The 57671-nt window shown below is 59.1% G+C and carries 50 protein-coding genes and 1 riboswitch (1 of these 51 running past the window's edge); of the genes, 20 read left to right on the top strand and 30 right to left on the bottom strand.

Features of this window, described 5'->3' with window-relative positions; translation table 11 throughout:
- On the bottom strand, nt 1-359 hold the 5' end (the start) of the coding sequence (aptA, locus tag C0039_RS17815; protein WP_423810692.1) for an omega-aminotransferase AptA. The gene continues 976 nt to the left of window position 1, outside the view; the window shows 359 of its 1335 coding nt (coding positions 1-359); the start codon lies at nt 357-359; its stop codon lies off the left edge, out of view.
- 135 nt (nt 360-494) lie between these two features.
- On the opposite strand from aptA, the gene C0039_RS17810 reads away from it, so the two are divergent.
- A complete protein-coding gene (locus C0039_RS17810; RefSeq protein WP_101518836.1) occupies nt 495-1415 on the top strand; it encodes a LysR family transcriptional regulator in 921 nt (306 codons plus the stop codon).
- A gap of 166 nt (nt 1416-1581) precedes the next feature.
- Entirely contained in the window at nt 1582-2061 is a 480-nt protein-coding gene (locus C0039_RS17805) for a c-type cytochrome (RefSeq protein ID WP_076000770.1), read from the top strand.
- Nucleotides 2062-2178: 117 nt separating this feature from the next.
- Here C0039_RS17805 and C0039_RS17800 read toward each other — a convergent pair whose 3' ends face one another.
- Together C0039_RS17800 and C0039_RS17795 are read right to left on the bottom strand one after the other, a co-directional pair.
- Nucleotides 2179-2835, bottom strand: a complete 657-nt coding sequence (locus tag C0039_RS17800) for a cytochrome b/b6 domain-containing protein (RefSeq protein ID WP_243391657.1) — start codon at nt 2833-2835, stop codon at nt 2179-2181.
- Nucleotides 2832-3554, bottom strand: coding sequence for an NUDIX hydrolase (locus C0039_RS17795; protein WP_076000768.1), 723 nt, complete (start codon nt 3552-3554; stop codon nt 2832-2834). Before C0039_RS17795 ends, C0039_RS17800 begins: the two co-directional genes overlap by 4 nt.
- Nucleotides 3555-3683: 129 nt before the next feature.
- Here C0039_RS17795 and C0039_RS17790 point away from each other — a divergent pair, with 129 nt between their 5' ends.
- Together C0039_RS17790 and C0039_RS17785 are read left to right on the top strand one after the other, a co-directional pair.
- Nucleotides 3684-5984 (top strand): TonB-dependent receptor, encoded by a 2301-nt coding sequence (locus C0039_RS17790; protein WP_165787178.1) that lies wholly within the window; start codon nt 3684-3686, stop codon nt 5982-5984.
- Between the two features lie 103 nt (nt 5985-6087).
- Nucleotides 6088-8124 carry a DUF3604 domain-containing protein gene (locus C0039_RS17785; RefSeq protein ID WP_101518834.1) on the top strand — a complete coding sequence of 679 codons (2037 nt, stop codon included), beginning with the start codon at nt 6088-6090 and terminating at the stop codon, nt 8122-8124.
- 24 nt (nt 8125-8148) lie between these two features.
- Here the strand turns inward: C0039_RS17785 and C0039_RS17780 are convergent, their stop codons facing one another.
- The 4 genes from C0039_RS17780 to C0039_RS17765 all read right to left on the bottom strand — a co-directional run bounded on the left by C0039_RS17780 (nt 8149) and on the right by C0039_RS17765 (nt 11473).
- A complete protein-coding gene (locus C0039_RS17780; protein WP_101518833.1) occupies nt 8149-8556 on the bottom strand; it encodes a protein tyrosine phosphatase family protein in 408 nt (135 codons plus the stop codon).
- A 57-nt stretch (nt 8557-8613) separates the two neighbouring features.
- A complete protein-coding gene (locus C0039_RS17775; RefSeq protein WP_101518832.1) occupies nt 8614-9420 on the bottom strand; it encodes an enoyl-CoA hydratase-related protein in 807 nt (268 codons plus the stop codon).
- A 74-nt stretch (nt 9421-9494) separates the two neighbouring features.
- Complete coding sequence (locus tag C0039_RS17770; protein WP_076000764.1) at nt 9495-10283, bottom strand: SDR family oxidoreductase; 789 nt, start codon at nt 10281-10283, stop codon at nt 9495-9497.
- Between the two features lie 86 nt (nt 10284-10369).
- A complete protein-coding gene (locus C0039_RS17765) occupies nt 10370-11473 on the bottom strand; it encodes a phosphoribosylaminoimidazolesuccinocarboxamide synthase (RefSeq protein ID WP_101518831.1) in 1104 nt (367 codons plus the stop codon).
- 300 nt (nt 11474-11773) lie between these two features.
- Here C0039_RS17765 and C0039_RS17760 point away from each other — a divergent pair, with 300 nt between their 5' ends.
- Together C0039_RS17760 and C0039_RS17755 are read left to right on the top strand one after the other, a co-directional pair.
- On the top strand, nt 11774-12202 hold the full coding sequence (locus C0039_RS17760; RefSeq protein WP_101518830.1) for a group II truncated hemoglobin: 429 nt from the start codon (nt 11774-11776) through the stop codon (nt 12200-12202).
- A 13-nt stretch (nt 12203-12215) separates the two neighbouring features.
- Nucleotides 12216-14255, top strand: coding sequence for a TonB-dependent receptor (locus C0039_RS17755; protein ID WP_243391656.1), 2040 nt, complete (start codon nt 12216-12218; stop codon nt 14253-14255).
- A 162-nt stretch (nt 14256-14417) separates the two neighbouring features.
- Here C0039_RS17755 and C0039_RS17750 read toward each other — a convergent pair whose 3' ends face one another.
- Together C0039_RS17750 and C0039_RS17745 are read right to left on the bottom strand one after the other, a co-directional pair.
- Entirely contained in the window at nt 14418-15473 is a 1056-nt protein-coding gene (locus C0039_RS17750; protein ID WP_076000761.1) for a 3-deoxy-7-phosphoheptulonate synthase, read from the bottom strand.
- A gap of 173 nt (nt 15474-15646) precedes the next feature.
- Nucleotides 15647-16168, bottom strand: coding sequence for a DUF501 domain-containing protein (locus C0039_RS17745; protein ID WP_243391655.1), 522 nt, complete (start codon nt 16166-16168; stop codon nt 15647-15649).
- Between the two features lie 79 nt (nt 16169-16247).
- A riboswitch (cobalamin riboswitch) is annotated at nt 16248-16393 on the top strand.
- A 100-nt stretch (nt 16394-16493) separates the two neighbouring features.
- On the opposite strand from C0039_RS17745, the gene C0039_RS17740 reads away from it, so the two are divergent.
- The 7 genes from C0039_RS17740 to C0039_RS17710 are packed head-to-tail and all read left to right on the top strand — an operon-like array spanning nt 16494 to nt 24450.
- Nucleotides 16494-18323, top strand: coding sequence for a TonB-dependent receptor plug domain-containing protein (locus tag C0039_RS17740; RefSeq protein ID WP_101518829.1), 1830 nt, complete (start codon nt 16494-16496; stop codon nt 18321-18323).
- Nucleotides 18324-18338: 15 nt separating this feature from the next.
- Nucleotides 18339-18947: a cob(I)yrinic acid a,c-diamide adenosyltransferase gene (cobO, locus tag C0039_RS17735; RefSeq protein WP_101518828.1), complete on the top strand. Its 609-nt coding sequence runs from the start codon at nt 18339-18341 to the stop codon at nt 18945-18947.
- A gap of 17 nt (nt 18948-18964) precedes the next feature.
- Entirely contained in the window at nt 18965-20410 is a 1446-nt protein-coding gene (locus tag C0039_RS17730; protein WP_101518843.1) for a cobyric acid synthase, read from the top strand.
- Nucleotides 20407-21444 (top strand): FecCD family ABC transporter permease, encoded by a 1038-nt coding sequence (locus tag C0039_RS17725; RefSeq protein WP_101518827.1) that lies wholly within the window; start codon nt 20407-20409, stop codon nt 21442-21444. The genes C0039_RS17730 and C0039_RS17725 overlap by 4 nt, the downstream gene beginning before the upstream one ends.
- Complete coding sequence (locus C0039_RS17720) at nt 21444-22226, top strand: heme ABC transporter ATP-binding protein (protein ID WP_101518826.1); 783 nt, start codon at nt 21444-21446, stop codon at nt 22224-22226. Before C0039_RS17725 ends, C0039_RS17720 begins: the two co-directional genes overlap by 1 nt.
- Nucleotides 22217-23119, top strand: coding sequence for a cobalamin-binding protein (locus C0039_RS17715; protein ID WP_101518825.1), 903 nt, complete (start codon nt 22217-22219; stop codon nt 23117-23119). Before C0039_RS17720 ends, C0039_RS17715 begins: the two co-directional genes overlap by 10 nt.
- Nucleotides 23120-23178: 59 nt before the next feature.
- Entirely contained in the window at nt 23179-24450 is a 1272-nt protein-coding gene (locus C0039_RS17710; protein WP_101518824.1) for an O-acetylhomoserine aminocarboxypropyltransferase/cysteine synthase family protein, read from the top strand.
- A gap of 167 nt (nt 24451-24617) precedes the next feature.
- On the opposite strand, the gene C0039_RS17705 is transcribed toward C0039_RS17710, so the two are convergent.
- The 12 genes from C0039_RS17705 to C0039_RS17650 form a co-directional block, all read right to left on the bottom strand.
- Nucleotides 24618-27194, bottom strand: a complete 2577-nt coding sequence (locus C0039_RS17705) for a TonB-dependent receptor plug domain-containing protein (RefSeq protein WP_101518823.1) — start codon at nt 27192-27194, stop codon at nt 24618-24620.
- Nucleotides 27195-27368: 174 nt separating this feature from the next.
- Entirely contained in the window at nt 27369-27893 is a 525-nt protein-coding gene (locus C0039_RS17700; protein ID WP_076000752.1) for a winged helix-turn-helix transcriptional regulator, read from the bottom strand.
- 199 nt (nt 27894-28092) lie between these two features.
- Nucleotides 28093-29502, bottom strand: coding sequence for a DUF2130 domain-containing protein (locus C0039_RS17695; RefSeq protein WP_101518822.1), 1410 nt, complete (start codon nt 29500-29502; stop codon nt 28093-28095).
- A 65-nt stretch (nt 29503-29567) separates the two neighbouring features.
- Nucleotides 29568-30038 (bottom strand): toll/interleukin-1 receptor domain-containing protein, encoded by a 471-nt coding sequence (locus C0039_RS17690; protein ID WP_101518821.1) that lies wholly within the window; start codon nt 30036-30038, stop codon nt 29568-29570.
- 145 nt (nt 30039-30183) lie between these two features.
- Nucleotides 30184-31218: a M14 family metallopeptidase gene (locus C0039_RS17685; RefSeq protein WP_101518820.1), complete on the bottom strand. Its 1035-nt coding sequence runs from the start codon at nt 31216-31218 to the stop codon at nt 30184-30186.
- Complete coding sequence (locus C0039_RS17680; protein WP_101518819.1) at nt 31215-32696, bottom strand: glutamate-cysteine ligase family protein; 1482 nt, start codon at nt 32694-32696, stop codon at nt 31215-31217. Before C0039_RS17680 ends, C0039_RS17685 begins: the two co-directional genes overlap by 4 nt.
- Before the next feature lie 58 nt (nt 32697-32754).
- A complete protein-coding gene (locus tag C0039_RS17675) occupies nt 32755-33483 on the bottom strand; it encodes an SIMPL domain-containing protein (RefSeq protein ID WP_076002339.1) in 729 nt (242 codons plus the stop codon).
- 23 nt (nt 33484-33506) lie between these two features.
- The gene (locus C0039_RS17670; protein WP_076002338.1) at nt 33507-33731 is read right to left on the bottom strand and encodes a formate dehydrogenase subunit delta; all 225 of its coding nucleotides are present in this window, start codon (nt 33729-33731) and stop codon (nt 33507-33509) included.
- A 10-nt stretch (nt 33732-33741) separates the two neighbouring features.
- Nucleotides 33742-34530 carry a formate dehydrogenase accessory sulfurtransferase FdhD gene (gene fdhD / locus C0039_RS17665; protein WP_076000747.1) on the bottom strand — a complete coding sequence of 263 codons (789 nt, stop codon included), beginning with the start codon at nt 34528-34530 and terminating at the stop codon, nt 33742-33744.
- Nucleotides 34523-37372: a formate dehydrogenase subunit alpha gene (fdhF, locus tag C0039_RS17660; RefSeq protein WP_101518817.1), complete on the bottom strand. Its 2850-nt coding sequence runs from the start codon at nt 37370-37372 to the stop codon at nt 34523-34525. Before fdhF ends, fdhD begins: the two co-directional genes overlap by 8 nt.
- 12 nt (nt 37373-37384) lie before the next feature.
- The gene (locus tag C0039_RS17655; RefSeq protein ID WP_076000746.1) at nt 37385-38911 is read right to left on the bottom strand and encodes a formate dehydrogenase beta subunit; all 1527 of its coding nucleotides are present in this window, start codon (nt 38909-38911) and stop codon (nt 37385-37387) included.
- Nucleotides 38908-39381: a formate dehydrogenase subunit gamma gene (locus C0039_RS17650; RefSeq protein ID WP_076002337.1), complete on the bottom strand. Its 474-nt coding sequence runs from the start codon at nt 39379-39381 to the stop codon at nt 38908-38910. Before C0039_RS17650 ends, C0039_RS17655 begins: the two co-directional genes overlap by 4 nt.
- Before the next feature lie 229 nt (nt 39382-39610).
- On the opposite strand from C0039_RS17650, the gene C0039_RS17645 reads away from it, so the two are divergent.
- From C0039_RS17645 to C0039_RS17635, 3 genes are read left to right on the top strand one after another with little or no spacing between them, the layout of a single operon-like run.
- On the top strand, nt 39611-40435 hold the full coding sequence (locus tag C0039_RS17645; protein WP_076000745.1) for a crotonase/enoyl-CoA hydratase family protein: 825 nt from the start codon (nt 39611-39613) through the stop codon (nt 40433-40435).
- A 2-nt stretch (nt 40436-40437) separates the two neighbouring features.
- Nucleotides 40438-41280: a glutathione-dependent disulfide-bond oxidoreductase gene (gene yghU / locus C0039_RS17640; RefSeq protein ID WP_076000744.1), complete on the top strand. Its 843-nt coding sequence runs from the start codon at nt 40438-40440 to the stop codon at nt 41278-41280.
- Between the two features lie 34 nt (nt 41281-41314).
- Nucleotides 41315-41854, top strand: coding sequence for a retropepsin-like aspartic protease family protein (locus C0039_RS17635; protein ID WP_084179707.1), 540 nt, complete (start codon nt 41315-41317; stop codon nt 41852-41854).
- 44 nt (nt 41855-41898) lie between these two features.
- On the opposite strand, the gene C0039_RS17630 is transcribed toward C0039_RS17635, so the two are convergent.
- Entirely contained in the window at nt 41899-42939 is a 1041-nt protein-coding gene (locus C0039_RS17630; RefSeq protein WP_101518816.1) for a hypothetical protein, read from the bottom strand.
- A 2-nt stretch (nt 42940-42941) separates the two neighbouring features.
- Nucleotides 42942-43694, bottom strand: coding sequence for a class I SAM-dependent methyltransferase (locus C0039_RS17625; RefSeq protein ID WP_101518815.1), 753 nt, complete (start codon nt 43692-43694; stop codon nt 42942-42944).
- A gap of 165 nt (nt 43695-43859) precedes the next feature.
- Here C0039_RS17625 and C0039_RS17620 point away from each other — a divergent pair, with 165 nt between their 5' ends.
- Nucleotides 43860-44768, top strand: a complete 909-nt coding sequence (locus tag C0039_RS17620) for a haloalkane dehalogenase (RefSeq protein WP_101518814.1) — start codon at nt 43860-43862, stop codon at nt 44766-44768.
- A gap of 16 nt (nt 44769-44784) precedes the next feature.
- Here the strand turns inward: C0039_RS17620 and C0039_RS17615 are convergent, their stop codons facing one another.
- The 6 genes from C0039_RS17615 to C0039_RS17590 all read right to left on the bottom strand — a co-directional run bounded on the left by C0039_RS17615 (nt 44785) and on the right by C0039_RS17590 (nt 51324).
- On the bottom strand, nt 44785-46590 hold the full coding sequence (locus C0039_RS17615; RefSeq protein ID WP_101518813.1) for an acyl-CoA dehydrogenase: 1806 nt from the start codon (nt 46588-46590) through the stop codon (nt 44785-44787).
- 83 nt (nt 46591-46673) lie between these two features.
- Nucleotides 46674-47651, bottom strand: coding sequence for an NADPH:quinone oxidoreductase family protein (locus C0039_RS17610; RefSeq protein ID WP_101518812.1), 978 nt, complete (start codon nt 47649-47651; stop codon nt 46674-46676).
- A 39-nt stretch (nt 47652-47690) separates the two neighbouring features.
- Complete coding sequence (locus C0039_RS17605) at nt 47691-48611, bottom strand: SDR family NAD(P)-dependent oxidoreductase (RefSeq protein ID WP_101518811.1); 921 nt, start codon at nt 48609-48611, stop codon at nt 47691-47693.
- Between the two features lie 118 nt (nt 48612-48729).
- A complete protein-coding gene (locus tag C0039_RS17600) occupies nt 48730-49194 on the bottom strand; it encodes a MaoC family dehydratase (protein WP_076000737.1) in 465 nt (154 codons plus the stop codon).
- Between the two features lie 64 nt (nt 49195-49258).
- Entirely contained in the window at nt 49259-50542 is a 1284-nt protein-coding gene (locus C0039_RS17595; RefSeq protein ID WP_076000736.1) for a spinster family MFS transporter, read from the bottom strand.
- An 86-nt stretch (nt 50543-50628) separates the two neighbouring features.
- Nucleotides 50629-51324, bottom strand: coding sequence for a Crp/Fnr family transcriptional regulator (locus C0039_RS17590; RefSeq protein WP_076000735.1), 696 nt, complete (start codon nt 51322-51324; stop codon nt 50629-50631).
- Nucleotides 51325-51527: 203 nt separating this feature from the next.
- On the opposite strand from C0039_RS17590, the gene C0039_RS17585 reads away from it, so the two are divergent.
- Nucleotides 51528-52094: a peroxiredoxin gene (locus tag C0039_RS17585; protein ID WP_198171984.1), complete on the top strand. Its 567-nt coding sequence runs from the start codon at nt 51528-51530 to the stop codon at nt 52092-52094.
- A gap of 145 nt (nt 52095-52239) precedes the next feature.
- Nucleotides 52240-54417, top strand: coding sequence for a carbohydrate-binding family V/XII (locus tag C0039_RS17580; protein ID WP_243391654.1), 2178 nt, complete (start codon nt 52240-52242; stop codon nt 54415-54417).
- Between the two features lie 102 nt (nt 54418-54519).
- On the opposite strand, the gene C0039_RS17575 is transcribed toward C0039_RS17580, so the two are convergent.
- Complete coding sequence (locus tag C0039_RS17575) at nt 54520-54765, bottom strand: DUF2164 domain-containing protein (protein ID WP_101518841.1); 246 nt, start codon at nt 54763-54765, stop codon at nt 54520-54522.
- A 294-nt stretch (nt 54766-55059) separates the two neighbouring features.
- Between C0039_RS17575 and mutS the strand changes: the two genes are divergently transcribed.
- Complete coding sequence (gene mutS / locus C0039_RS17570; protein WP_243391653.1) at nt 55060-57660, top strand: DNA mismatch repair protein MutS; 2601 nt, start codon at nt 55060-55062, stop codon at nt 57658-57660.
- Nucleotides 57661-57671: the final 11 nt, after the last annotated feature.

Genomic DNA, 57671 nt, shown 5'->3' with positions numbered 1-57671 from the left:
GCGCTCTCAGAACCCGAATTGGTGAAAAACACATAGTCCAACCCCTCGGGGGTGAGCGACTTGATCTTGTTGGCCAGCTCAAACGAACGCGGCTGGCCGTACTGGAACGCAGGCGAGTAATCCAGCGTCTGCAGCTGTCGGGTCACCGCTTCGGTAATCTCCGGGCGATTGTGGCCCAGGCCACTGGTCCACAACCCCGACAGGCCATCGAGGATACGACGACCCCTGTCATCGATGTAGTAGATGCCCTCTGCCCCCACAATCATGCGCGGGTCGTCTTTGAATTGGCGATTACCGGTATAGGCCATCCAGTGCGCTTCCAGTTGCTCCCGGGTAAGCGGCTGCTGGATCTCTTTCATGCTGGTCATCTCAAATTACTCAAGGCGGATCGCTGGGACGACGATTCTACGACGATGCATTTGTTGCATAAATCAATACCTATCGACCTTTAGTTTCATTATTATTCAACTATCTATCTCAACGGAGCGAAGCGCATGGCCGGCAAGGCATTGCTGGGTAACGTCACCGACAACGATCTGCGCCTGCTACGCGTATTTCGTGCGGTGGTGCAGTGCGGGGGGTTCTCCGCGGCGGAACTGGAACTGAATATCAACCGCTCTACTATTTCCCGGCACATCAAGGACCTGGAGACGCGCCTGGGCGTCACCCTGTGTCGCCGCGGCCGCGGCGGGTTCGCACTGACGCCGGAGGGCGAGCAGGTGTTTGCCAGTGCTGCGAAAATCACCGCCGCCATGGAGGAGTTCCAGCATGACGTGGACGAGTTGCACCAGCGCCTGACCGGGCCGCTGTCTATCGCCATTTTCGATAAGACCGCGTCCAACCCGGACTGTCGCATTTACCGCGCATTTGCGGCGTTCGATCAGCAGGCCCCTGAAGTGCGGCCCGAGATTCATGTAGAACCCATCAACGCCATCGAACGCGGGGTCATGGAGGGTCGCTTCCAGCTGGGTATCATTCCCAATCATCGCCCCTCTGCCAGCCTCAATTACTACCCGCTGTTCGAGGAGCAGATGCTGCTCTACTGTGCCAGCACGCACCCGTTGTTCGGCGCGACTGGCGATGCCATCAACGCGGACATCGTGCGCCAGAAGCGTTACGTTGGCATCGGCTTTCACTCGCCCAATATGGAAACCACCCACCTGCTGGGTCTGCAGCGCCATGCCACGGCGCACGACCAGGAGGCGGTGGCGCACCTGGTATTGTCGGGGCGCTACGTCGGCTTCCTGCCGGAGCATTATGCGGAGGGTTTCGTGGCACGGGGAATGATGCAGCCACTGTTGCCGCAGCTGTACCAGTATGTATGCCAGTTCAGTGCGATCGTGCGTCACGCGCCGCCACCCTCGCGTGTGGTGCAGACGCTGCTGGATGCACTGGTAACGGCTCACTCGCAGTGAACCCGGGCGGCAATCGCCCGGTTTGAGGCTGCGCAGGTTTAGCTGATTGCCCGGGTCGCGAGGCGAGGCAGGGCACGGTTTAACAATGGAGCACTTGCACCGCCCCCGCGCACTTACATACACTCTCTGCTCGCTGCTCTTTTTATGCCACAAACAGGAAAAACCTATGAAACGCCTCACTCGCAACCTCCTCCTCTCACTGGCCGGCGCCGGCTGCCTGGCCGCCTCCGTCCAGGTTACTGCGCACCTCAACGACAAGGAGCCCATGCAGTCCTATCGCCAGTCCTACTTTACGTTGGTGGCGATGAATTTTGGCCCGATTGGCTCAATGGTCAAAGGTGAGATGCCCTGGGACGATGCGAGGCTAAAATTGTTCGCCAATGACCTTGCCACCCTTGGCAGCATGGACGTGTCCCGCGCCTTTGGACCGGGCACTGACAAGGGCACCACACGCGCAAAACCGGAAATCTGGAGCAACCAGGAAGACTTCCGCGCCAAGCTGGAAGACATGCAGGGCGCAGTTGCAGCGCTCCAGGTTGCGGCCGAGTCAGGTGACCGCAAGGCCATTGCCGAGGCTACCGGCGTTGCGGGCAAATCCTGCAAGAGCTGTCATGACGAGTACAAGTCAAAAGACTACCTTTACTAGGACCAGGACCAGGGCAGGCTCACGCTCGTTGAGGTAGCCCTGGTGTCAATGGTTTTTCGGCCAGAGAGGCTGGCCGGGCCTGCACTGTGGTGGGCGTGCATAAACAGTTGTCAACTGTTACCACAGCGGCTGGGGCTGCGGTGCCTGCTCCAACCCCAGCCACACCGCCGCCGCCACCAGGATAAAAATCAACAGGGCTTTCCATGTCGCCACGGGCGCTGACAGCCCGGTTTTCTGCGCCGCCTTGCCCACCAGCATGGCCCTGATGAGTCCCTCTTTCTTGACCCACTGGTGGTAACTCACCACCAGCACGTGCAGTGCTATCAACACCAGCAGGGCCTCAAAAGCCAATTCGTGCACCACACCCATGGTGTCGCGCAGCGGCGTGCTCGCAGCGTAGTAAAGCGGACCGGGAAAAAGAATATCATCGGAGTTGAACAGCCCGCTGACCGCCTGCACCAGCATCAGCAGGAGCAGCGCCAGCACTGACCAGGCACCCAGGGGATTGTGGCCCGGGGTGGGGCTGCGCGCCCCGCGCAGGTAAGCAATGGTCGTCCGCGGACCGTGCACAAAGTCACTGAACCGGGAGTGCCGGCTACCAACGAAACCCCAGGCAATGCGGCTTACGACCAGGACAAGCAGCGTATAGCCAGTCCACTCATGCACGTCGTTGCGACCCTCCTCCCCACTCCACCAGGCCAGTCCGATGCAAAGCACCAAAGCCCAGTGAAATACCCGGGTGGGCAGGTCCCAGAGCAGGAATTCGCGCTTCATGCATCCGCTTCCTGGGGTACCAGCGGGGCGATGTCATCAGGCACATTCTCATAGACGTAACGCCAGCGGCCATCCTCCAGAATGGCACGGTGGCGAGCGCCGGGAAGAGCCGGGTCCACCGTCTCGTAACCGGCATCGCCGTGGTAAAGAGAGACAATGGTGTCCTCATATCCCGTTATGACCGGCAGCACCCGCGGCACGGGGGAGTCTTTCTCCGCTTTCAGCAGCTGCGCCACAGTGCGGTATACAGACAGTCTGCTGAGGGTCACCATGGTCGGCGGCAGAATTCGCAGCTCACCGGCATAGTGTTCTGCCAATGCCTGCTCCAGAGGTAGCCAGCGGTGATCGTGAATCTCACCGCCATCGATCACTACCTTTTCATTGGCCTCCAGGGGCGCGGCATAGATCCAGGTGGAGAAACGGCGCTTTTCTGTCTCCGGTGTGGTCCAGTGACTGAGGAGCACCATGTCCTCGGGCCGCGGTCGTTGACCACACTCCTCCATCGCCTCGCGCGCAGCGGCAACGCGGGCGGCGCGTTCTTCGTCGCCTTCACCCGCCGCCATGTCGGCCTCGTCCAGGCTACCCCCGGGAAAAACCCAGAAGCCGCCCGCAAAAGCCAGCGCCTTGTTGCGCCGTAACAGCAGCGTCTCCAGCCCGGCATCGGAATCGCGCAACAGGACGACGGTACTGGCGGGGCGTACAGTGGAAGAATCGGACATGGGTTAACTCCTGTTTTCGAGAGTGCCCAAGTGTAGCAGCAAGACCGGTGCATGGCAGTCACTGCAACACATCCTGGCGCCAGCGTAACTGTGTTAGGCTCGCCAAAAAGCACAAGAATCCTAACGCGAATGCTTGCAAAATGTTTTGGCGCCCATTGTTTGGCCGGCTTCCTCAGCCTGCTGCTGGCGGCTGGCGAGGCTGTGCACGCCGCGCAGGCCAGGCCGGTGCTGGAAGAAGTTTTCGTCACAGCCCAGCGCGTGGCGCAGTCAGCCCAGGATACACCGCTCTCATTGGTCGCTCTGGATCGCAAACGCCTGGAAGTGCTGGGCATTGCCAATATCGCTGACATCCAGGCCAACGTGCCCAATTTCGTGGTGGACAGTTTTCCAGCGAGCAACCAGACCCTGCGCCTGTTTATACGCGGCGTTGGCATCACCGACGTGCAGATTACTCAGGATCCTGCTGTCGGCGTTTATCTCGACGGTGTATATCTCGCTCGCGCCACCGGACTGAGCAGCGAGGTGGCCGACCTGGAGCGCATTGAAATTCTGCGCGGCCCCCAGGGCACACTCTATGGGCGCAACACCACTGGCGGCGCGCTGAACCTGGTTACCGCGCGACCCGATACCGGGGCTGTCGCATTCACCCAGACAGTGGGCGCGGGTAACCGCGACCTGCTGCTGGTGCGCAGCAGCCTGAACCTGCCACTGACAGACTCGCAGGCGATAAAACTGGCCGCCCTGCATCGCCGGAAAGATGGGTTTATCGACAATCGCGGACCGGGCGGCGACTTCGGTGATGTGTCGGCGGAGGGCGTGCGCCTTGACTGGCGCTGGCAACCCGGCCAGAACTTCACTATGGACTATAGCTGGGACAAGTCCCGCATCGAGTCGTACAACACCACACCGCAGGCGGTGCAGCCGGGCGTGGAGTCGGGCACGCCAGCGGATGCTGCGATTCGCAGCTCACAACGATTTGTACCTTACGCCAGATCACGCCTGAACCGGCTGGATACCAGTGTCCCCCTCCTGCCCACCGACACCACTATCGAAGGCCATGCACTGCGGCTACAGTGGCGCTCAGGCGGCTTCGAACTCAACTCGATCTCCGCCTGGCGAGAACTGGAAGATGACAGCTATATAGACTTTGCCAGCGGCGCGAGCGCGCAGTACCGGGTGGACTTCAGCGCCATCACCCTGGGAGCACAGGGCCCCGCCAGCGAGGACTATGATGAGGTTAGAACCCGTCTTGAGCAGGAGCAATTTTCCCAGGAACTGCAACTGATCGGTGCACTGGGCGACTCGGTCAACCTGGTCGCGGGGCTTTACTATTTCCGGGAAGAGGCGCGGGAGAACTGGTTCCCCCTGCACCATATCTTCAGCTTCCCGGTGATCGCGAGCAACGATAAGGCCACAGCGATCAACCTCCGCGCCGAGGACAATCGCATCGACAACAGCACCCGGGCCGCCTACACACAACTCACCTGGTCACCGCTGCCTGACTGGGCACTTACTGTGGGCTGGCGCTACTCTGCGGATAATCGCGAGGTAAAACGACTGTTTCGCCAGGAGAACTACGTCGACTTTGGCAATATTGTGCTGGGCCCATTTGAGCAAATCGATTTTAGCGCCCGGGCGAGTAAGGACTTCAATGATACCGCCTTCGCACTGATCCTGGAGCACGACTGGCGCGAGGATATCCTGCTCTACGCAAAGCTGACCGAGGCCTACAAGAGTGGCGGCTACAATACTCGAGACCCCGACCCCGATTTTTTCTCCCGTGGTTTCGATGAGGAGAACAACCGCACCGCCGAAGTCGGTATCAAGGGGGAATGGTGGCAGCGCGCTTTGCGCGTCAATAGCGCCGTGTTCTATTCCCGCTTTGAAGACATGCAGCTCAACTTCCTGCTGCCGGGAACTATTGCTGACACCCGTGTATTCAATAGCGGAGCGGCGAGGCTGGCAGGTCTGGAACTTGAAGTTGTGGCCATGCCCCGCGCCGATTTGCTGGCGCGTTTCAACTACGCTTACCTGCACAGCGAAATTGACGATGTCGATGACCCGTTCACCGGCAAACCCAGGTCTTTCGGCTTCAGCAACGCACCCGAGCATAGCGCCAGCCTCAATCTTGATTACCGCTTCCCGGCCATGAAGCTGGGGACTCTCAGCGCAAACATCAACTATACCTATACCGACGCGCGCGACGTAGACACCAGCAATTACATCGACGCCTACGATCTGCTGGGCGCAAGGCTGACGTTCTCCGACATCGAGCTGGCCGCTGGCGAGCTCAGCCTGGCGCTATGGGTCGCCAACGCATTGGACGAAGAATATGTAACGTTCACCATCGACAACCTTCCCCACGCCTCACGCGCTGTGCTCTGGGGGGAGCCTCGCAGTTGGGGGATTGACCTGAAATACAGTTACTGAAAGGAACTGGCGCGCGGTCCATTCAGTGATACCGTAGACTTTGCGCCCGGCGCCAAAATCGGCACACTTACATCCGTCGATAACAACTATAAGGATTACCGCCGTGCGTCATCTTCCGCTGCTCCTGCTCCCCGCCCTGCTCACTGCCCTGCCCGTCATGTCGGAGCAGGAAACCACCGCTACACAGGCAACAGTAAAAATACCCGTGGCACTGCCCGAGCGCGATTACCAGCCCAGCGAAGAACGCGAACCCTGCAACAATTACGACCCGCTGCGCCGCCCCCACTTCGGTGATACCCATGTGCACACCGCCTGGTCATTCGACGCCAACTCTCAGGATACCCGCAACAAACCCGAGGATGCCTACGCATTCGCCAAGGGTGAGCGAACGGGCATTCAGCCCTATGACGAGAATGACCAGCCCATGCGCCACATCCAGATTGACCGCCCCCTGGACTTCACCGCAGTCACTGACCATTCAGAGTTCATGGCGGAAATGCGCATGTGCACAACCGAGGGTTCACCCGGATACTGGCACCCGGTCTGTGCAATACACCGCTACTTTCCGCAACTTACCTTTGCCACCCTGGCCGCCTACGGGCTGCAGGGAAAGAAACGCTGGGGTTTCTGTGGTGATGATGGAGAAATCTGCTTTGCCCAGGCGGCAGATACCTGGCGCGACATCCAGCGCGCAGCGGAAGACGCCTACGATCGCAGCGGTGATTGTAGCTTTACCAGCTTCGCCGCCTACGAGTGGACCGGAACAGTAGGCACGGGCCAGAACCTGCATCACAACGTGGTATTCAAGAATCACCTGGTGCCAGACCACGCCCTGTCGTGGATCGAATCCACTTCCCAGGTCACGCTGTGGGACTATCTGGACAAGGAATGTCTCGACGAGCAACCGGGCTGTGATGCGGTGGTGATACCGCACAACTCCAATTTGAGCGGGGGACTGATGTTTGAAACTGCCAGAATTGCCGATAGGCAGATTCCAGCAGAGCCGGTCACGGCTGAGGAGGCGAGCAGACGAGCACGCTGGAATACGCTGTTCGAAGTGATGCAGCACAAGGGCTCCTCGGAGTGTGACAATCGCCTGCCGACCTGGTCTGAGGACGAATACTGCGGCTTCGAAAAACTGGAGTACGACAGTTTTGGCGGCAAGAACACCGGAACACCCGGTGGTATCGATGCCAAATGGCTTATGCTGCTGGTAGACGAGGAAGACCGCCCACAAACCAAGCTGCCGGACGAAAGCAACTTCTTGCGCTATGCGCTGAAAAAGGGCCTGCAGCAGCAGGCCGAACTGGGCGTCAACAGCTTCAAATTCGGCCTGATCTCAGCCACTGACACGCATATCGCCGCGCCTGGCCTGGCCATGGAGAAGAATCACCCCGGACACGGCGGCGCCGGTATGGGATCTCGCGACGAACTGCCCAGGGGGCTGCCGGACGAACTCGAATACGGACCGGGCGGGCTCGCCGTGCTTTACGCTGAGGAGAATACCCGTGACGCACTGTTCTCAGCCATGCAGCGCAGGGAAGCCTATGCCACCAGTGGAACCCGACCGATACTGCGCTTCTTCGGCGGATGGGATTATGCCGAAGATTCCTGCGCTGACAGTGACATGGTCGCCAGGGGCTACGCCGGTGGCGTGCCCATGGGCGGAGACCTCTCCGCACCAATCACGGAAAACGCAAAACCGCGTTTCATCGTCTCGGCAATGGCCGACACCGGCACCGCTGAATACCCCGGCAACCCGCTGCAACGTATACAGCTGATCAAAGGCTGGTACGAGAGCGGGGAGCTTCACGAGCGCGTGGTGGACGTCGCCGGTGGCGACAACAACGCCAGCGTGGACACCGACACCTGTGACACCAGCGGTGACGGTCACGCTCGCTTATGCACGGTATGGCAGGACAACGATTTCAACCCCCGGGCGCAGGCCTTTTACTACACCAGAGTACTGGAAAACCCCAGCTGTCGTTGGAGCCAGCAGTTTTGCGTGAAGGCAGGCGTACGCTGTGACGATCCGGCGACCATTACCGAGGGTATGGAAAACTGCTGCTCCACAGGTCACCAGAAAGTGATTCAGGAGCGCGCCTGGAGTTCGCCCATCTGGTTTACGCCTGCGACCTGATCATCTCCCTTGACCACGCATCGCTCAGCCTAGAACGCGGGCCACCATGCTCAGGTCAAATCCAATTTTGCTGGCAAGCTGCGCTGCCCGCTCTCGCTCCTCGGGGTCGCGCGAGAGCACCCAGAGATTGGAACAGCGGGTTCCGGTGCGACAGAACGCGAATGCCGGTCTATCCACATCGTCGAAGAGATCGGCCATCTGCTGCAGGTGATCGCCGGGAAAGTTCAAACCGTTGACCGGCAGGTAGTGGTATTCCAGCCCCAACTCTTCGGCAGCGGCGGCAATCTCTGCGCTGTCGGGTTGGCCCTGTTCCTCACCGTCGGGGCGGTTGTTGATCAGCACCTTGAATCCAGCGGCGGCGATTTCAGCTACGGCAGCGGGGCTTATCTGCCCTGACACAGCAAGGCTCTCACTCAATTTATATGCATTCATATCCAGTTCCTTTCCCGGCGCATTCTATACCAGCGCGGGGTCATTGAGATCACTTCATTACTCGCCAGTAAACTGCGGCTGTCGTTTTTCCTTGAACGCGCGAGGCCCCTCGCGGGCATCCTTGCTCATCATAATCGCGCCCGCCTGCTCCATTTCGAAGCGAAAAGCATCGGCCCAGGGCAACGTATGCGTCTCCAGCGCGGTGCGCTTGATCGCCTGCAGGGCAAGGGGTGCCTGACGGCAAATACTATCAGCATAGTGTTCTGCCCTGGCCTGCAGTTGCGCCAGCGGTACTACCTCGGAGACCAGGCCCATATGCAGGGCATCATCAGCACTGACAGGCTCGCCGCCAAGTAAAATACGCATGGCATGGGCCCAGGGCAGTTGCCGGGTCAGGCGTACCATGGAGCCTGCACCGGGCACAATACCCACCTTCGGTTCAGGCAATGAAAACTGCGCATGCTGCGCTGCGATACGGATATCGGTGGCCTGCAGCAGTTCGGTACCTCCGCCCAGGGCGTGACCATTGATGGCCGCGATTACTGGCTTGTAAAGCGGTTTCTCCTTGAGCATGACCCGGTCAGTAATCATCGGATCAGCCTTGAGGCGTTCCTCCACCTCGTTCGCTGGCTGCCGCACACCGGTCCACAGGGGAATCACTTCGCCGAGGTCGCCACCGCAGCAGAAATGCTCCTCGCCCGCGGCGGTCAGCACCGCCACACGGATGCCATCGTCTGCCCTCACCTCTTCCCAGGCATCTGCAAGGCCGATGAAACACTCACCATTGAGCATGTTCTTCACCTGCGGGCGATTCAGCGTAATCCAGGCCTGATGACCGCGTTTTTCCAAAGTAATCGGGGTCATCGCCTGCGCTCCTTGTTACGTGGCGTGAACAAGCTTGATCGCTTTCGCTTACCGGTAACGTCGACAGGCAAAGCTCAGGCGTCGATACTGCTACCAAGCGCAGCGTGGACCAGGCCCCCGTCCACAGTAATCGTCTCCCCAACAACGTAATCGCCCGCTCGACTGGCCAGGAATATCGCCGCACCCGCCATATCCTCGGCGTCTCCCACTCGCCCGGAAGGGATGGACTTCGCCACCTCGACTGCGTGGTCGCGGGCGGCGCGGTTCATCTCGGACGGAAAGGCGCCGGGGGCGATTGACGTGACATTGATATGGTCGCTGACGAGTCGCGCTGCCAGACGCTTGGTGAGATAAATAAGTGCCGACTTGGAGGCGTGGTAACTGTAGGTTTCCCAGGGATTCAATCGCTGGCCGTCAATGGAGGTTATGTTGATGACCTTGGCCGGACGCTCGGCACTGCCGGCGGACATCAGGGAAGCGTGCAGCGCCTGCACCAGGAAGAACGGCGATTTCAGGTTGAGATCCATCACCTTGTCCCAACCCTGCTCAGGGAAATCTTCAAACGGCACAGCCCACGCGGCGCCGGCATTGTTGACGAGAATATCGAGTCTGGGCTCCGCATCGGCAAAGGCAGTGGCCAGCGCCTTACATCCGGCGACTGTGCTGATATCCTGCGGCAGGGAGAAACACCTGGGCCCCAGCTCACTGGCTACCGCGTCGCAGACATCTGCCTTGCGGGAGGATATATACACTGTTGCTCCCTGGGCAATGAAGCCTTCCGCAATCATCCTGCCGATACCACGTGATCCCCCGGTGACCATTGCCACCCTGCCTTCCAGGGAAAAGAGTTTTGAAGTCTCCATAATATGTCGCTGCCTTTTAGTCATATGGTTGGTTGAATAATAGCTTACACCGCGGCACCTGGGCACTGAGCAGGCAGAAGCGCGGATCAGCCAATAAGGTCGTACCGCTTGCCCAGCACGTCGATGATCTCCGCCTGAGGGTTACTGGCGAGAACAACCGGGTGACCGGTGATTTTTTCGGCAATGCCGGTATAGGTCCTCGAGAGTTCCATCAATACCTCTGTCGGCAGCGCGTTATCACGCGCCAGGGCCTGGCGCTCTGGCATACGGTCCTTGTTAAGCAGTATGTCGGGGTCGGGGAAGTGCTGCAGCAGCACCTGCCGAAATCCCTCCTTGGAGTTTTCCAGCACCCTGCCGTCCCGCCAGGCCGGACCGTCCCAGATACGCGAGGAATCCGGTGTACCCACCTCATCCATGTAGATCAACTTTTCCTCTCCCGCCCTGTCCGTCACGTAGCCGAACTCAAACTTGGTGTCCACGAAGATCTGGTCCAGCTCCGCCAGGCGGGCGCTGATCAGCTCAAAACCCTGCCTGAGAAGTGTTTCATAGCGATCCACATCATCGCGACTGCTAAAATTGAAGGCTGCGAAGTGCCTGTCGATGTCGCCGCGGGAAATGTTGACGTCATCGACTGCGGGCACACCGGGCACCCCTTCGAGAATCCCTTTGGTGGAGGGCGTGATCAGCAGCTCGGGCAGTTTCTGGTTTTTCTGCAACCCGTCGGGAAGCCTGATGCCGCAGAACTCGCGCTCGCCATCAGCGTAAGCGCGCCACATAGAGCCGGTAATATACTGACGGGCGATGGCCTCGATCTTTACCGGTCGCGCCTTCTGCACGATCCACACCAGCGGGTGCGGTATATCCAGTATGTGACTGTCTGCCAGACCCTGCTGGCGAAAGCGCTGAAACCAGTAATTGGAAATGGCGTTGAGCGCGGCACCCTTACCCGGCACACCGTGCATACCGCCCTCCCCGTGCCAGATGCAGTCGAATGCGGAGATACGGTCGGAGATCACCATAATCGCCAGCGGCGCATCAGCAGGGACGTCATAGCCGCGCTCGGCAATCAGCCGGGCACTGTCGGCGGCATTGAGCCAGTAAACCGAACGCACCTTACCGCTATGCACAGGTTCCTCTGTGCGAATGGGAAGGTTGTTGTTAACAGCCATTACCTGGTCGGCGAGACTCATGATTACATTCCATCAACTGGGCTAAAAAAAGGCGGCGGACCTGATCCTGCCTGGAGGCGAGATTCTACCAGAGCTCCGTTCGGCGAACACCCATACAAAGGCATTGCCGGGCGCGCACTGGATCAACCATCGGCCTGCGCTTATCCGGCCCGAGTGCAACCAGCACCCCGCCCGGCCGTCTACGGAGTTAAACCCCGGGCCAACGCCACGGTTAACAATTGCAGCGAAAGCGCACAAGCCCCACAGCCTGTGTAAAATGCACCCCTGGCCACACCGGGACAGATACTAAGGAAGCCGCTGATGAACCAGCCACAAACCCCCTACCAGATACTTGGCGAGGAAGGTATCCGCGAACTCACCGGGGCCTTCTACGACCTCATGGATGAGATGCCGGAAGTAGCGGCGCTGCGCGCCATGCACGCGGCGGACCTTGAGCCTATGAAGGAGAAGCTGGCGGACTACCTGACCGGCTGGATGGGTGGGCCACCCCTGTACGCCAACAAACACGGCACCGTATGCATGACCACGCCCCACGAGCCATATGCGATAGGCCCGGAGGAACGCGACCAGTGGCTGCTGTGCATGGACAAGGCCCTTGAGCGCGTCAACGCCAGTGAAGATCTGGTCGCCATGCTCAAAGTGCCGCTGTTTCGCATCGCCGACGCCATTCGCAATCGCGAGGGCCCCAGCGCTGCCAGCACAAACGCCGATATTATCGCCTCACGTTGAGATACCCGACACTGTGAACAAGAAACTGCTATCACTGCTGGCCGTTGTGCCCTGCACATACCTACCCGCGCACGCCAACGCCGAAGAACCGGTCAACCTGGAAGAGATTCTGGTCACCGCCACCCGAATGGAGCAGGAGGGCCAGTATGTGCCCCTGTCCTGGTCCGCCGTGGATGAGGGCACCCTGCAACTCATCGGTCACGTACATATCACCGAGACAATGCAGCGCATACCCGGCGCGTGGATCAGCCGTGGCAACGGACAGGAGAGTCTGCCCTCCCTGCGCTCACCGGTGTTTACGGGCGCCGGCAGCTGCGGCGCCTTTTTCATGGCAGGTGACTCGATCAGCCTGCGCGCCCCGGGATTTTGCAACATCAACCAGCTGTTCGATGCCAACACCGAGCAGGCCGGCCGGATAGAAGTTATCAAAGGTCCCGCCACGGCACTGTATGGCTCCAACGCACTGCACGGCGTGATCAATGTACTCAGCGCTGCGCCGTCTGCTATCAATGCGCTCAGCGTGGAGGCCGGCCCCTACGATTACTATCGCGGCAAGTACGCCTATGGCGCGGTGAACGGCGCGCACGGCATCAGCCTGCGGCTCAACGGCACCACTGATGGCGGCTACAAGGACGACTCAGGCTATGACCAGCAGAAGCTAACAGCGCGATACGACTACCAGGGTGATGTCTGGCAGGTCACCAGCGTTATTGACTATGCGAACCTTAATCAGGAGACGGCCGGCTTCGTACAGGGTTTCAAAGCCTATGAAGACGAGGATATCAAGGACAGCAACCCCAACCCCGAGGCCTACCGGGATGTCCGCTCCGTGCGCGCCTACAGCCGGGCCAGCCGCGCGCTGGGTGAGCAGCATACGCTGGTACTTACGCCCTACCTTCGCGACAACGACATGGACTTCCTGATGCACTTTCTGCCCTGGCAGCCGCTGGAGGAAAACGGTCATTCCAGCCTGGGTTTCCAGGGCGCAGTGCACAGTGACTTCGCGAGCTGGAACTGGGTCAACGGTATTGATCTGGACTACACCGACGGCTGGCTGAAGGAAACCCAGGACGGCGACTTCAGCCCCAACCAACCGGCGGGCGTGCACTATGACTACCAGGTGGACGCACTCAATGCCGCCCTGTTCAGCCAGGTGAGCTGGCGCAGCGGCGCGCTGGAGTTGTCTGCAGGGCTGCGCCTTGACTATACCGGCTACGACTACGACAACCGCACTGGCGATGGCGCCGCCTGTGCGCCGGAGGCCACGGCATGCCGCTTCTTCCGACCGGCAGATCGCGATGACAGCTTCACCAACCTCTCTGCCAATGCGGGCGCAAGTTATGCCCTGGACGACAACCACGTGGGTTACCTGCGCCTGGCCAGTGGTTTTCGCGCACCCCAGGCTGCAGAGCTCTATCGACTTCAGTCAGGGCAACGGGTGGCGGACCTGGACGCGGAAGAACTGGAAAATATTGAACTCGGACTGCGCGGCACGGTTGCAGGTGTCCTGGCCTATGACACGTCCGTTTACTACATGGAAAAGGAAGAGGTTATCTTCCAGGACAGCAATCGCCAGAACATCAGCGGGGCAAGCACCTCACACTATGGTCTGGAGATAAGCCTGGACTATCGCCTCGCCGAGAACTGGTATCTCAATGGTGCCGCCAGCTTCGCCCGCCACCGCTATGACAGCAGCACCGACCTGCTGGGCTCTACCAGCGATATCAAGGGCAACGACATCGATACCGCGCCGCGGCGTTTCGGCAGCGCTCAACTGGGCTGGGAGTTCAACGCGGACTCAGTAGCTGAGCTGGAATGGGTGTACCTGGGTTCGTATTACCTCAACGCTGACAATACGGCCAAGTATGACGGCCATTCTCTGCTCAACCTGCGCGTAAGTTCTCAATTGAGTTCACGGTGGCACGGCACATTGCGCGTGACCAACCTGCTGGATGAGGACTACGCGGAAAGGGCTGACTTCGCCTTTGGCAACTACCGCTACTTCGTCGGCCAGCCCCTGGGCGCTTACCTGGAAGTGGGTTACGCTCTCTGAACGATGGGGCGAGAAACCCCGGTACTTAAACAATCACCATTGCCGCGCAGAGGCGAGCTCAAGAAAACCGATAAGCTATTGAGTGTCTCGCCTGCGCGTGGCCGGCACAATAGAGCGCTTCCTGACGCGGCCTGATTACACGGTGCCGACAGTATCGGCAGCTCAGCTGCCGCGGCGCAGGCGTACGGCGGTCGCCAGTTCCTGCAAGAGAGACTGTGTGTCATCCCAGTTTATGCAGGGGTCCGTAATGCTCTGGCCATAAGTCAAAGGCTGCCCCTCAACGACGTTTTGTCGCCCTTCTACCAGGTTGCTCTCCAGCATAATGCCAATGATGTTGTCGCTGCCACGGGCTACCTGGGTAGCAATGTCAGAGGCCACATCAATCTGCCGAGCCGGAATCTTGCGGCTGTTGGCGTGGGATGCATCGATCATTATCCGCGCGGGTAGCCCGGAGCTGGCCAGCATACCGGCGGCGTCATCGACGGAAAACATATCGTAGTTGGGGTGCTTGCCCCCTCGCAGAATGACGTGACAGTCCTCATTGCCCGCGGTCTGGAATATCGCTGAATGGCCCTGCTTGGTCACCGAGAGGAAGTTGTGTGGCCTGGAGGCCGAATTAATCGCATCGATGGCCACCTGGATATCACCGTCGGTCGCGTTCTTGAAGCCCACCGGACAGGACAAGCCTGAGGCAAGCTCACGGTGGGTCTGGCTCTCTGTGGTGCGCGCACCGATCGCTCCCCAGGAGATGAGGTCCGCGTAGTACTGCGGGCTGATCAGGTCGAGATATTCGGTGCCCGCTGGCAGGCCCATCTCAGCAAGATCCACCAGCAGTTGGCGGGCGAGGTGCAGGCCTTTGGTAATCTGGAAGGTATCATTGAGGTCCGGGTCATTAATCAGGCCTTTCCAGCCCACTGTGGTCCTGGGCTTCTCGAAATACACGCGCATCACCACGAATACATCGTCGGCAATGGTATCGGCCCGCTGGCGCAGCTGTGCTGCATACTCGCGGGCCGCATCGGGGTCATGAATGGAACAAGGCCCCACAATGGCCAGCAGCCGGTCGTCTTCGCCGCTGAGAATATTATGGATAGTGCGACGAGCGTGATCCACGGTCTGCGCGGCACGCTCGCTGACACCGATATCGGCAATCAGCTGTTCGGGGGAGATCAGTTCGTTGGTTCTCTGGATCCTGAGATCATCAGTTCTGGCGGTCATGTTATCTGGCCCATTAATGGCTGCGGGGAAACGAATTCCCGGTGACAAAAAGGCGCCTAATATACCACCAGTCCCGATTGGTTACATGATCTGTAGCAAAGACGGTTCACGCGGGGCCACAACGGCGGATCTGCGCCGGGAAACCGGGTAAATCTGCCCGGCAGTGTCCGCCGCTACGCCCGCGTGGACTCCGCCTCACTTGCCCAGTGCGCGTCCAGCAGGCGCCCTACCGTATTGGCCCGCACCATGTGCGCGGCATACCAGGTATGTAGACAGCGAATACGGGTAAAGTCAGCGATACCACCTATTCCCCTCTTGCTGAACACCTCACAGAAACCCAGTTCGGCAATGCGTTTACGCTGGATTTCATCCATAAACCCGTCGCGATCCGCTATGTGCAGGCGGTGATCTTCGACCATGGCCGCCTGCAGTGCTGCATCCTGGTCGATTCTGGCCTGCAGGATCGCAATCAGGCCGCCGGCCTCCGCCCCGTCTATGCGGTAGTTCAGCGCGCTATCAACCAGCCAGTAAAGTGTGGGAAAGGGCTTGTCGTCGACCAGGGAGGAGACGCGAATCACCATGGGTTCCCGCGCAGCCGAAAGCACGGGTACTGCCTCCAGGCCACGCGGTTCCCTGCCCAGTAAAGCCGCCACTGCCGCCCGTTGTTCTACCGATACCACGTTATTCAACTCCACCCATTTTATCCGCCCTATTCTACGCGAAAGCAATTCATCAGGCTGCCCCGGTGATTGACAATGAAGAGGTGTGCCCGCACAATCCTCGCCCGTACCAGGTGCCTGCCGCAACGACGTTGCTGGGTAGGTTAAATGGGAAGTGTGGTGAAACACCACCGCTGCCCCCGCAACGGTAAACAGCTTCAAGGCTGTGAGCCCGAAACCTGCCTGGACACATTTGCACCGATGGAGCGGAGGGCTTCATGAAAGGTTGCACGATGTTCCTGTCGCGTTCCCTGATCCCCTCCCTCAATCGCCACTTATATATGGGCATTGAGGACACAAAATGAACAACCTGAGAATACTTCCGGCAGTCACCCTGGGCGCACTATGTGCCCTGCCAGTTAACGCCAATACCAAACTCGAAGAGATCATTGTCACCTCTTCCCGCGTCGAAATGCCACTGCGCCAGGTGGGCACGTCGGTCTCCGCACTGAACGCCCGGGAGATCCAGGCGCTGGGCTTTAACTCCATGCTCGACGTTCTGCGCACCCTGCCCTCCGTTGGCGTCAGCAATACGGGCGGTGCCGGCAAGGTGTCGACTCTGCGCATACGTGGCGAGGAAGGTTATCGCACGCTGGTGATGATGGACGGCATCGATATCAGCGACACATCCAGCCCCCAGTTTCTACCGCGCCTTGAGCAGGTGCTGAGCGCTGGTATCGAACGCGTTGAGGTATTGCGTGGACCACAGGGGCTTATGTACGGCGCGGACGCGGGCGGCGTGGTCAATATCACCACCAGGGCGCCCGGCGAAGGTTTTGGCGGCGATGTCAGCGCCGAGGGTGGACGTTACGGCACCCAGCAATACGCGGGCAACCTCGGCTACGCTGGCGATACCGTGGACGCGAACCTGTCCGTCACTGACTTTGAGACAGATGGCTTCAACGCCCGCAGCGACGACACCCTGCTGCGCGATGACGACGGCTACGAGAACACCACCGTCCACGGACGACTGGGCTGGAACGTAAGCGACGCGTTACGCCTGGAACTGGTGGGCCGCGATGTGGAGGGCAAGAGCCAGTACGACAACTGCGGTTTTCCTCGCACTGATAATTGTAACAGTGAGTACGATCAACAGGCCTGGCGGGCCGGTGCACGCTACCAGGGTCAGCGGTTCAATCACGAGCTGGCCTATAGCGAGAGCGAAACCCAGAACAGGGACTTCAGCGATGGCGGCTTTGCGTTCGGCGGTGAGGGCAAACTGGAAAAATGGAACTACCTGGGCAGTTTCAATGGCGGCGAAGCAATGCGATTGGTGTATGGCGTTGACCTGAAGACCGAGTCGCGTGACGACACCGGCACCAACCAGGAACGCGATCAGGACGGTTACTACCTGGAATACCAGGGTGAATTTTCCAAGCGCCTGTTTGTGACCGCAGGTGCGCGCTACGACGACAACGACGACTTCGGCAGTTATAACACCTGGCGAGTCAGCGGTGCATACCTGATCCCGGCAAGCGCAGGTGAAGTAAAACTGCGCGGTGCCTACGGTACCGGTTTCAGGGCACCCAGCCTCTACGAAATCGGCTACAACAACGGCCCCTTCGGCAATGGCGTCGAGCTGGATGCGGAAGAGAGCGAGGGCTACGACCTGGCTATCTCCTGGTTTGGCAATAACGGCCTCTACCTGGAAGCGGTGTATTTCGACCAGACCGTGGACCAGGAAATATTTTTCGACCTGCAAACCTTCGGCGGCTATCTGCAAGGTAAGGGGGAAGCGGATTCCTCCGGCGTGGAGTTGATTGCCGAATGGCCCCTGCTACCGTCACTTTCGCTGACGGGTAACTACACCTACAACGACACCGAAACCAGCGACGCCGGTGAACGGCCACGTCGCCCCGACCATCTGGCCAACCTGGGCCTGAACTGGCAGGGTTTTGACAACCGCCTGAGTCTGGGTATCAATGCACGCCTTGCGCGCGACGCGGTGGGCACTGACGGCGACCCCCTTGATGATTATGAGGTCATCAACATCAATGCCAGCTTCGAAGTCATCCGTGGACTGGATGTATACGGTAGGGTAGAGAACCTGCTTGACAAGGACTACGAAGAAGTTCGCAACTTCAACAGCAGCGGTGCCGCGGCTTATGCCGGCGTGCGCTACTCCTTCTAGCACAGGAGCGACGGCATGAGCGACGAACGTAAAAACGCCAGGCACAAGGCGGCGATGGAAAAACAGAAAACCAAAGTCGATGCCAATATCGACGCCGCAGACGAGGAACGCGGTGTCGCTATCCTGCTCACCGGCAATGGCAAGGGCAAATCCAGCTCGGCTTTCGGCATGGTGATGCGCGCCCTGGGCTACGGCCACAAAGTGGGCGTGGTGCAATTCATCAAGGGGCAGCAACTCTCCGGTGAAGAAATATACCTGAAGGAACACTGCCCCGACGTGGCGTTTCACCAGATGGGTACCGGTTTCACCTGGGACACGCAGGACAGGGAAGCGGACATGAAGGCGGCGGTGGAGACGTGGAACTTCGTGCTGCCCATGCTGAGCGACCCCAGCTACGACCTGGTGGTGATGGACGAGCTCACCTATATGCTCGCTTACGGCTACCTGCCCGAGGACGAGGTCATCGACGCAATCCGCCAGCGGCCACGATCACAGAGCGTGGTGGTCACCGGGCGCGGCGGCGGCTCCGCACTGCAGGAGATCATGGACACAGTCTCCGAAGTCAAAGAGATCAAACACGCCTTCAAAGCTGGCATCAAGGCACGCCAGGGTGTGGATTACTGACCGTGCCCAGGGCGCTGATGGTGCAGGGGACCACGTCTGACGCCGGAAAAAGTGTCCTCGTTGCCGGCCTGTGCCGGGTGCTTGCGCGAAAGGGATTCTCGGTCGCGCCGTTTAAACCCCAGAATATGTCGCTGAACAGCGCGGTCACCCCCCAAGGGGCTGAAATTGGCCGCGCCCAGGCGCTGCAGGCGCAGGCCGCAGGCATTGCGCCGCACGTGGAAATGAACCCCGTGCTGCTTAAGCCGAACTCCGATAAAAACGCCCAGGTGATCCTGGCCGGCAAACCGCTGCAGGACATGGACGCGGTTAACTATCACCAGTACAAGACGCTTGCCATGGACACGGTAATGTCCGCCTGGCATCGCCTGGGCCAGCGCTTCGACCACTTGCTGGTTGAGGGTGCCGGCAGCCCGGCAGAAATCAACCTGCGCGACCGTGACATTGCCAACATGGGCTTTGCCGAAAAGGCTGACGTGCCAGTAATCATCATTGCGGACATCGACCGCGGCGGCGTGTTCGCGCACCTGGTCGGCACACTCGAGCTGCTGTCACCAGGCGAACAGGAGCGCGTTTGCGGTTTTGTCATCAACCGTTTTCGCGGCGACATCAGTTTGCTGGAGCCCGGACTCGACTGGCTGCAGCGGCGCACCGGCAAGCCGGTACTTGGCGTATTACCCTATCTGCACAACCTGCAGCTGGACGCCGAGGATGCGATTGATGTGGCGCAGGTCGCCAAGGAGGCGAACCGCCTGCGGGTGGTGGTGCCTGCCCTACCCCGCATATCCAACACCACCGACTTCGACGCCCTGCGCCTGCATCCCCAGGCAGAGGTCACCTATATTGCAGAAGGTCAGGCGCCTCCGCCGGGTGAACTGGTGGTCTTGCCCGGCAGCAAAAACGTGCGCGAAGATCTGGATTGGCTGCGCCGCAATGGCTGGGAGCCCTACCTGCAGAGGCACCTGCGTTACGGCGGTAAGGTGTTAGGCGTCTGCGGCGGCCTGCAAATGCTGGGTAATGAGATTCATGACCCCGATGGCGTAGAGGGCAGTCCCGGAAGCAGTATGGGTCTGGGCCTGCTGGAGATCAGCACCGTGCTGCGACCGGGAAAAACCTTACTGCAAGCGCATGGCGCCATCACCGCACTGGGCGCAGCAGTACGCGGCTATGAGATACACTGCGGTGAGACCCATCGCGCAGCGGAAACCCAGAGCTTTATTACCCTGGACGACAAGCGCGAGGACGGCGCTATTTCAGCAGATGGGCAGGTTGCCGGCAGCTACCTTCACGGGCTCTTCGATCAGCCGGCGGCCTGCGCTGCACTGCTGCGCTGGGCAGGCCTGGACGCGGCAAAGGAGGTGGATCGCGACGCCATCCGCGAGCGGGAACTGAATCGCCTCGCGGACTGCATAGAACAGCATCTGGACCTGCAGCGCTTGTTTCCCGCCTGCTTCGAGGCGGCATGAACGGCCAGCGCGAGCAAAGCGCGAGGCGGCTGATTACGCTGCTGGTCGTCCTGCTACCGCTGGTATTACTGGTTGCACTTGCCCTGGGCAGCGTCAGCCTTGGCCTGGGCGAATCACTGAGGGCCCTGGAGCAATTGACAGGCACTGAAGCACCCGGTCGCGCCGCCGTAATTATCGGTCAGATTCGCCTGCCGCGCGCACTACTGGCAGCACTGGTGGGGGCGATGCTGGGGATCAGCGGCGCGGCCATGCAGGGTATTTTCCGCAATCCCCTGGCAGACCCGTCACTGATTGGTGTGACCGCGGGGGCCTCATTGGGCGCCAGCCTGGTGATTGCAGGTGCCGGCGGCTGGATCAGCGGCATCAGCGGACTGACTGTTATCTCACTGGGTGCATTTGCTGGCGGCATGTGCGCTGTGGTCGTGGTCTACCGTCTCGCAAATTCCGAGACCGGCACCTCCGTGGCTACCATGTTGCTGGCGGGCATAGCGATCACCGCACTGGCGGGGGCACTGGGCAACGTACTGGAGCTGTTCTCTTCCAACGAGGTACTCAGGCGCATCAGCCTCTGGCGCATGGGCGGACTGGACGGTGCGGACTATCCACGCGTGCTGACCGCACTGGTACTGACCGCAGTGGTCGTGCTGCTCCTGCCCCGGCACGCCAACGCACTCAATGCGCTACTGCTGGGCGAATCCGAGGCGCGCTACCTGGGTATCGATGTCGAGAGAACAAAAAGCTGGATCGTGGTAGTCGTGGCGATTGCCGTGGGCGCCAGTGTCGCCATGGCCGGCACCATCGCCTTTGTCGGCCTGGTCATCCCGCATATCGTGCGCCTGCTGATAGGCCCCGACCATCGCTTTCTACTGCCGGCCTCTGCACTGGCCGGGGCCATTCTGCTGGTGTGTGCGGATATCCTCGCGCGCACCCTCATCGCACCCGCCGAGTTACCCGTGGGCATAGTCACCGCCTGCATAGGCGTGCCCTTCTTTATCTCCCTGCTGCACAGGCGCAGGGACTACGGGATGCAATAATGAGCGTGCTGACCGTTAACGCTGCCAGCGCCTCACCCTATGGCCCGGCATTGTTGCAGAATATTACTTTCTCCCTGCAGGCAGGCCAGGTACTGGGCCTGATCGGGCCCAATGGCGCCGGTAAAAGTACGCTGTTACACGCGGTGGCCGGGGGCATAGCCGTAGACAGCGGCGAGATTCTGCTCAATGACATACCTCTGTCAGAGTACGATCGGGGGCACCGCGCCCGCGCCCTGGCCATGCAGAGTCAGCACGCCGCACTCAACTTCCCCTTCAGCGTCGAAGAGGTCATTCTCCTCGGGCGCATGCCCCATGCCAGTGGCCGCGAGGTAGACAGGCAGATCCTGGAAGAAGTGCTGGCGGCGACCGACACCCTGAGGCTGCGACAGCGCCCCTACACACAGCTTTCAGGCGGCGAAAAGCAGCGGGTGCAGCTGGCAAGAGCGCTGGCCCAGCTGTGGCGAGCAGCGGACAGCCCCGGTCGACTGCTACTGCTGGATGAGCCCAATTCTGCACTGGACCTGGCGCACCAACGCATGGTGATGGAGCGGGTAGACGCCCTGGCGGCCCAGGGCTGTGCCGTCATCGTCGCTACCCACGACTTCAACCTCCTTGCAGCGCACGCCGACCAGCTACTGGTAATGCAGCGGGGCCGCCAACACAGTCATGGCAATGCTGAAACGGTGCTGACCCCGGCGATGTTTGCCGAGGTTTTCCAGGTGGATGTGATGATTGAACGCCACCCGGTGAATGGCTCGCCACTGGTGATCCAGTGTTCCTGAGAATTATAGCGCTGTGCTTGTGCACCCTGGGCAGCCTGGCCTGGGCCGGCCCCAGCGTTGTTGACGCCGTCGGCCGCACAGTCAGCCTGGAGCAACCAGCGCAGCGTATCGTCGCACTTGCCCCGCATATTGTGGAAAACCTGTTCAGTGCCGGCGCGGGTAGCAAGATCATCGCCGCCGTGGACTACAGCGACTATCCGTCAGCCGCAAAGTCGTTACCCAGAATTGGCAGCGCCTTCAGCTGGAGCATCGAGCAGGTAGTGGCCCTCTCGCCCGACCTGGTGGTGTTGTGGGGATCTGGCAACGGCATGACGGCACTGCCCCAGCTGCAACGCCTGGGCCTGACCGTCTATGTCAGCGAGCCAGGCACGCTCAAGGACATCAGCGCAAGCATCCGTGACTTCGGTGTATTGGCCGGCACTGACCACATAGCCCGGCGCAATGCAGCGGCATTCGATGCCGACATTGATGAGCTGGCCGCTAACGGCAGCCAGGGGCCCCGGTTGAGCGTCTTCTACCAGGTCTGGAATACACCGCTACAGACAGTAAATGGCGAGCACATGATCAGTGACGTGATCGAACTTTGCGGTGGGAAAAATATTTTCGCTGAGCAGGCACAGCTCGCCCCGCATATTGCGCTGGAATCACTACTTGAAGCAGATCCGCAGGTGATCGTGGCCAGCGGCACGGACCAGTCACGCCCTGAATGGCTGGACGACTGGCGCCGCTACCCGGTGCTGCAGGCAGTGCAACACGAGGCCCTGTTGCACATTCACCCTGACCTGATACAGCGGCCCACCGCACGCATCGCCCGGGGAGCGGCGGATCTTTGCGCCCAGCTGGATCGAGTAAGGCGTGACTATGTGAGCGTCGCGCCTTCCCCACGGACCTAGCGTCCGGCATATCTTATGCTAAGCTCCAGTTCGCTTAACCCACAACACAAGGCACTATTATGAAACCCGAAACCATCGCCCTGCACGCCGGCTACGACGGCGACCCGGCTACCAACGCCGCTACCACACCTATCTACCAGACCACATCGTTCACCTTCGATAACACGCAGCACGGTGCGGACCTGTTCAACCTCGCAGTGCCCGGCAACATCTATAGCCGCATCATGAATCCCACTAACGCTGTGCTCGAGGCCCGCCTGGCAGAGCTGGAAGGCGGCGTGGGCGCCCTGGCTGTGGCATCGGGTATGGCAGCAATACGCTACGCTATCGAAGCGATTTCCGGGGTGGGCTCCAATATTGTCAGCACCTCACAGCTGTACGGTGGCACCTATAACCTGTTTGCGCACACTTTCCCGAGGCAGGGAATCGAAACGCGCTTTGCGGACGCCGACGACTACGACAAGGTGGCGTCACTGATAGATGAGAACACCACGGCGTTGTTCTGCGAATCAATCGGCAACCCTGCCGGTAACGTTGTAGATATTCAGAAGTGGGCAGACATCGCCCACGCAGCCGGCGTACCGCTGATTGTAGACAATACCGTTGCTACGCCCCTGCTCTGTCGCGCCTTCGATCACGGCGCAGATATCGTGGTGCACTCACTGACCAAGTACATCAGCGGCCACGGCACCACCATAGGCGGCGCCATTATCGACTCCGGCAAGTTTGACTGGGCCGCCAGCGGCCGCTTCCCGGTGATGACGACACCCGATCCGTCCTACCACGGTGTGGTCTATACCGAAGCACTGGGGGCCGCCGCCTACATCGGTCGCTGTCGCGTTGTACCGCTGCGCAATACTGGCGCCGCACTGTCACCACACAGCGCCTTCCTGATTATGCAGGGACTTGAGACCCTGGCACTGCGCATGGAAAAGCACTGCAAGAACGCCAAAAAGGTCGCCAAGTATTTGCGGAAACACCCTCAGGTCAAATGGGTAAACTACGCTGGCCTGAAGGACAGTCCTCATTACGAGACCTGCAAAAAGATCTCCAGCGGCAAGCCCGCAGGTATTCTCAGCTTTGGTATCGAAGGTGGTATTGAAGCTGGCACCCGGTTTATCGACGCCCTGCAGCTGATTCTGCGCCTGGTGAATATCGGCGATGCCAAGTCGCTGGCCTGCCACCCGGCGAGCACTACACACCGGCAGCTGAATCCCGAGGAACTGGCCTCGGCAGGCGTCAGTGAGGAAATGGTGCGGCTGTCCATTGGCATCGAGCATGTGGACGATATTATTGCCGATGTCGAACAGGCGCTGGCTGCTGCGAAATAACGATAGCGCGCTGGCTCAATGCGCCCCTACCTTCGCGGGGATGACTGCAGGGTTTAAGGGGTGACGTCGGTTGGGCTTTACAGGCGGTGGGTGTAGGTGCGCTGCGCACCCTGGAACTAAAAAAAAGCCCGGTTCAATGAACCGGGCTTTTTTATATCACGTCGGTATTAAAACGACGCCGAGACTCTCGCGTACCAGAAAGCACCGTTAAACCCATAAGGGGAAGTAACGGACGATACAGCGCCCAGGAAGCCCAATGTGCCATCTGCTTCGTCGTCCGGCGTCTCGTCAAAGACGTTCTCACCGCCAACGCTCACCGTATAATGGTCTGCAAAGGTATAACTGAACTCAACATCTACCAACACAGTACTGCCATATGTGGCTGCGTCAGATGCGTCGCCCGGACCAAACAGGCCACCGGTGCTGGACCATTCGTCGTAGTAGTTAAGACGCACAAGGCCAGTCATCGCATCCCGCTCATAATCGAAGGTCAGTACAGAACTGTTCTCCGGGACCTGGTTCTCCAGGTCAAAAACGCGATCTGGACCGATAGAGCTGTTCTTGACGTTATCAATCTCCTGCTCATTCCAGTTGTGACGCCAGTCGGTAACCAGCGTACCGCCCCACAGGTCATACCATGCACTCACGCTGATATCGATACCCGATACATTGGTATCAAAGCCGTTGGCGAAGTAAGCCGCGCCAGCATTCAGCAGCAGTTCAGCGTTCTCAAAACCGATACCGGCCAGTTCGTCTACGTTATCCTGATTCAACGTATTCTGAACCAGTGCAAGACGGTCATCGATGCTGATGTCGTAATAGTCAACGGTAATGCTATAGCGATCACCTGGCGTCCAGACCAGTCCCAATGTGAAGCTCTCAGACTCTTCAGGGCTCAATGGCTGAGAACCCAGTACCTGAGAAATAGGATTATCAACCGGGTAAGTCCCCGTGGGAATCAGGTTACCTGAGCTATCTGCCGTTGTGGTGACGTTAAGCGTGTTCACCTGGCCAGGAGACGGCGCCCGGAAACCGGTGTTGGCAGTCGCACGTAATGCGAAATTGTCGGTAAAGTTATAACGCGCGGAGATTTTCCAATCAGTGGTATCACCGAATTCATCATAGTCTTCGTAACGAACTGCGATAGCACCGGACAGATTGTCGGTGATGTCAGTCTCTACGTCGACATAGGCCGCCCAACTATCACTTTCGAACTCACCGACAGACTCAGGTGAGAAACCCTGGAAACCATCCGAGCCGAGACCGAATACGGCGAAGGTAGGACCAACTGCAGTAGAAGCAGCGTCACCCTTGTCGATGATATAGGTTTCGTTACGCCATTCCAGACCGAAGCCAAGGTTCAGAGGTGAGCTGTCGAAGGTCTTGACGAAATCAGCGTTCACGCTGCTCTCTTCCTGCGTCAGTGTACCGGGGTTGAAGTCGGTAGGTGACAGAGCCCCAAGACTGGGGTTGATGCTGTCGACCAGGTTGTATTCGACTTCATTCTCACCGTAGCGACCACGAACATCGTAGCTCAGCCCCATATCACCTAGCTCGCCCCTGCCTCCAAAGACCAGCTCGTAGTCCGCGATGTCTGCGCCAAACAGTGGGCTATAGCCGCCCGGGAACAGTGTATTGATGGGGTTCAGTAAATCAAAACCGCTGGGGCTATCGGCGTTGGCGGTGAGGTAATCACCTGGTGTCAGCCCCTGGGCAAGAATCGAGTCCACCAGGTCCTGCGCCGCTGCGTCGGCAAAGCCGTCGCCATCGGCATCAATTTTGAGTGTTGTGCGCGCCGGCAGGTCTTTGTTCAGATCCCCCGGCAGTACCGGACCACGGTAGAAGAAACCGCCGGTGGTCTCCTGGTCCATATATGTTCCCGTACCGTACACCTCCAAAGCATCGCTGAACGTGTAGGCAGTGTTGGCGACAAACTTCCAGGTTTCGATCTCAGGGTCACCCCAGCGTTGGCCCAGGCCATCGTATGGCACCTGACTCTTGCCAACGATATCTGCTACAGCTGCAGCGTCTGGACGCGCTTGCCCGCGACTGGTTGTGTCCGACTCAGAATATTCCGCGGTGAGGTTAAGAAAACCCGCGTCGCCCAAACCGAGGCCGCCGTTGGCGGCAACCGATGTGCGCTCTCCGTCACCCTCCTGATACTCACCATACTGGCCACTAACCGTAAAGCCCTCAGCGGCATCATTCAGAATAACGTTCACCACACCAGCAATGGCATCAGAGCCATACTGAGCAGAAGCGCCATCGCGAAGCACCTCAATCCGTTTTATCGCAGCGGAGGGGAAAGTCTGGAAATCGACACCCTGAGAGCCCTGGTTTACCGTACCCAACGGGGCCAACTGCAGGTTGACCAGCGCCGAACGATGGCGCCGCGTTCCATTCATCAGTACCAGGGTATGGTCAGGCGACAGATTTCGCAGCGTTACCGGGCGAACAAAAGCAGTGCCGTCGGCAATCGGAAAACGCTGGGTGTTCAGCGCAGGTGAAATCTTCGTAAGCGAATCGGTCAGATCGAACGCCCCCTGATTTACCAGGGCCTTACCGCCAATCAGATCAATCGGGGACAGGGTTTCAGTCGGCGCCAGGCCTTCCTTGCGTGTACCGGTTACAACCACCTCTTCGAGTTGGTTTACTCCGCCCTGGGCATTGGCAGGCATTGCCCCAATGGACGGCACTACAGCGACAATTGCTGAGGCCAACAGGGTTTTTTTGAATTTTTGCATTGCGGTGCTCCCTAAAATGGAAATAAGCTTTGTTTTTCTCACGGAACTTTCTTTGTTCTTATAAATATGACGAAGAGTCTACCCCGAACATCAAGCCATAGCAGTCAGGCCGAGTGTGAGTATTTCATAAGAAATTCGGGTGTATATCTCCTGATAGAGGGAGTAATCGCTGTTTTACATGGAACGGCGCAGCAGTGGCGGTATCTCATCGAACGCCTCACCACCCCGGCGTAGCTCCTCCGCCACTTTCAGCAGCACCGGACCAAGTTGTGGGGTGACCTCTTCCGGACGCAGTGGTTCATTGCACTCGCTGCAGGTGAGCACGGCGTGTGTCTTGTTGCCGCAGCGTTGATGGACATACTCCATGGGCGGGCCCTCGCCCTTATCCATCCATTCATCACCCCAGCGAGCGAGGCTCATCAGCACCGGGTAAAGCCCCAGTCCCTTGCGAGTCAAACGATATTCGTAGCGCAATGGCCGATCGTTATAGGGCACCTTGACCAGAACGCCCGCTTCCACCAGCTTGCCAAGGCGCTCAGACAGTCGATGACGGGTGATTCCCAGGTTGCTCTGGAACTGGTCGAAGCGACGTGTACCCAGAAAGGCATCGCGAATGATAAGCATGGTCCAACGCTCGCCCACTACCGACAATGAACGCGCGACCGAACAGGCCTGTTTGTCTATCTCGTCCCAGCGCATCTTTATTCCCACCTGGTGTATGGCTCAGGCAAAGTTACCACAATGATTCTTAAATGGAACTATCCAAAACCGATGCGAGGTGCTGACACCGTGGCCAGAACGGTCGATCTGCTCGCGGTGGGGTGTAGCACATCATGAACAGAGTCAGGTTGGCGGACCCTTCCGTACTTCAGGACGCCCACGGAAACAACGGGCTGCATCATTCAGAATCCAGGGAGCCCTGGCTATCGAGCTCTTTGAACTTGGCCGCCATGGTGGGGTTGCTGCGGGTGAGCTTCTTGATGGTCACATCCTGCGCCTTGTTATTGGCAAGGCGAAGATTCCGGTCCGTTCCAAGCAAAGCGTCTTTGGTTTTTTGCAGGTGATCAATTGACTTGTCTATCTCATCGATAGCGGTTTTAAACTTTCTGGAGGCAAGGTCGTAGTTCTTCGCGAAGGCTGTCTTGAATTTATCCAGATCGTTCTCAAAACTGGTTATATCGACGTTCTGTGCCTTGACCAGGGCAAGTTCGGTCTTGTATTCAAGCGATTTCATCGCCGCGTTACGCAGCAGCGTAATAATTGGAATAAAAAACTGTGGCCGCACAATGTACATTTTCGGATAGCGGTGAAATACATCTACTATCCCGGAATTATAGAGTTCGCTGTCGGGCTCGAGCAACGACACCAGCACTGCGTATTCACAGCCCTTTTCTGCTCTATCCTTGTCGAGTTCCTTTAAAAAGTCCTCGTTCTTTTTCTTTGTTGCTGTAGTGTCGCTTTCGTTCTTCATCTCGAACATGATTGAAACGATCTCTGTGCCCGCCTCGTCCACGTCGCGAAAAATATAATCGCCCTTGCTTCCCGTTCTGGCGTCGTTATCCTTCTCAAAATAGGCCCTGGGAAACGCTGTCGATCGAATGCGGTTGAACTCGGTCTCGCAGTGCTGTTCCAGCGTTTCGCCAACCATCTTGGTCGACAGCCTGGCCTTCATGTCCCGAAGGCGCTCAATCGCATCGTCGCGATCCTTGATCTGAGTTTCGTATTTATCCTTGAGCGACTTCTCCGCGAGCTGCTTTTCCAGCTCCGCCTGCTTGAGGCTATTGCTGAGAACATCGCGCTCCTTTTCCACCTCACTCAGGGCTTCCCTGACTGCGAGTTTCTGCGCTACCTGGTTAGCGTCTAGCGCAGCCTTGAGAGCCTGAATTTCCGCGTTCTTCTTCGCGGCGGTTTCCTGCAGGCTTTGCACACGTTTTGCCTCAGCCAGCTCTGAAGCCGCATGGCTATCCTGCCTGATCTTCTCCAGTTCATTTTTGAGCGCATCCCGCTCCCTTTCAACAGCGTTCAGCGCCTCCGTAACAGCGAGCTTCTGCGCCACCTCACCTGCATCCAGCTTGGCCTTTAACTCCTGTATCTCGACATCCTTGGCTGCGGCAGACTTCTGCATTTCGCTGCCCACCTTGCTCTTTGCGAGCTCAACCGCAATTTTCTTTTCCTTCTCAGCCAGTTCAAGCCGCTCGTGCAGCTGTTGCTCAAAGTCACTGTCGCGGATCTGCTTCAGAATGTCTGCATAACCGGCCTCATCGATCTTGAACGCCTTATTGCAGTGTGGGCAAATAATCTCATGCATTTACGGTTAACTCCTCTCTGGCAAAACTGCATGTCAATGATTGATGGTAGAAGCATCACCACACGCTATACCAACCTGTCTTCAATCGCCCTGAATAACTCCAGAATGAAATCATCTCTTCTTTGCTTTCTGCATTCGGAGTAAGAGCGAGGCTCGGTAAAGCCTGCAAAATCAAGCCTGAATATCTGCCGTTTCTCCAGGCCCTTCAGATCATGCCTGGCAAAGTCCACAGGCTGAAGCATTACCGGTATTGAAGGCTTATTACCGGACACAAAAACGGGTAACTCCTTCTCGGTAATGAACTTCGATGCCAGGAACGCAGGGCTGACCAGAAGCAGGCCGAAGTCGCAGCTATCTCTCGCACTCAGAATCTGCTGCTCCCAATCTTCACCAACGACTAATCCTGTGTCCCTCCACAGAACGTAATCGTGCTTCTTCGACGGTGCCAGTACGTCACACAACCTGGTTAGAAAGTTGTCCGAAAGCTGCCTGTTCGCGTGGGCATATGAAACAAAGAATTTAACTTTTTTACGCAAATGCTATTACTCCCTGGGGAACATAACGGTAAAAATTCATAGAGAAAGCCTGATGCCGTTTTCCGCAACGCCGGTTGTTGTAACCCCAAGCGTGGGGCCGTTCGCTATCGTGTCACCGTCGTCAAGAACAGCGCCACCAGGCCGTTCAGGCACAAATCGTAGAGCCATCGTCGGATACGGCGTAGAACAGGCAGTCGGAGTGAGCGATGGCCGCATTGTTGGTAATCATAAACAGCTTCAATGGCTGCGCCGGGTACATTTTCCCGTTGTCGATGCGCACCAGTTTGGTGACCGCGCAGCGGCCGCCTGCGTCCAGGGCGGTAAAGAGCTGAGTCTCTGCTCCCCGGGCCCAACCCAGTAAGGTATCGGCTTTTACACCGCCAAAATTGTGGTGTTCGATATCCGGCTTGAGGGTAATGTCATAATTGTCACAGGGCTCTTCGGCGTAGGTCAGCGTGACATTTTCATTCAGTTCCAGACGAATGGGGTCTCGCAATAGCTCCAGCCCCCAGTCTGTGTCGCCAGGGCAGAGCACGGTCCCGGCCTGAAAATAGCGACACATACCCTCGAAGGCCAGTTCGTGAGCCTCATCATCCATGCGCCCGCCAACTTCTACCGTGACGGTGGGACAGGCTTCCTCACTGATTTCCATGAGCGCCCCCAGACCCAGGTCAGAGACGATCAAGCGCTGGGTAAACAGCGATACCAGCGCATCGTGATGACGATCCATAAACGTACACACACCGAAGGCCGGTCCCGACCCTGAGGTGTTGTGCATATCGATCACCGCTTCCGGCCTGTGCAGACGAAGGATCTCCAGTATCTCCTCGGCCAACACGCCCTGGACATCTTCATAGGGTGGGCGAAAGCAGCGATTGAGATCCCGCGCACGCGGCAGCATGCGGTGACTGAACACGGGAGCCTCCAGCGCAGCGCCTACCGAGGCCACAAGGCATACGACATTGGTCGCGGGGCGCCTGCCGCTTTTAAGCCAGCGATACAAAGCGATGGTGCCAGAGGGCTCATTGCCATGCAGCAGGGTCACCAGGGCACGTGTGCGAGTCGTATTCTCGCCGGTCAGGTGGAAACAGGTGGGGCCGTCCATCCAGCGCAGGAACTCCTCGATGTTGTAACCGAGGTCTCTGGGGTCGGGGTCGCGTACAAACTTGAATCTTCTCATAAAGGCCACTGGGCCACGGGCAGGTTTTCTGCGCTCAGGCCGATAAAGTTCTCCAGGAGTTCATGTAAAGCGCGCTCAGTCGACATTTGCTGTTTCAGTTTTTGTAACTTGCGCTGCTGCCAGACTGCACCGGACTGGCGGCTTTCCAGGCGCGCTTCGATTACGCCGAGATAACGGTCAATCTCGGCATTGCTCACGCCGATAGCAACCAGCCCCGACCTGGCGACTGGCAGCATGCGCTCGATCACACCGGTGATGGGCTGCTCGCGAAACCCGGACTGATCCAGTTCGGGCCAGACCAGTTGCGCTTCCAGCCCGTGCTGGGCAGCGCGGTAGAAATTGTACTCCGCATTGTGGAACGGTATCGCGGGTAACAGCTGATTCAGCTGCGGGCGTATGCCTTCCGCTGCACCAATCAGAAAGGCCGCGTTGGCCACCATATCGACAGCGCTGGGGCCCGCGGGCAACGCGCGCATCTCGATCCGCAGGTGGCCGCCATCTGCATCGTCATAAATCGGGCGATTCCACAGCCAGACGGTACTCTGGTGCAGCCGCAGTTCCGCCAGAGTCGGCACCTTGCCTGCCGCTATCTCTTCAGCCGCCGTACTTCCATTGCAAAGCGGCAGCAGCGGCGGGTAAATACGCACCACCTCCCGAAACAGTTCCTCAGCACCCGCTCTTGCCCAGCCCTGGCCAAAGCTCACCCGGGCCGGTTCGTTCCACCCATAGGGGTCCACGTGCCGCGTATCAATGGATTGTTTGAACAGGGGAATGCGGGTTTCCTGCCACAGGGAATGCCCAAACAGTCCAGGGGAGTTTGCTGCGAGAGCGACCGCCAGCGGAGTCATCAACTGGATGGCATTAAACGTATCGGCGTAGGCCTGCGGTGTGACCCGGTAGTGCACCTGGAAAGAAGTATTAGCGCCCTCCAGGGTGATGTCGCGCATTGCCAGCTTCAGTGGTTCCACGCCATTGATATCAATGTGGAAGCGGTCACCGCGTCGCTCTATCAGCTGCTTTACCAGCGCATGGTAACGCCGTCGGTCGGTGATGCAGTGGCTGCCAAAATCGGTCTCGCGCAGCGTGGGAAGAATACCGATGGGCACAATACGACCACCCCGCCGGGCTGCTACCTCGCCCAGGCGCCTGACCCCCTCTACGATGGTTTGTTCGGTTGAGAAAAAGGGATTATCGTCCAGCGCAAAAGGCGGAAGATTAAACTCCAGGTTATAGCGATTGAGCTCAAGCGTAAGGGAGGGATCGGCGGCGTCTTCGAGGATCTCCTGGTTGGCATACAGCGGATAACCGTCGTTATCGACGATATACATTTCCAGTTCTGCGCCCAGGGAACCTGCGCCCTCACCAAAACCCGGGCGCTGCAGAAGATCCCCCAGCGCCTGCATGTTTTCTTCCAGACCGGCGCGAAACGCCAGGAAATCCTGATCGTTGAACTCAGTCTGGTCTATCTCAATACCCATAGCTGCACATTGTGACTTTGCCTGCAGCCATTGTTATTGATCTGGATCGAATTAGCGACTATTGATCAATTGCGATACTGATATGCACCACAACCCGGTAGCTGTTCTCACCCGCGGCCACCGGCACGGCGCCGGCCGCGGCATCGGCCATCATGGCACGCTCCGCCCTGTAGGGCCGCGGCTGCGGATTTTGGGTTTGCTCGGAAATTTCCAGAATCTCGCCAAGTTTCACACCGGCCGCCCGCGCCAGCGTCTCAGCCCTGGCCAGGGCATCCTGGACGGCGGCGGTCCGTGCCGCGGCCAGCACCTCACTCGGGTCGTCGTTGGTGAAGCTCACACTACCACCCTCATTGACACCAAGACTCACGGATTGGTCCAGCAGGCTACCCAGCCTGGCTAACTCGCGTACGCGCACCGTGAGACTGTTACGCACGGTGTAGCCGACGATTTTCGGCGGCTGCTCGTTGCGTGGCTTGGGGTAGATATAGCGAGGCTGTATGGAGAAGTTTGCCGTCTGCAGGTCACGCTGGTCGATACCCGCTTCACCCATCGCCTTGATTACCTCGGCCATCGCCGCGGAGTTCGCGTCCAGGGCGGCCCTGGCGGTCTCCGCTTCCCGGGTAACCGTCAGCTGCAGTACAGCCATATCCGCCGCCATGGCGCGTTCGGCCTGGCCACTGACGCGAAGCTGCGGCTGCGGTTCCTCTGCGCTGACACGCAGCGGCGAAAGCAGAAGCAATGCGATAGCAAGGCAGGCGACATAGGCCCGGGTAAAATCAGTGGTCATAGGTTTGTGCTCCATCGCTCATTTCATTCCACGGAAAACAGCAGTCGTACCGCGGGAGACAATTGCGCTCCCCCCGAGGCGGCATAGGCCGACAATTGCTCGCGCATGGCGCGGGTCCAGAACCTGTCCAAGTGCTCGCCGGTGTGCTGCGCTGCCTGCTTTAGATCACGTTGCTCACCGAAGTTCAACGCAATCTGGTTGGCCATCTTCACCAGGTGCTCACTCTGCTCACTTTGCCGCCTCGTCATCTTTACCTCGCTATTGAATTCGCTGCTCACCGGTATACACGACCTGCCTGCCGGGCTGCACAAAGCCTACCAGGGTTATACCTGCAGAAACTGCCTGCTCTACCGCCAGCGATGTAGGCGCAGACACCGCGGCCAGTACCGGCACATTGCAGGCTGCAGCCTTGGCCACCATTTCGTAGCCGATTCGACTGGTCAGCAACACAAAGCCGGGCTCTGGAACGACGCCCGCCAGGGCACCCAGCAACTTATCCAGGGCATTGTGTCGGCCCACATCCTCGCGCAACAGCAGGATCTCGCCCTGCGCATTGCACCAGGCAGCGCCGTGCACGCCGCCGGTCAGTTGCTTCAACTCCTGCACCTGCGCCAGGCCTGTCAACGCCCTCTGCAAAGATCCGTGGCTCATCCTGACCCCGGCAGTTACCTGCACGGGGGCCGGTACGGCCTGCTCCAGTGATGCCACCCCACATAGGCCGCAGCCGCTGCGCCCGGTGAGATTACGCCGACGTTGCTTCAATGCAGCAAAAGGCTCACCGGTAATTTCCATCGCAACTTCAATACCCTGTTCGCGCACGAGCACTTCCATACCCAGCAGCTGGCCCGGCTCCCGAAGCAGACCCTCGGACAGGCTGAAACCGAGAGCGAGGTCCTCGAGGTCAGCAGGCGTCGCCATCATCACCGCGTGCGATAGGCCGTTATAGACCAGTGCCACGGGGACCTCCACAACCACGCTGTCGCGGTCCTGTGTCTGCTCGCCTGAGCACCAGACGCGGCGGGAGACCGTAACGGTGCGTTCAACCATCCACCGTCGCCCCGGACAACAATTGCCGCTGGCGTTGATCAAACTGCTGCTGTCGGGCCTGCCAGGCGGAGGGCTCACTGACTTTGCTGGCCTGCACCGCAGTGACCTTGTACTCGGGGCAGTTTGTTGCCCAGTCGGAGTTTTCCGTGGTCACCACATTGGTGCCGGATAACGGGTGATGGAAGGTGGTATAGACCACACCGGGTTTAACCCTGGATGAAATTGCAGCGCGCAACACCGTGCTGCCCGTGCGGCTCTGTATACCCACCCAGTCACCGTCATCAATACCGCGCTCCTGCGCATCGTGGGCGTGAATCTCCAGCAGGTCCTCCTGATGCCACAGCGTATTATCCGTACGCCGCGTCTGGGCGCCAACATTGTATTGGCTGAGGATGCGACCGGTGGTTAGCAGCAGCGGAAAACGCCGGTTGGCGCGTTCGTCCGTGGGCACATATTCCGTGACCGCGAAATACCCCTGCCCGCGCACAAAGCTGTCCACGTGCATGGTGGGCGTCCCTTTGGGAGAACTGGCATTACAGGGCCATTGCACGCTGCCCTGCTCGTCCAGCAATGCATAACTGACACCGGCAAAGGCGGGCGTGAGCCGGGCGATCTCATCCATGATCTGTGCAGGATGCTCATAGGACATCTCGCAACCCAGGGCGTTAGCAAAGGCCAGCGTGGCCTCCCAGTCAGCTTTACCGGAGAGCGATGGCATCACCTTACGCACCCGGGAAATACGACGTTCCGCATTGATGAAGGTGCCGTCTTTTTCGAGAAAGGACGCGCCCGGCAGAAATACGTGGGCGAACTTGGCGGTCTCATTGAGGAAAATATCTTGTACCACCAGGCAATCCAGCGAGCGCAGGGCCGCCTGGACGTGCTGTGTATTCGGGTCGGACTGGGCCACGTCCTCGCCCTGGCAGTACAGCCCGCGAAATTCGCCGTCCACCGCGGCGTCAAACATGTTGGGTATGCGCATGCCTGGCTCAGGGTCCAATTCTACATGCCAGTCATCCTCAAATATGGCCCGCGTTGCGGCATCCATGAGGTGACGGTAGCCGGGCAGCTCGTGGGGAAAGGAGCCCATGTCACAGGCACCCTGTACGTTGTTCTGCCCGCGCAGGGGGTTGACGCCCACGCCTTCCCTACCGAGATTACCGGTGAGCATGGCGAGGTTGGCGATACCCATCACGGCGGTAGATCCCTGGCTGTGCTCGGTTACGCCAAGGCCATAGTAGATCGCGGCATTTCCAGCGTTCGCGTAGAGTCGCGCCGCCGCGCGCAAGGCTTGCGGATCAACTCCCGTTGCATCCGCCAGCGCTTCGGGGGAGTTGTGCGCGGCGCGAATAAACTCACACCATTCCTTGAATGCATCGGCCTCGCAACGCTGGTCAATAAACGCCTGGTCCTGCAGGTTTTCGGTCAGAATCACGTGCGCCAGTGCGTTGAGCACTGCCACATTAGCGCCTGGATTGACCGGCAAATGATAGTCTGCACGTATATGCGGCGCATCAACCAACTCAATCTTGCGTGGATCTATCACAATCAGTTGCGCACCCTGACGCAGACGTCGCTTCAATCGCGAACCAAACACCGGATGCGCCTCGGTAGGATTGGCACCCATCACCAGGATTACGTCGGCTTCATCAACTGAAGCAAATGTCTGTGTACCGGCGGATTCACCCAGCGTGGTTTTTAATCCGTAGCCCGTGGGCGAGTGACACACCCGGGCACAGGTATCTATATTGTTGTTGCCAAAGCCCGCGCGTACTAGTTTCTGTACCAGGTAGACCTCTTCATTGGTACAGCGGCTCGAACTGATCGCGCCAATACTGTTGCGCCCGTATTCAGACTGAATCTGGCGAAAACGTTGCGCAGCAAAGGTAACCGCCTCATCCCAACTGACCACGCGCCAGGGCTGGTCAATGCTGTCTCTTATCATTGGTGTAGTGATGCGATCAGGATGAGTGGCATAACCAAAAGCGAAGCGCCCTTTTACGCAGGCGTGGCCCTCGTTGGCCTTGCCGTCTTTCCACGGTGTCATACGCACCACCGTGTTGCCACGCATCTCCGCTCGAAAGCCGCAGCCGACACCGCAGTAGGCACAGGTGGTGATCTCGGTGTGTCCGGGGATGCCCGTGGCAATAATGCTGTTCTCGGTCAGCGTGGCGGTGGGACATGCGTCGACGCAGGCACCACAGGAGACACACTCCGAGTCAATGAAATCCTTGCCGCCGGCACTCACTTTTGAATCGAAGCCGCGCCCTTCAATGGTCAGCGCAAAGGTGCCCTGGATTTCCTCGCAGGCGCGCACGCAGCGCGAGCAGACAATGCATTTGGACGGGTCGAAGGTGAAGTAAGGGTTGCTCTCATCCTTCTCTGCATCCAGGTGATTGGCGCCGGCGAAACCATAGCGCACATCACGCAGGCCCACTTCACCTGCCGTATCCTGCAGTTCACAGTCACCGTTTGTGGGGCAGGTGAGGCAGTCCAGCGGGTGGTCGGAGATATACAGCTCCATCACGCCCCGGCGCAAACTGGCCAGGGCCGGCGTCTGGGTTTCCACCTGCATACCCTCTTCCACCGGTGTCGTGCAGGATGCGGGGTAGCCTTTGCGACCGGCAATCTCAACCAGGCAGACGCGACAGGAGCCGAAGGTATCCAGAGAGTCGGTCGCACAGAGCCGGGGAACCTTGATGCCGGCCAGGGCCGCAGCACGCATCACCGAGGTGCCAGCGGGGACAGACATTGCAACGCCGTCTACTATCAGGTTAACCGACGATTCCGACTGCACCGCCGGCGTGCCGAAATCCTTCTGTGGTTCGTAGTACTGCAGCATAAGCGAGCCGCCTCAGTGAAAATCTTCGGGAAAGTACTGCAGGGCGCTGCGCACGGGGAGCGGAGTAAGCCCGCCCATAGCGCACAGGGACGCCGATTCCATGGTGTCGCAAAGGTCGTTAAGCAGCGCCAGCTGCGTATCCGTATCATCCCTGGCGATGATCTTGTCAATCACCTCCAGACCGCGCACCGAGCCCACCCGACATGGTGTGCACTTACCGCAGGATTCAGCAGCACAGAATGCCATGGCGAAGCGTGCCTGGGCTGCCATGTCCACGGTGTCGTCGAACACAACCACCCCGCCATGCCCCAACATGCCGCCCATCGCGGCAAAGGCCTCGTAATCCAGCGGCGTATCCCACAGGGGTTCGGGAAGGTAAGCGCCCAGCGGCCCACCTACCTGCATCGCGCGCATGGGGCGCCCGGAACGAGTGCCGCCGCCGAACTGTTCGACGACCTGGCGCAAACTCAGTCCGTAGGGAATCTCCACCAGGCCGCCCCGGCTTATATTGCCCGCCAGTTGCAGGGTCAGCGTGCCCCGCGAACGCCCTTCACCCAGGGCGGCGTAGGCCTGGGCGCCGTCGGCCATAATACTGGCCGCTGCCGCCAGTGTAAGCACATTGTTAACGACCGTGGGCTGGCCGAAGAGTCCCTCATGGGCGGGCAACGGCGGTTTGGCGCGCACCAGCCCACGACGACCCTCCAGACTCTCCAGCAGCGCGGTCTCTTCGCCACAGATATAGGCGCCGGCGCCCAGGCGCAGCTCAAGTTGGAAGCGGTGGTCAGTGTCACAGACACTTTCGCCCAGGTAGCCCGCTGCCTCTGCCTTGGCAATCGCTGTATGCATCACCTCCCAGGCCCGCGGATACTCCGAGCGAAGGTAGATAAAACCGCGCTGCGCACCCACCGCCAGACCGGCGATGACTATGCCCTCGATCAATTGGTACGGATCGGCCTCCATCAACAGACGGTCGGCAAAGGTCCCTGAGTCACCTTCATCGGCATTGCAAACAATGTATTTTTCATCGCCCTGCGCGGCCAGTACGGTCTGCCACTTAACGCCCGCGGGAAACGCGGCGCCGCCGCGACCGCGCAGGCCTGAGCGGGTAATTTCATCGACGATATCTTCAGCAGGCAGGTGTACAGCGTGCTCAAGACCATCGAAACCATGGCGAGCAAGGTAGGACTCCAGGCACAGTGGGTCGTCGAGCCCCGCGCGGGCAAAGGTCAGGCGCTGCTGACCGGCAAACCAGGGGTGCTCCTGCAGATCACCCAGACAAAGTGGATGGCTTGCCCATGCCTGCGTGTCGAGTTCGACAATGCCTGGCACTTCAGCGGCGGAAACCGGGCCGAACCCGACGCGTTGACCGTCACGCTCTATCTCCAGCAACGGCTCCAGCCAGAACGCACCGCGCGATCCGTTGCGCACCAGTGTGACATCATCACGGCCCTGCAACACCGCTGCCAGTGCCCGGGCCACACTCTCGGCCCCGACAGCCAGTGCGGTGGTATCCCGAGGTACAAAGTAACGCGTACTCATGCTACAGGCCCGTTGCCGCGCAACCCGGCAATAATCGAGTCCAGTTTCGTTGCGTCGACTCTGGCCCAGGTCTCATTATCGACGCGAACCGAGGGCGAGCAGGCACAATTGCCCAGGCAGTACACCGCCTCAAGCGTTACCGCGCCGTCAGCAGTGGTCTCGCCAAAATCAACACCCAAGAGTTCACGCGCCCGGCGTTCCAGTTCTCTGCCACCAACAGCCTGACAGGATTCGGCGCGACATACCTGCAGGGTGTGGCGCCCACCAGGCTCGGTTTTCAGGTCATGATAGAAGCTGATCACCCCATGCACCTCGGCGGCAGACAGGTTCATCACCCCGGCAATACCGGGAACCGCTTCGCCCGGGATATAGCCAAAGTCCTCCTGCACAGCTTGCAGCAATGGCAACACCCCCCCCGGGATGTCCTGGTACTGACAAAGCAGTTGCGCTAAACGTCTTTCCGGGTCCAAGCGTTGATCCCCCACATGCTTCTACAGTAAGCAGTATGGCGCATCCTCGCTCGTTCGTCAGCGTAGTTTGACACCCGCGCCCGCACCCACATCCACTACCCCGCCCGCATCCTTTTCGCCGAGAACAGCGGGAGGCGCCCTCGGGGTCATTGCCGTAGCGTGAGCGCTGATAACACCGGCATTTTATGGTTATACTTACGCCCCTCACCTATTTCCCTGGAGAACACTTATGCCTGAATTGGTCACCATCGACATCCAGGACCATGTTGCCCACGTCCGTTTGAACCGCGCGGAAAAAATGAACGCCCTGAGTTGGGGCATGTTCGACGCGATTATCGCTGCAGGCAAATCTGTCGCCGCCAACAAGGACATCCGCGCCGTGGTGTTGTCCGGTGAAGGCCGCGGCTTCTGCGCCGGCCTGGACCTGGAGAACTTCGCCGGCGGTGGCCTGGATGGTGACTTCTTTGGCGAGGGCCGCGGCGGCTTCTGGCCCAACTACTACCAGCAACCGGCTTATGTCTGGAAGGCAGTGCCGGTGCCGGTGATTTGCGCCCTGCACGGCGTCGCCTACGGCGGTGGCCTGCAAATCGCAATGGGGGCCGACATCCGCCTGGCGCAACCCAATACCAAACTCTCAGTAATGGAAATAAAGTGGGGACTGATCCCCGATATGTCAGCATCGCAAACCCTGCGTGACCTGGTGCGACTGGATGTGGCCAAGGAACTCACCTTCACCGGCCGTGTGGTAGAAGCGGAGGAAGCACTGGCGCTGGGCCTGGTCACCCGGTTGGAGGACGACCCTGTCGCCGCAGCGCTGGAAATGGCGCGCGATATCGCCAGCCGCAGTCCCGACGCCATTGCCCTGGGCAAGTACCTGCTGGACAACGCCTGGCACGGGGATGAAACCGAGGGTCTGCGCCTGGAAGAGAAACTGCAGGGCCGTATCATTGCTAAAGGCAACCAGATGGAAGCCGTCATGTCAGCCATGGAGGGACGCGAAGCCAGTTTCGCGCAACGCACGATCAACTCATTCGATGACATCAAGGAACTGTGACCATGACTGATACTCCCTACACGCCACCGCCAGTCTGGAAATGGGAACAGGACGAAAACACCAACCGCTTTTCCAATATCAACCGGCCGGTATCGGGTGCCACGCACGAAAAAGAACGTCCGGTAGGCAAGCACCCACTGCAGCTTTATTCACTGGCCACACCCAATGGCGTAAAGGTCACCATTCTGCTGGAAGAGTTACTGGCGCTGGGTATCAAGGAGGCCGAGTACGACGCCTACCTGGTAAACATCATGGAAGGGGATCAGTTCAGCAGTGGCTTCGTCGAGGTCAACCCCAATTCAAAAATTCCCGCGCTGATGGACCACAGTACCAACCCGCCGACCAGGGTATTCGAGTCCGGGGCGATACTCCTGTACCTGGCTGAGAAATTCGGCGCGTTCCTGCCCACCGACGCAAGCCGGGGAGAGTGCTTGTCCTGGCTTTTCTGGCAAATGGGCAGCGCGCCTTACCTGGGCGGCGGTTTCGGCCACTTCTACGCCTATGCGCCGGAGAGATGGGAGTACCCCATCAATCGCTTCACCATGGAAGTAAAACGCCAGTTGGACGTGCTGGATCAGCGCCTGGCTCAGGTGCCCTGGCTTGCCGGCGATGAATATACCATCGCCGATATGGCGGTCTGGCCCTGGTACGGCGAACTGGTGACAGGGGAGATCTATAACGCACAGGAATTCCTCGATGTGCAGTCCTACAAAAACGTGTTGCGCTGGGCAGCGGATGTAAACGCCCGGCCAGCGGTAAAGCGCGGGCAGCGGGTCAACCGCACCTGGGGACCAGAGGAATTGCGCCTGCCGGAACGTCATGACGCCAGCGACCTCGACATTTAGGGCCGGGTTACCAAACAGCCACCGGGCCTGAATCATGAAACCCGAGGAAACGGTCAGGGAACAGAAGCGCATGGGACTGGGCATGATGGTTCTTGCCTGGATCACCCTGCTGGGTCTTGGTGCATTATTTTTCAGCGATGCCCTGGAACGACAGTTCAACCCCAACCGCGAACTGGAAACCCGCTACTCCGAGGCGGGTGTGCGCGAGGTAGTATTGCAGCGCAATCGCTATGGCCACTACGTCACCAGCGGTGAAATCAATGGCCACCCGGTTACCTTCATGCTCGATACCGGCGCAACCGGCGTCGCCATTCCCGACGCGGTCGCGCAGCGCCTGGGTATCGCCAGAGGCCGCGCCTATCGCACGCAGACAGCCAACGGCACGGCGGTAAGCTACGCCGCGACCCTGGATTCCGTAGCCGTGGGCAATATTGTGCTCCACAATGTGCAGGCAGGCATTGCCCCGGGTATGGGCATCGAGGAAGTGCTGCTGGGCATGTCATTCCTGAAACACATCGAATTTACCCAACGTGGTGATTCTCTGATCCTGCGCCAATACGCACCCCCTTCCTGAGAGACTGCAAAAAATTGCACGGCAGGGCACCGTTGCGGCAGCGTTTACTGCGCCAGGCACCCAACCATGGCAGCGATGGCCTCGAGATCAGTGCCAGCAGGTGCTGGCCGCCGTCCCGTAACACCGCGGTCGATGGCTTTTTCCTGTAGCCACGCCAGCGAATGCTGCGATACGTCAGACATATCCTGTTCAGAGGTAATACCGATATCATCGTCAACACTGATGTCCTCGGTAATCGAAAAGCCAACTCGCCGCTCAAACAGCGTGACCGCATTGGGGCCTGTAGCCAGCAGCGTTTCAAACAGGCTGCTGTGAAAGCGAAAAGGCTCTCCCGGCATTTGCGCCAGTGCCTTCACAATGAGGCGGTCCCCGGGCATCAGGTTGGGATTGAACTTGCGGTAAACATATAGCAGACGCGCAGCGGGCAGGGACAGCCCCGCGTTGTCTTCCCTGGTGGGGATCTCGCCGGAGGGCTCTATATCCAGTACCGCAAGAAAGTGCTTCACCACGTCTCCATCGGGAAAGGCGGCGCTTCCGTATTTATGTATCTGTACGTTGTCTCGGCCAAAAACATCGTCCAGCAGCTCTATCCTGCGGTTATAGCCAAAGTGAAATTTCCTATCCAGGGCGGCGAAGCCATGCTTCAGGCGCTCCTGGTATGCGCTCTCCATTCTCGCCTTCATCGGGCGAAAGTACTGATGAATGATTACTCGCGGATACAAGGCACAGGTAACCTCGCAAAGGTCTTGTAGCTCCTCCAGAGTAAAGGAGCCGATGGACTCGGCAGACAGCACTGAGAGTGGGGCGTCGCTGGCCTGGGCCAGCTTGCCCAGGCGGCGTAGCGCGCGCGTCCGCAATTGGGCAATACCCGCCTCGTCCAGTTCAAGGTGACTGAATGCAGGCAGTTGGGCAAGATCGCGTTTAAATGCGCGCAGCATCCACAACGAAGAATTTGCATTGCCACGGTGCAGGTAATTTACTCCTTCCCCTGCCAGTTCCTCGCGATGCTCGAAAAGATAACGCTGGATGGCCGAAGAGCCCGTTTTATGGCTTCCCGCGTGAATGACCAGCTGCTTTTGCCGCATGCCTACCTCCTTACCCTGGCGATGTACATGCAGTAGCTGTAGAAATCGCTGTACTGACGATAGAGCTCAATCTCAGTCTTCTCCGCCTCCACCAGCGCGGCCGCCTGCGAATCCCCGGGGTGGCGTGCCAGAAAGTCGTCAAAGCTCTCCAGCAAAGGCAGGTAATAATTTTCCATCCAGCAGGCCTCGGGCAACGTGAACGTATCGATCACCTCGTAGCCACTGTTCTCCAACTGTTCGGTTTTTTCAGCCTGCGTTGCGATTTCCGGGTATGCGGCATCCCAGTAGCGCTGCACTGCACCGGGCCGTTCCAGGCTGAGCCAGCTAATTTCCGAGACAAGCAGTATTCCACCAGGCCTCAGCAAACGACGCCATTGACGTACGCCCTCAGCAAAACCGATATTGTAAACAGCGCCCTCAGACCAGACCACGTCGAACTCGCCATCAGCGAAAGGCAGCTTGTCCATCGAGCCAACCAGGGCTTTTATGCTTCCGGACAAGCCCTCTCTCGCGGCATTGTCCCTGAGCACTTCAATGAAATCGGGGAGCAGGTCAACCGCTGTAATACTGGCGTCCTGCATCTTCGCCAGCTGGAGACTCGCGGCGCCGGTGCCACAGCCGATATCGACAATCCGCAGAGCGCCAGCGCCGCGCAGACCGGCGAGCTCAACTGCCCTGGCGGTGACTTCCTCACTGCCAGGTCCCTGGCGCTGCTGGTGTTTGTGCAGGTCAACCAGAAGGGACAACTCTTCCATGTCTGTTCCTTAAAAATACGCAAATACGATGCACAACCCGTTCAATTCATGCAGTCTAACATCCACAAACTGTCGAATCATGAGCTATGCTGGTGGCAGCATGCTACCCATGTCCATTCCCCTGCACCCCGGGGCGGCAACCTGAACCTGACTCGAGGAGTTACCATGGATTACCTGAGAACGCCTGATGAGCGTTTTGACAACCTGGCTGGCTATGCCTTCAAACCCAACTACCTGCAGGTCGCGGACGGTGAGGGGGGAGAGTTGCGTGTGCACTACCTCGATGAGGGCCCCCGCAATGCAGACCCGGTACTGCTGATGCACGGGGAGCCCTCGTGGAGCTTCCTGTATCGAAAGATGATCCCGGGGCTGCTTGCTGCCGGCCACCGCGTGGTCGCACCAGACCTGGTCGGGTTCGGACGCTCAGACAAGCCCACCCAACGCGAGGACTATACCTACCAGCGTCACGTGAACTGGATGCAGTCCGTATTGGACCAACTGGAGCTGAACGCAATCACACTATTCTGCCAGGACTGGGGCGGTCTTATAGGGCTGCGCCTGGTTGCGGAAAACCCTGACCGATTCGCCCGCGTCGTCGCCGGGAATACCATGCTGCCCACCGGCGATCGTGACCTGGGTCAGGCCTTTATCGACTGGCGCAATTTTTCTCAACAGGTACCCGAGTTTCCGGTGTCGAAGATCATCGACGGCGCCACGACCACGGAACTGGATGCGGACACCCTGCGGGGTTACGATGCACCCTTTCCCGACGAGAGCTACAAGGAAGGCGCCCGACAGTTCCCCACCCTGGTGCCGGCCACTCCCGACGATCCGGCAAGCGAGAAAAACCGCGCTGCCTGGGATGTCCTGGAGCAATGGCAGAAGCCGTTTCTCACTGCATTCAGCGACTCGGACCCGATCACCGCCGGCGGCGATGCAGTCATGCAGAAGCTGATTCCCGGCTGCCAGGGCCAGGCCCACACCATCATCGAGAATGGTGGTCACTTCCTGCAGGAAGACCAGGGCGAGAAACTCGCCGAGGTGGTGAATACGTTTATTGCCGCCACGCCGTGAGCATCACGCCAGGGGATCAGAACCAGTCGTTCTGCATCCCCAGGCAGGTGTCGTCCAGATTCATCAGCAGCGTTGACCAGGCCCCAATCTCCGGCAGTTCATAGCGGAAGAAGTAACGCATGGCCTGCAATTTCCCACGGTAAAACGCCACATCCGCGTCATGCGGCTGGCCTGCCAGCGCAGCAGACGCGACCAGACCCTGCCTGAGCCACATCCAGGCGATCACCACATGACCGAACATGTCCAGGTACTTGACAGAATTGGCTAGCACCAGGTCGATGTCCTGCTCTCCCATCGCAGCCAGCAGAAATTCGGTAGTCTGATTCACCGTCGCCACCGCAGCCTCCAACTCATATGCATACACAGACAACTCTTCTACCTGTTTGGCCTGCGCGATACTCTCACCAATGGCCCGCAAGCAGGCGCGATAGCCGGCCAGGTTATTCTGCGGCACTTTGCGCGCCAGCAGGTCCAGGGACTGGATTCCGGTGGTGCCTTCGTGAATGGGATTGAGACGGTTGTCGCGATACATCATCTCTACCGGGTGTTCGTTGACGTAGCCGGAGCCGCCCAGTACCTGTATCGCATGGTAATTGGCTTTGGGGCCGTATTCCGAGGGCCAGGTCTTGATAATCGGCGTCAGGAAGTCGAGCAGCTCATGCGCCGCAGCTCGCTCCTCTTCCGTGGGAGCCGTATGCTCATCATCGGCCAGCTGGGTGCCCATCAGGCACAGCGCGTAAGCCCCTTCAGCATAGGCTTTTTGCAACAGCAGCATCCGTTTTACATCGGCGTGTTCGATAATATTCACCGGTGGTGCCAGGGGATCCTTGGCCGAGGGCAGTCTCCCCTGGGGCCGCTCCCTGGCGTAGTCCAGCGAATACTGATAGCCGCACAGGGCGGTGGAGGCGGCCATGGTGCCCACCATGATCCGCGCTTCATTCATCATGTGGAACATGTACATCAGGCCGCGGTTTTCCTCGCCCACGAGGTATCCAATGGCGCCGCCTTTCTCACCGAAATTCAACGCCGTCGAGGTTTGGCCTCGTCCCCCCATCTTGTGAAACAGACCGGCCAGTTGCACGTCATTCCGCGCGCCCAGGCTGCCGTCATCATTGACCAGGAACTTGGGCACGATAAACAGGGAAATACCTTTCACACCCCTGGGCGCACCTTTCACTCTGGCCAGTACCAGGTGAACGATGTTCTCGCTGAGCTCGTGGTCACCACCCGATATCCAGATCTTGTTCCCGGTTATCTGGTAGGTACCATCATCCCGTGGTACCGCGGTGGTGGTCAGGTCCGCCAGGCTGGACCCCGCCCCGGGCTCACTCATGGCCATAGTGCCGGCAAAGCGCCCGCTTCGCTGTGGCTCTACCCACTTTGCTTTTTGCGCCTGTGTACCATGCGCCTCTATCAGGTTGGCATTGGCACTGGTCAGCCCAATGTAGCCCATCGTGGTACTGCCCGCGGCGTTGAGATAGGCATAAACGGCAGAGGTCGCAAGCGGCGGTAGCTGCATGCCGCCCATCTCGTAGTCCGCGCCCGGAGAGGCAAGACCCGCTTCAATCACCGCGTCAAGCGCCTGCTTGATCTCGGGAATCATCTGCACTTTTTCACCGTCGAAAGTCGGTTGATTGGTGTCGATCTTTTGCCTGAACGGCAGAAAGTACTTTTCGGCGATGGTTTCCGCCACGTCCAGGGCAGCGTCTATGGTTTCACGGTTGTGATCGCTGTAGCGTTCCCGCGTGAGGCTTGACTCAACATCAAACACTTCATAGAGCATGAATTTCAGGTCGCGTCGGTCAAGCAGCGGGGCTGGCATGGTATCTCCTCAGGTCAGCATTCTATGGGTATGAAGCAGTGCGACCGGGCGATCGCGGACGGTCGCCCGGTGAGTGTTGGCTATCAGGTAGTAAGAATCACCTTGCCGCGGGCCTTGCGGTCGATCAGGCAGTTGAAGGCTTCCTCATACTGTTCCAGCGGGAAACAGTCTGTCACTACCGGGTTCAACTTGCCGGCGTCGAACAGTGCCCAGAGTTCCTCTCCATTCTGCATCTGAACCTCCGTCTCCTCTCCAGAGAAGCGGCCCCAGAACACACCGACAATGGAGCAGCCCTTGAGCAGCGCCAGATTCAGCGGAATAGCTGGAATCGGGCCACTGGCAAAACCAATCACCAGAAAACGTCCGTTCCACGCCATGCTGCGCACAGCCGGCTCGGAGTAATCGCCGCCAACCGGGTCGTAAACCACGTCGACGCCCTTACCGTCGGTCAGTTCGCGCACCGCGTCCTTTAACGAGACTTCGCTGTAGTTGATCAGTTCATCGGCACCCAGCTGCTTGCACAGCTCCAGTTTCTCAGCGGAGCTGGCCGCTGCGATCACCCTGGCGCCCATCAGCTTACCCAGTTCCACTGCCGTGGAACCGACACCGCCAGCTGCACCCAGCACCAGGAGCGTTTCGCCCTTTTTCAGGTTGGCGCGTTGCTTGAGTGCGTAGTATGAGGTGAAATAAGTGATGCACACGCCCGCGGCCTGCTCGAAGCTCAACGCCTCGGGCATGGGAAAAACACCGAATTCGTTGGCCAGTACTTTCTCACTGAACGCACCGACACCTGCGGCCGCTATCACCTTGTCACCGACCTTGTAACGCGAGACTTTGCTACCCACCGCGCTGACAACGCCAGCGCACTCCCCGCCGGGGATAAACGGCATTTCCGGCTGGTGCTGGTACTTGCCCTGAATCATCAGCACATCGGGGAAGTTAAGACCCGCCGCCTTGACGTCGACGATGACATCGTGCTCACCCGGCTCAGGCTCCGACCAATCCGTTACCAGTTCCAGTTTGTCGGGCAGGCCCAGTTCCTTGCAGACTAGCGCTTTCATAATCGTCTCTCCTAAAGTGTTGTAAATGACGGCGCCGGCTTACTTGTCCACCAGGCCCAGACCTTCCATCGCCTTACCGGTGAATTTCACGGTCTGCTCAAAACCTGCCTCCGGCTGACGCTCGCCCTCTACCGATGCAATAGCGTCCCAGTGAGCGGCAATTCCCTCGGGGGTCTGCTCCCCGGGCGGCAGCCATGCCCCATCCGTCTCCACTATCCTGGCCACAGCATAGGCACCGGCTCCAGCGCACATGATGGTCTTATTGGGGGCATCCTCGCTCACCAGGTAAAGTACGGCCGGTGTCACGGTTTCCGGAGTTAGTAAGGCGAAAGCCTCCTCGGGAATAAGGCCTTCAGTCATGCGCGTGCCGGCAGTTGGCGCCAACGCGTTTACGCGGATGTCGTACTTTGCGCCTTCCTGTACCAGCGTGTTCATCAGGCCAATCACGCCCATTTTCGCACTACCGTAATTAGTCTGGCCAAAGTTGCCGTAGAGACCGGACGATGAGGTGGTCACCACAATGCGCCCATAAGCCTGGTCGCGCATCACATCCCAGCATGCCTTGGAGCAGTTGACGGTGCCCATCAGGTGCACGTCCAACACCAGCCGGAAGTCCTCCAGTGAACCCTTGGCAAAACTCTTATCACGCAAAATGCCGGCATTGTTGACCAGGATGTCCACCCGGCCCCACTTGTCCACAGTCTGCTTCACCATGGCCTCTACCTGGCCATAGTCAGCGACGTTGGCACCATTGGCCATGGCTTCACCGCCAGCGGCCTCGATCTCGGCCACCACGGCAAGTGCCGCCTCGGAGCCGCCGCCTGAGCCGTCGAGGTTACCGCCCAGGTCGTTGACCACGACTTTGGCACCCCGCTTGGCCAGTTCTATAGCGTGACTGCGACCCAGACCCTGGCCCGCGCCGGTAACAATGGCAACTTTGCCGTCATAGCGAATAGACATGATTTACTCATCCTCTTGTAGAAACAAATTTGCGATGCCTGCGTAACTTCCACAAAGTGCACTACGCAACACGCAATAAATGGGGGTTACCGCTGCAGCGGTAACACAAGCACTGCTCTCAGCCGGCGACAACCATCGACAACCACTCAGCCACCAATGCCGGGGTTTCTTCGCCTTCAATCTCCACCGAGATACCCTGCTTGATAAGGAATCGACTGCCGTCCTTGGTCGTCACATCCAGCACTTCCGCGTGGACGCGCACTCGCTTGCCCGCACGCACCGGGGCAAGGAAACGCACCTTGTCGAAGCCGTAGTTGATGCCCATGACCACGTTTTCAGGGGCGATTCCTATACCCTCGATCATCTTCACCAACATGGACAGGGTGAGAAAGCCATGGGCAATGGTTCCACCGAAGGGTGTCTGGGCAGCTTTCTCTTCGTCAATATGAATAAACTGGTGGTCTTCTGTGCAGTCCGCGAATGCGTTGATGCGCTGCTGGTCCAGCGTCACCCATTTACCGGGTTCGAACTTCTTGCCGATTTCGTTGACCAGTTCGTCCTTGGGTACGATTCTCATTGCCATGCCGTGCTCCTGTGTAGACAGAAAAGGGGAGCAACATCCTAGCAACACCGCAGGCTTACATCTGTCACCTGGGTGACATCTCCAGGCCTTGTGCCAGGTCGCCAGGCAGGCGCCGGGCGGCGAGCAAATACAGGACAATGGAGGGCGAACTCAACAGCGCCACAGTGAGCATGGCGTAGCGGAGACTGTCCTCCCCGAAGCGCGGCTGGTACCAATCGCTGAGCAGGCCGGCGGTCAGCGGGCCCAGTCCCAGGCCAATGAGGTTGAGAATAAAGAACAGGATGGCAGAGGTCTGTGCGCGCATCGCCGGCGGCACAATGCCATGGGAAATAGCCAGAGCCGGGCCCAGGTAAGTATTCATCGCGATAGACAGAAAGAACGACACGCCGAGCACGACGGCGGTATTGTCCAGCAGCAGGTAGGGAAAACTCAGGGGAATGGCGAGCATGCCGGAAATCGCCGGCACCCAGAGATACCAGCGCCGGTCCGAATGCCCCACCCTGTCGGCTATAAAACCACCGAGAAAGGTACCCACCATACCGGCAAATCCACCGACGAAAGCCAGGACCAATCCCACCTCGCCTACCGTAAAACCGTGGTTGCGCATGAGGAAAGACGGCGCGAAGTTACCGCTGCCATAGCCGGCAAAGGCCGAGAGGCCGGTAGCCAGGGTCAGGTACCAGAACGAGCGATAGCCGGAGAGTGTTTTCAATGTCTCGGCCAGGGTCGGCTTGTGGACTTGTTGTACTGCGCCCTCCCAGCGACCGCGCGGCGGCTCCTGCACGGTTAAAAAGAACACCAATGCCAGCAGGATGCCCGGTATGCCTACCGAAAAGAAGGCGACACGCCAGCCGAAGTACTGGCTGACAACGCCCCCAACGATAAATCCCAGCAAAATTCCCAGGTGCACACCCGTGGAATAGATTGCCATGGCCGTGCCACGCTGGTGGGCAGGATAGTAGTCACTGATCATGGCATGGGCAGGAGGGCTGCCACCTGCCTCACCAATACCCACACCAATGCGCGCCAACAAAAGGTGGGTGTAATTTTGCGCCAGACCGGAGAGCGCGGTCATGCCACTCCACACGGTCAGCGCCCCGGCGATTATGTTGCGCCGGTTGGTTCGGTCAGCCCACCAGGCAATGGGAATCCCCGCCGTAATGTACACCAGGGCGAAGGAAAAACCGCTGAGCAGCCCCAACTGGGCGTCTGACAAGCCCATTTCCAGCTTGATCGGTTCCTGCAGGATCACCAGTATCTGGCGGTCTACGAAGTTGAAAGCGTAGACCAGGGTCAACATGAACAGGCCGTAACGCGCAGCGCCCTGGCTAACACTGGGTGTTGTCATAGAGGTGTTACCCGGTTGTTGTTATTGTTTATTGATCAACATCCTAACAGGAACCGAGGGGCAGAGCTGTGGCAACGGAAGGTGCTTTAGCCAGGCTCGACCTCAGCCAATAGCCCATCCCGGTCGCGGACCACAACCCGGTCGTCACGGGTCTCGATAAGGCCCTGTTCAGTGAAGGTGCGCAAAACTTTGTTCACACGCTGACGTGACCCCAGGGACAAGCGCGCGAGATCGTTCTGGGTCAGTTTGATATCGATTCGCGTGCCCGACTCGTCCGCCACGCCGAATTCGTCGGCAAAACTCAGTAGCCGCGATGCCACCCGGGCACGCAGTGGGTAAAACAACATACCGCCCAGCAGGCCGTATAGCTTGCGCGTGCCGGCGACATGATCGTGGAAGAGGTTGCGGTACATCAACGGATAGGCATCGGCCACCTCCAGGACAACCTGGCGGGGAATGGCGAGCACGTCTGCCGCGGTCATGGCCTGCACCGAGGTGACGCGCGGCGCATCGTTGGCCAACACGGGCTCACCGAACCAGAAACCATGACTGAGATCGATAATCGCAAAGTCATGCCCTTCACTACTGGAAATGGCGACGCGCAGGCGACCGGTGACGACACAGAAAACCTCCTGGGTGACCTGACCCTCGCTGTAGACCTGACTGCCCCGTGGATAAGGGCGAATAGTGGCGGATGCAGCGAGTTGCTGCAAAGCATCCCCGGGCAGGCCGGTAAACCAGGGCGAATCCGCAACGACGTCCAGAGGCCGGATATCAACCATAAACAGCAAACCTGTGAGTTAAGGTCACCACGTTCTCCCTGGCGATGCCCCTCCCCTGAAGTAGAAAGAGACTCATACTACCAGTGACCGGATGATAGTAAAAAACGAGGGCGTCACATAGTCATAATTAATTAGATAAGCTAGTAGCCATTGTCTATATTTATAAACAAATCACTGACGATCACAAGGAGATCATCATGCCAATGCTTGAACGAGTCCCTAATGTTACCTTCAAGACCCGCGTTCGCGACGAGTCCGTGGATGGGCCCAACCCGTTCCGCTGGGAAGACAAAACCACCGACGATATCTTCGCTGGCAAAAAAGTCGTGGTGTTCTCATTGCCCGGCGCCTTCACCCCCACCTGCTCATCCAACCACCTGCCCCGCTACGAGGAACTGTATGCGGACTTCCAGGCCCAGGGCGTAGACGAGATCGTCTGTGTTTCCGTGAATGACGCCTTCGTTATGTTCCAGTGGGGCAAGAGCATCGGCAACGAAAAGATCTTCCTGCTGCCCGACGGCAACGGTGAATTCACCCGCAAGATGGGCATGCTGGTGGACAAGTCCAACCTCGGCTTCGGTATGCGCTCATGGCGCTACTCCATGGTGGTGGACGATGGGGTGATTGAAAAGATGTTCGTCGAGGCAGACTTCGGCGACAACTGCCCCACAGATCCCTTCGAGGTCTCCGACGCGGACACAATGCTGGCCTACCTCAAGGGCTCAGACGCACCCGGCGTCTCCGAGCCACGCAAAGCCTTCGAGGGCTGACGCCTGCTGCAGGCTGTCCATTGGACAGTCCGCGCTTCCCACCTATAATCCTTGTTCACTTAATGCTATCCGCAGCAGGCGTGGTGCTATCCGGCACTTGCCTGCGCCAGTCCACACAGCGGCTGCGGCGGGACAAGGGGGCACATTGCATATTTTCCGACACGCTCTGATCGCGCTTGGCTTTGCCGCGCTTTCCTTGATCGCACTCTCCGCCCGGGCGCTGGACTGGCCACAGGAAGTGGTTGCAGAAAAGGGCACCATCATCGTTTACCAGCCCCAGCCAGAGACCTTCAAGGGCAATCAACTCACCGGCCGCGCAGCGATGGCCCTGGTACCCGGGGATGGCGGCGAGCAGATCTTTGGCACCTTCTGGTTTGAAGCGCGTATAGACACCGGCCAAAGCGCAGACACCGCACTGGTGCGCGACCTGAAGGTCCGCGAAGTACGCTGGCCAGAGTCAAAAGACGCCGGTGAGCAGCGTTTCACGGCCATCGTTGAAGCAGCGATACCCGACGCCGGGTTTGAGATTTCCAGAGAGCGACTCGCGGCCAGCCTGGCCACGGCCGAGCTGGAGGAAAAGAGCCTGGAGAATCTCAACAATGATCCGCCGAAAATTGTCTTTCGGGAGCAATTGGCAGTGCTGCTCAGCTACGACGGTGAGCCGAAGTACGCCGATATCGACAACAGCAGCTACCAGCGTGTAATCAATGCACCTATCGCCGTGGTGCGCGACAAGGGCGGCAAACACTACGTCACCAATGGCAAACTCTGGTATCAGTCCAAGTCTGCCATGGGTCCCTGGACACCCACCACTACACCACCGGCAGACCTGGTGAAAGCCATGCCCGGCCCCGATACAGAAACCCGGGACTGGCCCACACCGCCGGAAATTGTGGTCGCCACAGAGCCGACTGAGCTGATCGTTACCGACGGCGCGCCAGAGTGGAAGCCCATGGAGGGCGGCGAGGTACTCTATGTCACCAATACCGAGTCCCCGTGGCTGCGTGACCTGCCCACCGGCAATATGTATCTGCTGCTTTCCGGGCGCTGGTTTCGCGCCAAGAGTACAAACGGCCCCTGGACCTTCGTACCTGCAGATGGCCTGCCCGCGGCGTTTGCCAACATTCCCCCCGCTTCCGAGATTGGCGGCTTGCGTACCTCAGTTGCCGGCACGCCCGAGGCCGAGGAAGCCGTGCTCGACGCACAGATCCCGCAGACCGCAGCGATCAGTCGCGACGCCACCCTGACCGTGAATTACGAGGGAAAGCCGAAATTCGAGGATATCCCGGGCACCCAGGTCGCCTATGCAGTGAATACCGCCACCCAGGTTCTGGCTGTGGAGGGGAAATACTATGCGGTCGATAACGGCGTGTGGTTCACCGCAGCCAAAGCCACCGGCCCCTGGGCAGTCGCTGACAGTATTCCCAGCGACGAAATCAAGAAGATCCCCGCCAGTTCACCCGTATACAACACCACCTACGTGAACGTGTACGAGTCCACTCCGGAGGTTGTTTACGTGGGCTACACCCCGGGATACCTCTGGTCCTTCCCCTACTACGGCGTACCTGTATACGGTTCTGGCTGGTATTACCGGCCCTACCCCGGCCCCTGGTACTACCCACGCCCACCCACCTGGGGCTTCAATGTCGGTTACAACCCCTGGACGGGCTGGAGCTTCGGCCTGAGCTGGAGCAGCGGTTTCTTTAATTTTGGCGTCAGCTGGGGTGGCGGCTACTACAACAATTACCATCGCGGATGGTACGGCGGCGGCTACCGTGGCCCCACGGTGATCAATACCGGGGACATCAATATCGGTAACAATATCAACGTGGGTAATCGCGTGGATATAGGCGACAGGATCAATCGCAACGAGCTCAACGTCGGCCGCGACGGCCTGAATCGGGACAGCCTGTACGACCGGGCAGAAAACCGTGATCGCAAGGCCAGCCCGCAAGCGGTGCAGCGCGACCTGAAGCGCGCCACCTCCAACAACAAGCTGAAGAACAATGTCTATGCCGACCGCGACGGTCGCGTGGTCAGAAACGAGGACAATCAGTGGCAGACACGTGACAAGGGCGGCTGGAAACAGGACGCCGACCTCAACCGCCCGGCAACCCGGGAACGCGAGAAACCGGCCACTCGCGATGTCGCTAAACCGGCCAGCCGGGATATACAGAAGCCCGCTTCACGGCCTGCGAGCTACAATCGCCAGCGCGACATGGAAAGCGCCAGGCGAGCGCGCACTAACGGTGCGCGACATGAGCGCAACCGCCCTACACAACACCGGCAAATGCAGCGTCAACCGCGCAACATGCGTCGCTAGCGCCGCGCCAGGCCGGGGATTCACCCCGGCCCCCGGGGCACTGGCTGCTGCACTGGCCCAGCCGCAGTCTTTGACGAAATTGTGCCCGGCACTTCTGCGGGCTCAGGTTTCCGCCTGTTCCAGCTCCTGGATCAGGTAGCCGATGTCTTCGGCCTTCTCGTTAAACACCTGCTGGGCGTCATGCAGGCCACGATTGTAAAAATACGCGCCCAACTCGCGGGCAAAGAAATCGATTAGAAACTCCGCTTCAAAACTGCCAATATCCTGCTGCAGTTCCTCGTTTACGTAGGCTTTGACTTTGCCCACCATGCGGTCTTTTTGCTCGGCTGAAAAGGCGATTTTGTCCATGGTCATCATCGGTTGGGTGCGGATTGTGCCGCACACTGTGATCGAAACAACGCCCGGATACAATCTACCTGACCCTCTATATTCGCTTACGGCCTGTTGAAGTGGCGGTAAAGCTCGTGAGCCCAGGGCGACTGATCAGGCAAGACATTCCCAGCGCCACTCCCATACCAACGGTTGGCGAGCATCTTGCCCTGATTCAGTGATAATATTGGCGGTCTTCTCCAGCGGCCCTGTACTGCGCCAAACCCGCCGGCAGACGCGCTTACTGGCAGTACCACGAACATAAAGACATCCATGAAGACAACTGAACAAGCCAAGCAAACCGGCCACACCCCAATGATGACGCAGTACCTGGCCATCAAGGCGGAGCACCCCCGCGACCTCGTGTTCTATCGCATGGGCGATTTCTACGAACTGTTCTACGACGACGCCAAGCGAGCGGCGGACGTACTCGATATCACCCTCACCGCGCGCGGTAAATCCAATGGCGAGCCGATACCCATGGCCGGCGTGCCCTACCACGCCGCCGAGGGCTACCTGGCCAGGCTGGTAAAAGCGGGTATATCCGTGGCTATCGCTGAACAGATAGGTGACCCGGCCACCAGCAAGGGGCCCGTAGATCGAGCAGTGGTGCGCGTGGTTACCCCGGGCACGCTGTCTGATGAAGCATTGCTGGACGAGCGTACAGACAAGCTGTTACTCGCCGTTTCCCAGCGTGGAGAGCAATACGGCATCGCCCACCTCGACCTGAGTAGCGGGCGTTTCCGGGTGCTGGAGCTGAGTGGCGATGAAGCCCTCAGTGGTGAATTACAGCGTCTTGCCCCTGCTGAAACCCTGTATTGCGACACCATCGGTCACACCGCCATCACCAGCCGTCCAGGCTCTCGCGCCCAGCCCGAATGGGAATTCGACAGCGAAAGCGCACGCCGCGCCCTGAATGCGCAGTTCCAAACACATGATTTACAGGGTTTTGGCTGCGATGGTCTGGACCTCGCCATTGGCGCCGCCGGCTGCCTGCTGCAATACGTGAAGGACACGCAACGCTCCAGCCTGCCGCACATTCGCAGCCTGAGTCACGAGAGCCGGGAGGCCAGCGTTATTCTCGATGCGGCCACTCGCCGTAACCTGGAAATCGATGTGAACATGGCCGGCGGCGACAGTAACACCATCTACTCTGTGCTGGACAAGTGCGTGACCGCAATGGGCAGTCGCCTGCTGCGGCGCTGGCTGCACCGTCCCCTGACCGATATTGCAACGCTTGAGGCCCGTCAGGATGCTATCGGTGCGCTGTGCACCAACTACCACTACGAGCCCGTGCGCGCCTCGCTCAAACCCATAGGCGACATGGAGCGCATCCTCACCCGCGTCGCACTGCGCAGCGCACGCCCGCGGGACCTGTCACGACTGCTCAGCTCGCTGGCCGCACTGCCCCCTCTGCGCGCTGAACTGGGCCACTGCGAGGCGCGCCGCCTGGATGAGCTCGGCACTCTCGCGAACGATTATCCGAACCTGGTGGAACTGCTGCACCGGGCGATAATCGACAACCCTCCCGTGGTGATACGCGAAGGCGGTGTTATCGCCGACGGATATGATGAGGAACTGGACGAGTTGCGCAAACTCAGTACCGGCGCCGCCGACTACCTGCTGGAGATTGAACGGCGTGAGCGTGAAGCCACCGGCATCTCCACGCTCAAAGTAGGCTACAACCGCGTGCACGGTTACTACATTGAGATTGGCCGCGCTCAATCGGAGAAAGCGCCCACAGAGTATATTCGCCGCCAGACCCTGAAGAACGCAGAGCGCTTTATCACCCCGGAATTGAAGGCGTTTGAGGACAAGGCGCTGTCCAGCAAGAGCCGCGCGCTGGCGCGCGAAAAAGCACTTTATGACGCCTTGCTCGAAACACTGAACGAACACCTGGCTGCCCTGCAGGACACAGCAGCCGCTGTTTCCGAAATCGACGTGCTGACCTGCCTGGCAGAACGAGCCGACAACCTTGGCCTGTGTCGGCCGCAATTTTGTGAAGAGACTGTATTTGAAGTCAGCCAGGGCCGACACCTGGTCGTGGAGCAGGTCCTCGAAGAACCGTTTATCGCCAACGACACACTGCTCGACGCCTCACGGCGTATGCTGCTGATTACCGGGCCTAACATGGGCGGCAAGTCGACCTATATGCGGCAGAACGCCGTCATCGCCCTGCTCGCACATATCGGCAGTTACGTGCCTGCCAGCGCAACAAAACTGGCGCCGCTGGATCGGATTTTTACCCGCATCGGCTCATCGGATGACCTCGCCTCAGGCCGTTCCACCTTTATGGTGGAAATGACTGAGACCGCCAACATCCTGCACAACGCCACACCGCGTTCACTGGTATTAATGGATGAAGTCGGTCGTGGCACCAGTACCTTCGACGGCCTGAGCCTGGCCTGGGCAGCGGCGGTAGAACTGGCGCAGAAGGTGCAGGCCTTCACCCTGTTCGCGACCCACTACTTCGAACTGACAGCCCTTCCCGAGCTGTGCCCCACCATGGCCAACGTGCACCTCGACGCCACCGAGCATCAGGATCACGTGGTATTCCTCCACCATATTCAGGAGGGCCCGGCCAACCGCAGCTTCGGGCTGCAGGTGGCCAAACTGGCCGGGATTCCCACACCCGTGCTGCAGGCAGCCAGCGAAAAGCTGCAGGAGCTCGAAGACGCAAGACCCGCTGAGGGTGGTTCTGTCGTTGTCACCGCGACAGCAGCACAGGCAAAAAAGACCGCTTCTCCCCAGGTCGACCTGTTCAGCGCGCCTGCGCCGCACCCGGTAGTAGACGAGTTGGAAGCACTGGACGTGGACAACCTGAGCCCAAGACAGGCCCTGGAAACACTCTACGCCCTGAAAGGAAAACTGTAAGCGGGCCTGCA

The sequence above is a fragment of the Pseudohalioglobus lutimaris genome, assembly GCF_002866825.1.
Lineage (GTDB): Bacteria > Pseudomonadota > Gammaproteobacteria > Pseudomonadales > Halieaceae > Halioglobus > Halioglobus lutimaris.
Note: the sequence above shows the minus strand (reverse complement) of the source record. Positions and strands in the feature narration are given on the sequence as shown.

Coding starts and splice junctions, on each gene's coding strand:
- C0039_RS17705 (WP_101518823.1), bottom strand. CDS start 27,194: ATGCAAAAATTCAAAAAAACCCTGTTGGCCTCAGCAATTGTCGCTGTA.
- C0039_RS17695 (WP_101518822.1), bottom strand. CDS start 29,502: ATGCATGAGATTATTTGCCCACACTGCAATAAGGCGTTCAAGATCGAT.
- C0039_RS17610 (WP_101518812.1), bottom strand. CDS start 47,651: ATGAAAGCGCTAGTCTGCAAGGAACTGGGCCTGCCCGACAAACTGGAA.
- yghU (WP_076000744.1), top strand. CDS start 40,438: ATGACTGATACTCCCTACACGCCACCGCCAGTCTGGAAATGGGAACAG.
- C0039_RS17780 (WP_101518833.1), bottom strand. CDS start 8,556: ATGAATGCATATAAATTGAGTGAGAGCCTTGCTGTGTCAGGGCAGATA.
- C0039_RS17585 (WP_198171984.1), top strand. CDS start 51,528: ATGCTTGAACGAGTCCCTAATGTTACCTTCAAGACCCGCGTTCGCGAC.
- C0039_RS17805 (WP_076000770.1), top strand. CDS start 1,582: ATGAAACGCCTCACTCGCAACCTCCTCCTCTCACTGGCCGGCGCCGGC.
- C0039_RS17720 (WP_101518826.1), top strand. CDS start 21,444: ATGAGCGTGCTGACCGTTAACGCTGCCAGCGCCTCACCCTATGGCCCG.
- C0039_RS17600 (WP_076000737.1), bottom strand. CDS start 49,194: ATGGCAATGAGAATCGTACCCAAGGACGAACTGGTCAACGAAATCGGC.
- C0039_RS17765 (WP_101518831.1), bottom strand. CDS start 11,473: ATGAGTCTCGCCGACCAGGTAATGGCTGTTAACAACAACCTTCCCATT.
- fdhD (WP_076000747.1), bottom strand. CDS start 34,530: ATGGTTGAACGCACCGTTACGGTCTCCCGCCGCGTCTGGTGCTCAGGC.
- C0039_RS17730 (WP_101518843.1), top strand. CDS start 18,965: ATGGTGCAGGGGACCACGTCTGACGCCGGAAAAAGTGTCCTCGTTGCC.
- C0039_RS17760 (WP_101518830.1), top strand. CDS start 11,774: ATGAACCAGCCACAAACCCCCTACCAGATACTTGGCGAGGAAGGTATC.
- C0039_RS17795 (WP_076000768.1), bottom strand. CDS start 3,554: ATGTCCGATTCTTCCACTGTACGCCCCGCCAGTACCGTCGTCCTGTTG.
- C0039_RS17800 (WP_243391657.1), bottom strand. CDS start 2,835: ATGAAGCGCGAATTCCTGCTCTGGGACCTGCCCACCCGGGTATTTCAC.
- C0039_RS17790 (WP_165787178.1), top strand. CDS start 3,684: ATGCTTGCAAAATGTTTTGGCGCCCATTGTTTGGCCGGCTTCCTCAGC.
- C0039_RS17725 (WP_101518827.1), top strand. CDS start 20,407: ATGAACGGCCAGCGCGAGCAAAGCGCGAGGCGGCTGATTACGCTGCTG.
- C0039_RS17710 (WP_101518824.1), top strand. CDS start 23,179: ATGAAACCCGAAACCATCGCCCTGCACGCCGGCTACGACGGCGACCCG.
- C0039_RS17590 (WP_076000735.1), bottom strand. CDS start 51,324: ATGGTTGATATCCGGCCTCTGGACGTCGTTGCGGATTCGCCCTGGTTT.
- C0039_RS17700 (WP_076000752.1), bottom strand. CDS start 27,893: ATGCGCTGGGACGAGATAGACAAACAGGCCTGTTCGGTCGCGCGTTCA.
- cobO (WP_101518828.1), top strand. CDS start 18,339: ATGAGCGACGAACGTAAAAACGCCAGGCACAAGGCGGCGATGGAAAAA.
- C0039_RS17810 (WP_101518836.1), top strand. CDS start 495: ATGGCCGGCAAGGCATTGCTGGGTAACGTCACCGACAACGATCTGCGC.
- C0039_RS17575 (WP_101518841.1), bottom strand. CDS start 54,765: ATGGACAAAATCGCCTTTTCAGCCGAGCAAAAAGACCGCATGGTGGGC.
- C0039_RS17675 (WP_076002339.1), bottom strand. CDS start 33,483: ATGACCACTGATTTTACCCGGGCCTATGTCGCCTGCCTTGCTATCGCA.
- C0039_RS17595 (WP_076000736.1), bottom strand. CDS start 50,542: ATGACAACACCCAGTGTTAGCCAGGGCGCTGCGCGTTACGGCCTGTTC.
- C0039_RS17685 (WP_101518820.1), bottom strand. CDS start 31,218: ATGAGAAGATTCAAGTTTGTACGCGACCCCGACCCCAGAGACCTCGGT.
- C0039_RS17750 (WP_076000761.1), bottom strand. CDS start 15,473: ATGACCGCCAGAACTGATGATCTCAGGATCCAGAGAACCAACGAACTG.
- C0039_RS17625 (WP_101518815.1), bottom strand. CDS start 43,694: ATGGAAGAGTTGTCCCTTCTGGTTGACCTGCACAAACACCAGCAGCGC.
- C0039_RS17620 (WP_101518814.1), top strand. CDS start 43,860: ATGGATTACCTGAGAACGCCTGATGAGCGTTTTGACAACCTGGCTGGC.
- C0039_RS17680 (WP_101518819.1), bottom strand. CDS start 32,696: ATGGGTATTGAGATAGACCAGACTGAGTTCAACGATCAGGATTTCCTG.
- C0039_RS17775 (WP_101518832.1), bottom strand. CDS start 9,420: ATGACCCCGATTACTTTGGAAAAACGCGGTCATCAGGCCTGGATTACG.
- C0039_RS17630 (WP_101518816.1), bottom strand. CDS start 42,939: ATGCGGCAAAAGCAGCTGGTCATTCACGCGGGAAGCCATAAAACGGGC.
- C0039_RS17605 (WP_101518811.1), bottom strand. CDS start 48,611: ATGTCTATTCGCTATGACGGCAAAGTTGCCATTGTTACCGGCGCGGGC.
- C0039_RS17615 (WP_101518813.1), bottom strand. CDS start 46,590: ATGCCAGCCCCGCTGCTTGACCGACGCGACCTGAAATTCATGCTCTAT.
- C0039_RS17770 (WP_076000764.1), bottom strand. CDS start 10,283: ATGGAGACTTCAAAACTCTTTTCCCTGGAAGGCAGGGTGGCAATGGTC.
- C0039_RS17645 (WP_076000745.1), top strand. CDS start 39,611: ATGCCTGAATTGGTCACCATCGACATCCAGGACCATGTTGCCCACGTC.
- C0039_RS17655 (WP_076000746.1), bottom strand. CDS start 38,911: ATGAGTACGCGTTACTTTGTACCTCGGGATACCACCGCACTGGCTGTC.
- fdhF (WP_101518817.1), bottom strand. CDS start 37,372: ATGCTGCAGTACTACGAACCACAGAAGGATTTCGGCACGCCGGCGGTG.
- mutS (WP_243391653.1), top strand. CDS start 55,060: ATGAAGACAACTGAACAAGCCAAGCAAACCGGCCACACCCCAATGATG.
- C0039_RS17635 (WP_084179707.1), top strand. CDS start 41,315: ATGAAACCCGAGGAAACGGTCAGGGAACAGAAGCGCATGGGACTGGGC.
- C0039_RS17670 (WP_076002338.1), bottom strand. CDS start 33,731: ATGACGAGGCGGCAAAGTGAGCAGAGTGAGCACCTGGTGAAGATGGCC.
- C0039_RS17740 (WP_101518829.1), top strand. CDS start 16,494: ATGAACAACCTGAGAATACTTCCGGCAGTCACCCTGGGCGCACTATGT.